Raw genomic sequence first — 56035 nt, forward strand, 5'->3', positions numbered from 1 at the left:
ACCCTGATTCTCTTGATGAAAAACCTGAATGCGGCTATCCCTTGAAGCATATTCCTCCAATCTCTCTAAAGTATCATCAGTTGACCCATCATCAACACAAATTATCTCCAAATCCTTAAAACTTTGATCAATAATGGAAGTAATAGCCTCATCCAAATAATCAACAGCATTATACGCCGGAACAACAACAGAAATCTCTACCATAAAAAACAACCTGAATAATATCTGAAAACTTAAAATTTTCTGCTTTAACTTAAGACAATTAAATCTTTTTAAAATTTAAATTGCATGATATTCCAATTCTGAATATCATAATTCCTTTTGCTCCACCTTTCACTGCAGCCTTCGCATCCTTTAAAAGGGCGCTGTGACTTAATTTCTTAGGATTCTTTTCGGATTGGTATGACTGCAATCCAGTCCATATTTGAGCCCCAATTGATTGGTTGACGAATTTTTTTGTAACAGAAGTGACCCATGCCCTATCCTTCTTATAAGTGCCCTTATAAACCATTGGTATCAAAGCATCAGAGTATTTGCTCATTGTTGAGACATCCTGACCAAACTTTTCAGTCATTGCACTGCCCGGTTCAGGCATTAGAGCAGCTGAAACAATGCAATTCGAATTAACCTTATGGACTTCAGTTGAAGCCTTCTTCATAAAGTAGTTGATTGCACGATTAGGATTTTTATATAAATGTGCAGTGCCTCCGAAACGCACATAATCGAAGTGGATTCCATCCACTCCCTTAATCTTAGCATAATTCTTTGCCTGTTTGATTCTTTTATTCAAAAAGGAATATTTTATCTGGTTCTTCTCATTGATTGGCCTTACCCATTTTCCTCCGCTATAGCAGACCTGCATCCATATATGAACCTTCATTCCATGCTTATGGGCCTTTTTAATGAAGGAAACAACAGCTGATTTTCCATACCTTGATACCGCATTGGCATGAAGGAAGATATGTTTGGTTCCCCTATTCGCAAGGCTTTTAAGATTCACCTTTTTCATGTCTGAAGACCATAGCCAATAGCCGTCACCTTTAGGCATTTTAGCCTTGAACTTGATTTTGCAAGAGCCATTTGAAGCCAAATAAGGGGAACTGCTTTTAAATGTATATTTTACAGTATATGTTCCCTTCTTAAGATTCAAATATATTTTGGCACTGCCGTACTTATTGGTTGTGACAGTATATGTTTTGCCTGCAACCTTGATTGTGACCTTTTGGTTTTTTATTGTATTGTTCTTAGCATCAAGCAATTTCACATAAAACAGACATTTGGAGCCTTGGCGATAATTGATGTACTTATCACCGATTCTCAATTTGGTCTTGAGAGGGGATAGAACGGTCACATTGCAGACTTTGCTTGCATTGCTTGTCAGATTATCGCCCAAATAGGTTATTTCAGCAAGATAAGTTCCCTTATTCAATTTGACATTTAGCTTAACTTCCCCATTTGAATCGGTTGTTTTATTGTAAAGGATTCCATTCAATGATATTTGAATAGGTCTTGAAAACAATGCTGTGCCATTGGATGTCAGCTTAATCTTAATTGTAGTTGTGAATGACTCATATCCCTTTAGGTTTGATGCTGTGATTGTGGAGTTTGACTTTTCAGCAGGAACATCATTCCCATCATCTTCAGTTGAATCATCCCCATCTTCAATATCATTTGCATCGCCATCATCATCACTAAGAGCGGAACCATCGCCAACAGTCTCGCCATCACTTTCTGGATTTGAAGGATCATCCCCCATAATTTCCTGCATATCAACCGCATTTTCATCAGCAAGGAAAGCGACATTCTCTTCTGCTGAAACTGCAGTGACAGAAAGCAATAGTAAAGCGAAAAACAATAATGCCAATATCTTTTTCATAATTAACCTCATTTAAATTGCTATGCTAAAATTTTTTCAATTAATAATATAATAAAAGAATAAAAATTTCACCCATTTAGAATAATAAAAGAATAAATTATACCTATTTAGAATAAAATAAATTTTTTCCTATTTATGAGCATAATAAAATATTAATTCATCATCCTTGATCTCATCAAGTCTTGCAAATCCGAATCTTTCAAATTGTACAATGTCCCCAACCTTCAATTCATTGCAGTCGATTTCACAAAGACCTTCAGTTACAGATGCATCATCCATTACAACCTTGGCCTTGATTGCATCTGTTGGAACCCATTGAATGATTCTTGCCTTAGCATCTCTTGCATCTTCAAATGATTTGCTGTGGAATTCAGCATTTCCCTCTTTAATTTCAACATTTACAGCATCCATTAAACGACTGATTCCATCAGTCAGATCTGCTGCAGGAATATAGACTTCCTTATCAAATACAAGAGTCCTATTGCCCCTTTCCTCGAAGTCAGGATGCAATGGCCTTTCAATTGCTAATCCTAAATCTTCATTTGGAACATCTGCAATATCTATTTTTACAGGATTTGGAACAAAGAAGTATCTGTTAACCTTTTGCTCAATTATATTCCTGTTCAATCCATAGATCTTTTTCCAACTGATAGCTGAATCAGACATCTTAATGCCTATCTCCACCATCAATTGGGTAATGGTTTCCGGTTGGATACCCCTTCTTGCAATGGCTCTCAAGGTTCCAAGCCTTGGATCATCCCAGCCACTGTAAGTGCCGTCTTCAATTCCAGCCATAGCCTTTGAAGTGCTTAATGCAATGTCTTCCATCTTCAATCTGCCGTAATGGATAAATTCAGGAACTTCCCAATCCATGTGCTGGTAAAGGTACTTTTGCTTCTCGCTGTTTGCCAAGTGGTCTTTTCCCCTTAGGACATGGGTCATTCCAAGAAGATGGTCATCTACAGATACTGAGAAGTTCATCATAGGATAGACTCTGTATTTAGTGCCCATTCTTGGGTGTTCCTCTTCAACAATTCTCATTGCAACCCAATCACGAATGGCCGGATTCTTATGGTTAATATCTGTCTTGATTCTAAGTACAGCTTCACCGGCTTCCATTTCAGGGAACCTTTTCCAAAGCTCCATGTTTTCCTCTACAGTGTTGTCTCTGCATGGACAAGGCTGACAGCTGTCCTTAAGCCTCTTGAACTCTCCTCCATCACAGGTGCACATGTAGGCTGCTCCACGATTGATGAGCTCTTCAGCATATTGGTAATAGATTTCAAAGCGGTCGCTTTGATAGTAAACTTCATCTGGCTCTATTCCAAGCCATTTCAAATCCTCTTGAATCAATTCATAGGCAGGTTCGTAAATACGTTTAGGATCTGTATCCTCTATTCTTAAAATGAATTTTCCACCGCATTTTTTCACATATTCCCCATTTGGAACAGCTGCCCTTGCATGTCCAATGTGCAATGGACCGCTTGGGTTAGGTGCAAAACGCATTACAACATCCTTGTTTTTTCCTGGAAGCTTTGGCAATCCTTCCTCTTTTTTCTGTTTTTTCTCTTCAACAGCGACTCCCAATTCTTCCATCTTGGCTTTCTGTTCCTCAGGGGAGAGTGCATTCACTTGAGCCACTATCTTTCCGGACAATGGACCGATTTCCTTTGCCCTTGGCCTAAGTTCAGGTTCACTGCTCATGATGGAGCCCATAACTGCCCCAGGATTTGCACTTCCCTTATGTTTTGCCGCATTCAATAATGCATGTTTAAATACAATTTCTTCTAATTCATCCATAATTATCACAAAATAAAATAAATTTAAAAACAGTTTAAAAATAAATAATAATTCTTAAAATTATGTTATAATTTATGAAATTAAACTTATATAAATATAATTAAAAATAACTAAAGAATCCAGTAAAAAAAAAAAAAAAAGTTATTGAAAATAATAGCTAAAATCTAAAAGTGAAATATTTATTAAAACTAAAAATAGGTAAAATCTAATATGTCCGCAATAAAATGCAAACATATTAGATAGGCAAATCTAATAAATAGGTTTAGCAACAATATTTATCAGACAATAATATTTAGACTTTTTTTATATTTAAATCAAACTATGAAAATTGGGAAAAATATTCATGAAGATCTTATAAATTAATTATTATAGTGATTTTTATTGATGAGATGTAGATAAGATTTAATAGATATTTGGAATTTAATATCTAAATTAATATAAATGGAATATTGATTAATTAAATTGCATAGATTATCAGCAAAATATAATTTAATCAATCGTGTTTTTAATTAAAATTAATGAAAAAATTTCTTAAAAATTTACTATATTAAACTATGAGTAAAAATCAATTTTTCAGAAGAATTTTTTCAAATGAAAAAAAAATATTTTAAAATTCTTTTCATCTAAAAATTTTACAGTAGAAATACACCTCTCTCTAATATATGAAAATTTTTGTCAAATAATGAATTTTCCTTATAAAGAATTGGAAAAAAATAAACTAATTATAAATATTATGCAAATAATAAAATTATATGATATGAGAAAAAAATATTTTTTTCTTGTGAATGAAAATAGGGGATATATAAAGCAAAAAATAGTGGAAAATTTTCTATTGTATATCCTGAAAATTTAATGAAAATTCTCTATGAACAGAAAAATAATTTACAAATACTATTAAATAAAAGGACTATGATAAAATGGACGGAAGATTGGATATAGATTCTTTTGAAAAGGCAATAAATGGTTTAAATAAAAATCTAAGTGATGTCGGATTGCTGTTTAGAGCAAATATGCCACTCTTGGCAACTGATGCAACTCAAGAGACTAAAGAAAACTGTGTGGACAAGATGTCTGACAGGATAGCTGAATTGCTTGATTCATTTAGGGAAAGCTATTCATATTACAACGACTTTTATGAAAAGATGAAAGAGAACATCAGAAATGACAATATAGAAAATCCAGAGGAATATGATGTTTTCTTCAATCATGCAAATGAGACATTTCCAAAATACATTGATGAACTCGGACAAAGCATTGACAGCCTATGTGACATTCCAGTGAAGACCGAGAAGTTTGAAAGCACCATGAGAGAATTGGGGGCCATCATTGAGAACTTCCGTTTTGACTTCAAGAGAACATTGGCAGTCTCTGACGTTTATGAAGTTCAAAAGCAAATGAAAGAGGAAAACAAATCTTAGATATTGAAAAAAGGTTTTTATAATCCAATTATGGTGATGAAATGGCATTTCAAATAAATGATCCTGAAGAGATTGATTGGGCTTATTTCTGGAGAGAGAAACTGGAAGCAAAAAAAGACAGGTCCAAAGACTGGAATAAGGCAGCCCCTAATTTTGGAAAATCCGCTAAAAAGGATGATTATCATACCAAATTGATTGAAAGAATTGATGTGACTAAAGATGATACTCTTCTTGATTTGGGATGCGGCGAAGGAAGCATAACCATTCCACTTGCCAAAAAGGCAAAAGCAGTGACTGGTGTTGATTCAGCATACAGAATGCTTGAGATATTGAATGAAAAGGCCCAAAAAGAAAACGTGACCAATATAAGAACAATCGAAGAGGACTTGACTAAAATTAAAATTGACAATGTGGGAAAGCATGATATCGTTGTGGCTTCAAGATCATTGAATGGAGTGCTAAACATAAAGGAAACCATTGCAAATATCAATGAAATAGCTGACAAATACGTTTACATAACCCTTTTCGGACCGAACAACTGGAAACTTGAAAAGGAATTTTATCAATCCATCAATAAGGAATACTTTGAATTTCCATCACACAGATACTTCTTCAACATACTTGTGGATATGGGAATCTATCCAAATGTTGAAAACCTTAACATAGGCCAGAGCAGGGAATATGAAAGCATTGAAGAGGCAATGGAAAGTGGAAAATGGAGATTGGACACCTTAAATGATGAAGAGAAAGAAGAGTTGCACAAATATCTTGAAGATATCCTTGAGAGAAATGATAATGGAAAGCTTTCAAATCCAAATGACAAGGCGGATTGGGTATTATACTGGTGGAAGAAATGAAAAAGAAGATAACTATTGAAGATGAAAATGAAATCGATTGGGAAGAGCTTTGGACCAGGAAAATGGATAAGAAAGGAGACAGAGGCAAAGACTGGACCAAAGCGGCTGTAAAATATAGCGAGCGTGCTAGCAAGGACAATTACACAGAACAATTGATTTCAAAGATGATTCTATCCAAAGAGGATACCGTTTTAGATGTCGGCTGTGGAGAGGGAAGCGTGACAATCCCTTTATCCAAAGAAGTCTCTAGTGTTACAGCCATCGATGCAACCGAAAAGATGCTTGAGATATTGGATGAAAAGATCAAAGTGGAATCCATAGATAACATCAAGACCATCAAGGATGATGTGAATGATGTGACATTGGAGAAATACGGAAATCATGACACCGTTTTAGCGTCCAGAGTAATAAATGGAATAAAAAGCCCAAGAAAAGTCTTTTCCAACTTCAATGAAATAGCCAATAAATATGTCTTCATCACATTATTCGGACCGAATAACTGGAAGCTTGAAAAGGACTTCTTCAAATATATCAATAGCGAATATGGCGGTGCCCCATCATACACCATTCTTTTGAATCTCCTTGCAGAAATGGACATCTATCCGAATGTGGTTAATTTGGATGTTGGACCAGTCAGAACATATAAGACAATAGAAGAAGCCATTGACAATGGAAAATGGAACTTGGCCAAATTCAGCAAAGAAGAACAGGAATTATTGCCAAAATATCTTGAGTCAATTTTAGAAGAAAATGAGGATGGTCTGTTGACCAATCCTAACGACAAGCCAGATTGGGTATTGATTTGGTGGAAAAAATGAAGATTGAAGAAAGAATAGATTCTTTAGACCAAGATTGGGAATACATCTGGCAAAAATCCCTCAAAAAAGGATTAAAAAAGGAAAAGGATTGGGATAAGATAGCCTCCGAATATGGCAAATGGCTTGAAAATGATGATTATCCAGATGTTTTGCTCAATGAAATGAGAATAAACCCTGAAGATACTGTTTTAGATATAGGTTGCGGTGAAGGTACAATAACAAGAAAAATAGCTAAAAAGGCCAAATCAGTCACTGGAATCGATAAATCAGAAAAGATGCTTGAAGAATTGAATAAAAAGGCTAATGCTGATAATATAACTAATATAAACACCATTCAAAAGGACATAAATGACCTTGATTATGATGAGATTGGTGATTATGACATAGTACTTGCTTCAAGATGTCTAAATGGGATCTATCATATTAAAGAAACTCTTTTAACACTTAATGAAATAGCTAATAAATATGTTTACATAACTGTTTTTGGATCATCAACCCATAAATACAAAAAGGAAAAGGCAGAAATAGCTGGAAAGCCATTTAAGGCAGGTACAGACCATATGGTTTTGGTAATGCTTCTGAAAAGCCTTGGAATTGAAGCAAATATACATCAATTAGACTGTAAAAATTTAAAAGAGTACCATACAATCGATGAGGCAATAGATAGATCCATCTGGAGACTTGGAGACCTTGAGGAAGAGAATAGAATTGCCTTAGAAAACTATTTTAAAGAAATATTCGTTAAAAATGAGAGAGGAAACTGGGTCAATCCTAAAGATAAAACAGATTTAGTATTGATTTGGTGGAAAAAAGAAGAATGAAAAATTAAAAAACTATTTTTAAAAATAATAAAAAAAGAAAAAGGATTATTGGTATTCTTCATCATGGAAGAAATCAAAGACCTTTTCCATTTCTGCAGGGATATCGATTCCTTGCGGACATTGAATATTGCACTCACCACAGAAAGTACAGCTGTCAGCCCTTTCATCCTTATTAACTAACCAGAAATAAGGGGCTGCAGTCTTATCAATGTAATCCAGACTTTTTGCAATGTTATACTGCTTGAAGCAATGTGGAATGTCCACCCTGTTATGGCAAGGCATGCAATATCTGCATCCTGTACATGGAATCTCTTCCCTTGACTTGTAAACTTGAGTGACGTCCTTCAGTATTTGCCTGTCATGTTCGCTCATTGAATTTACATCACAGTTTTCAGCGATGGCAATGTTCTGCTTTACCTGATCCATATTGCTCATACCACTGAATACAGAAGTTACAAGAGGCTTGTCCCATAAATATTCAAATGCCCATTCGACAGGACTTCTTTTCTTATCGGCAGTATCCCAAAGAGCCTGCACTTCATCTGGAATGTTATTTATCAGGCTTCCCCCTCTGAGAGGTTCCATAATGACATTTCCGAGACCTGCCATTCCTACAAATTCCAAACCGCCAAGACCGCTTTTATAGTCCTCATCAAGGTAGTTCACTTGTGTCAATATCACATCCCACTTATCATAGGAATCCATGATGTTGAAGAATACATCCAAATCATCGTGGAATGAGAATCCTACATATTTGGCTCTTCCATCTTCTAGAATGGAATCCAAGAATTCCAACACATCCATTCCATATAGCTTATTCCAGAAGTCTATCTTAAGGGAATGCAACATGTAAACATCAATATAATCGGTTTGCAGCCTTTCGAGCTGCAAATCAAGGAACTTATCCATATCCTCCCTTTTGTTTACAAGCCATCCGGGCAATTTGGTCTGTATGACAACATCATCACGGATGCCTTTCTCTGCAAGGTATTTGCCTAAGAAGGGCTCGGCATTTCCTCCTAAGTTTCTGTTTTTACTATGAAATGAATAAGCGAGATCAAAATAATTGACTCCATGTTCGATTGCATAATCGAACATCTTGGTAGCCTCCACCTCATCGATTTCATAGAAATGCTCCTTATGAGGCAAACGCATACATCCAAAACCTAAATTGGATACTTCTAAATCAGTTTTTCCCAATTTTCTATAAAACATTGTGTCACCTAAAACAAGTCTTAATTATATGATAATATGTTCGATAAAATATATAAAAATAGCTAAAAAAAGTTAAAATAAGATAAAATAAATTATTTATTAAAAAAATGAAAATGAAAATAAAAAGCAATCAGTCTAAGAAATTGTCTACATGATTGAAGAACAGATACAAATTGGAATCGGCCTTTTTCAATCGTGCCTTGTATTCAATCAATAAGTCAATCCTTTCATCATCACTCAGATATCTTCCATCAAAAATCAAGGGAATTTCAGCCAAGTCTCCCATAAAGAGAAGCTTTACCTGGTCTTTGGTTAAAATGGATGAAAATCTAATCAAGTTATTGAAATTTTCCAAAGTGAAATCCAAATCATTGGACTCCAGATATTCCTTGAACTTGTCGATTTCCTCTTTGTATATGGGAACCAATCTGACTGCAATTCTATGATTCCATTCCTCATCCCAAGGATGCAATTCCTTTAACTTTTCTATTAGAAAATTAGCGGAATCCTCTAAATTGTCCCCAAATTCATTAAAATCCATTCTATCCCTAAATCTAAATTGTCACAGACTGATAAAAATACATATCCCTAAATCATCCCATTGACATGATAAGGATTATTATAAATAATATTATAAGAACTGCACAACATGTAGAACCCGCATCTCCAGAATTATTAGCGCTGCTAGGTTTTTGAGAAGTGGTAGAACTATTAGTTGAGCCATCATCTCTTAGATTAGTAGTGAAATTTGAAGTTGCCAACTTTGTTCCGCAATTTCCACAGAATGATGCAACATCCTTATTTTTATGACCGCATTTCGGACAAAATTTTGACATTTTTTACCCCCTTTATCTACAACTAAATTAAAAATAAATTAAATTAATGACTGAATTAAATAAATTAAAACTATAAGAAATTGGAATAAAATAACTAAAAATGCATTTAAGCATTTTCAGTCATGATAGGAACAACCTGTTTCTTACGGGAAACGACACCTTCAAGTAAAACAGTGTTGTCTTCCAATTTTACATCATAAGCCTTTTCCACAAGTGAAGCATCTTTTCCAAGAGCAATCACTTGAGAATTGCTGTTTACGATATCAGTAATTAAAAGCATGAACAAGTCCAAACCTTCATCTTCAATGATCTTTTCCATTCCTGCTTCCAATTCATCCTTCATTTCCATAACATCTGCAATGTCTGCAGTGTTGACTTGATTTACAATGGATTTTACATCCTTAAAGTCAATCTGCTTTGCATCAAGGCTTAAGATTTCCTCAATTGAAAAACTGGATAAGTCTGTTCCTGCCTTTAGCATTTCCAAACCGTAAGTTTCATAATCAATTTCAGCAATCTCTGCAAGTTCCTTCACTGCTTCCTTATCATCTTCAGTAGTGGTTGGAGATTTCAAGAGCAAAGTGTCTGAAATGATTGCAGAGAGCATCAATGATGCGATGGTCTTGTCAGGAGTGAATCCATTTTCCTTATATAACTTGAATAGTATGGTTTCGGTACATCCTACAGGTTCTGTTCTGATGAATAACGGATAGGAAGTTTCAAAAGCTATCTTATGATGGTCTACAAGCTTTAGGATCTTTGCATTTTCTATATTGTCCACGGATTCGCTTGGACTGTTATGATCCACAAGAATCACTTCTGCACCATCTTCGATTTTTTCAATCAATTCAGGAGCTTCCAAATCAAAGTAATTCAAGACATATTCAGTTTCCTTATTTAAACTGCCTAATCTGCATGCAAGAACATCATTGCCTAATTTGGTCTCCAAGTCAGCCATTACAAGACTTGAAGTAATTGAATCGGTATCTGGACTTTTATGTCCAAAAATATAAGTCTTACTCATTTTTTCACCTTTAATTATTGAATGATAAATTATCAAAATAACAATTATAATATTGACTTTTCACATTATTAAATATTTATAAAAATTTAAAAAAAGATTAATTGAATATTAAAGTTTAGAAACTTAGATTGTTGAAAATCTAAGTATCTAAACCTGAATCATAAACTATACCAAAAAAAGAAAACTAGAAACTAATGTAAAGGGGGTGATATGTTAAAAGAATATTCTAAAAGTATAGTTCATAATTCTATGTATATAAGTATATTTATTAAATATATAAATAGTTTGCTATTGATAGCACAAAAACTAGTGAAAAAATCGTAAAAATATCAAATAATTTTGAATAAAGTAAAATATAATTAAAAAAAGTAAGAGATTTTTTTATAGCTTATTAAAATAATTTTGATTATTCCAAATAGAGATAAGACGAATGTAATGTTTTTTTGAGAGTTGAATTTGGAATAATCAAAATGATCAATCAAAGAAATATTATTGAAATAATAGTTCTTTGAAAGTTTTAAGTATTTTCCGTAAGAAACCGTATGTTTCCAATGAAAAGATCTTAAGTATTCATTTCACCAAAAACTACATGTTCCTTGTTCATTATATTATCTTAATAAATATAAGCCCATATTCCAAGAGCATTTGAAAAGAAATAGAAAAATTAGAAGAAAAATGAGAATTAAAAAGAATAAGAATTAAGAAGAATAGAAAAAATAGAAAAATAATAAAAATTAAAAAGAAATAGAAAATAAAGAGATTAAATTTAAAATAATTATCTAAACAAGTCATTTTCAATGTTTAACTCCTTATAAACATCTTCAATCTCTTTTGTAACTTTCTTTATCTCTTCGCTAACAAGCTTATGTCTGGACACCAAGTCCTTAGGGTCAATGATTTCCTCTTCCTCATAAGTGTCAACATAACGAGGAATATTCAGGTTAAAGTCATTTCTCCTTATCTCTTCCAGGCTGGCCCTATGGGAATAGCCGTCCTTTTCTTCCCTGTAATAATAGGTGCTGACTATCTTATAGATGTCCTCTTCCCTTAGATTATTGATAAGCTTGAATTTATTGTAGTCACGAGAAGCGTCAATGAACAATACATCATCATAAAGATTCCTGTTTTTCTTGAATATCATCATACATGCAGGATTATTGGTACTATAGAACATGTTTGCAGGAAGGCCGATTACCGCATCAAGATAATTATATCTGTCAACAATGATTCTTCTGATTGTTCCTTCAGCGGCAGACCTGAACAGTACTCCATGAGGAACAACTACAATCATTATTCCATCCTCATTCAAATGATAGAGCATATGCTGGATGAATGCATAATCAGCTTTGGTACGTGGCGGAAGAATGTTGTAATCCTTAAATCTCACATCATCAAGAAAACTCCTATCGGCAGTCCATTTGGAATTGAATGGAATCTGACTTACAATGGCATCAAATGTATAATTCAAATGCTGAGGCTGCTCCAGGCTATCTCCCTGCTTGATGTCAAAATCCTTGTAATGGATATTATGCAGGATCATGTTCTCCCTTGCAATGTTATAGAATGATGCATTAAGCTCCTGACCGCATATGAAATCACAAGGCAATTCCTTGTTTATCTCTAAAAGCAGGGAAGCGGAGCCGCAGCAAGGGTCATAGACAGAATCAAGATGTTCCTTCTGTGAAGCTATCAGTTTGGCAATCAAGGTGGAAACCTCTTTTGGAGTATAGTAATCGAAGGAGCTTGATGAATTCAATGAAAACTCACTCAACAGATATTCAAAGCTGTTTCCAATCAGATTATCAATATATTTTTCATATTCCTCATCATCTAAGGAATAGCTATCCTCATTTAAGAGAGACTTATTTAAATCATAAGAAAGTTTTTCTTCAGCCAAATCATAAGCCAAGCTTTCATCTTTAAGATTAGTCTTCATTTTTTCATCAACCAATGAATCTAAAGATTCAAAATCTGCTTCGATGGCTTTTAGATTTGGTTTAAAACTCATTGCATGAGGTTTTCTTCTTGAATGCACCCTCCTTTCGGAACCCATTAATGAAAGATGATTATTCTTATTATATTTCCTATTGTCTAAAATTGATTTGCTTAAAAGGGTATTGTCCCTGCTTTCCTTATCCAAATCAAAGTGAACGAACCTTAAAGCATCCAGAATATTGAATACAACCCTATTCTTGTCTTCCATTCTCTTTCCTAATTGGGATGCCCTTAAGTCCACACCTTCAAAGAGGTTCTGGAAATCCTCCTGGCTTTCCCTTCCAACAGAAGAATCGCTGATTTCATTGAATGCCTTTTCCAATTCCTCAATTATGATGCTTCCATAATTCTTTGATGATACAATGTTCTTATACAAAAGGCTAGGACTTAAGAAGTATCCTATATCTTCAATTGACCTTTCCCTTAGGCCTTTCTTATAATTCCTATTACTATAAGCTTCCTCAAAGCTGATGTTTTCTCCCTTCAATTCATTATTGATATAGGTCTCCAGCTTTTCAGAGAGATACTTATAGGAAATGAATCCTAGGAAATACTTTTGAAACTCATCATCTGTCAGGAATCCGATTCTTTTTTCTCTTTTCAAATCCTCATAGATGGACCATAATTGACGCCCTAAAACATTTTCCATATCATAACCCCTAATTTAAACAATAAAGCATTATTAAAAATTAATTACTCACCTAATTTCTCAAATAGATTCTTCATTATCAGCTTTTCATTCTGCCTTTCCAATTCAATCAATTCCTGATTCAAATTAATTCTCTTGTCCATTAACTTGAATAGCCTTCCATATTTAACTTGAGTCTCATAATCAGGTATAGGCAGGCAAATTTCCTTAAGGTGAGTGGTCTTAATGATCTTTAAGGTAGTTCCTTCCTCTATCTTATGCAGTTCCCTTGGGAAAATGTCGCTTTTTAGAAGGTGGTAAACGAAATCAACATCAAATCCTTCCCTAACCCTTACAACCGCATAGTACATAGGTATGATGATTCCTTCCCTTTCAAGCTTGCTTACAGTGGATCCTGCAAGCAGAATGACAATATCGTCCTTTCTTGAATAGAACTTACTGTTTATGTCATCTGAAACATCTTCAAAATCAGTGTCTATATTTGAACTGTCTTCATATGTCTTTTTAAGTACTTCCTGTTTAATTGTATAACCTTTTTGATAACGTTTGATTCTGATTCCAGTGAAAATTTCTGCAACATCATCAAACTTATATTTTTTAATCATACACTCACCTGATTTGACTAAAATAAAACTATAAAATATCTTTCATATAATATTATGTAATAACTTGTTCTTAAACTTAAGTGCATAAATTATATGAAAATGGTGGAAAATTAGGAGAAAATAAAGAAAAAAATGGTAGAAAGTAATATGGGAAAAAAGATAACACCCCCATTACCTTTTTTTCCACGAATAAGAATCACCCCCAATCCTTATCCAAACAAAAGGAATATAATTCACCCCCAAATTACATTCCAATAGACAAAATCATAAGCACTCAATAAGGAACTTGAATAAGAATCACCCCCAATTCCTATTCAAAATAAGGAATATAATTCACCCCCGGATTACATTCCTTAACTTATGAACGAATGCATAAGACTGATTTCAGATATTTTTCAATTAATCTTTTTTTAATTTTTTAATTTTTTATGTGTGATATCAATTTGGATTAGATCTTATTTTAATCAATCATCAAATTCAGTGCAAGCAATATGAACAAAACGAATCAAGCAAAAGGTGTTACAGTTAAACAAACGAAGAGGTCGAAATTGCACTGATCACCAGAGATACATTTCTTATGTTCTGAATTCCAATGAAACATCCAATGATTGAAAAAAATAAGCAAACTTAATTTTCACTTAAGTTTTTTCTAATCACAATAAGTATTATAAACATACTAGTATATAAATGTTTCGTTCTTAAATTTAATGACAGTAATCTAAAATCATATGACATTATAAAATTGATAATAAAAAATATAAAAATAGGTTGAAATAATAGAAAAAATAGAAAGAATAGACTAAAAAAGCTAAATAAATTAAATTCAACAAAATCTAAGAAAAATAAAGAGAATAAAATAAAAAATAATTAAAATTAATTAAAATCTTTATTATAGGCTTCTGTATCTTCCACACCATTGGTATAATGCTTGTTATTGACTGTATCAATAGCTTCATTTGGACCGTTTAGACGGTCAATATGATGAACTCCATTTGAATCGTCATATTCCCGGATATAATCTGCATCCTGTCCAGACCAATAATAGCCATCAGGCACATTTCTTGATGAAGATGAATTGGACCTTGTGCTATCAACTCCAGTATTTGCCACAGCAGAAGTATTTGTAGCATTTGAGCTTTGATTCTCACCATTGAAAGTTTCTGTACTGTTTGTCTCCTCATTGAAGTATTCATAGCGAGCGGAAGCAATCATATGCTCAAGCATTTCAGGATCCTTACAGATGATTAGAATATTGTCATGGGTGATATGATTTCCAATGAAAGCCATATATGTTCCGTTTTCCTCATTATGCCAAACAGTTTGGTTTCCTAAGGTATCCTGAACCGAATTTGCCACAAAATCATTTCGTATATACTCCAATTCAACAGCTGCAACCTGATTGCCCTGTTCACTGTTGAAGTACATCACTGTCAGATCATGTTGAGTGTCATTAATGAGATTAATGCCATTGTTAATTACTGTATTTGTAGATTGATCACTTATTGGCATCTCAATGCTGGAAGTGCTTGTAAGGTCCACTCTTTCATATTTAATAGTTTCATCATATCCCAATAAGAAGAAAGAAGTGGCTAAAACCACGACAATCACTAGCAATACCAATAATACACGTCTTAAATCCACATAAACCTCCCCATTAACTAATCTTTTAAAAATTAGTTTATTACAATTATTAATTTAAATTAAATTATTTATAAACTTAACTTAAGAAATGGGCAAAAATAGGGTAAAAATGGATAATATGAATGAAAAATAGTTAAAATGAAAAATAGAAAAAATAGATAAAAATTAATGAAAAATAATAAAAAAAATAAGAAAATACTGAAAATTTAGGAAGATCTGTCTATGACAAAATCTGCCAAATCAATAAGCATCTGTTTAGCTTCAGAGTCAGGCAATATTTCGAGTACTTTCTTAGCACCATCAACGTTTTCTAAAGCGAGATTGTGAGCATATTCAATGGAACCATATTTATTGAATAAATCAATGGCTTCATGTATGTTCTCTTGTGAAGAATTCTCCTCTTTTAAGATTTCAAGCAATCTTTCATGGTCTTCACCTTCGGATTCAGCCAATGCCTTAACGACCATAAGGGTCATCTTTCCTTTTGCGATGTCACTGCCGACAGGCTTTCCAAGGTCCTTTTCATCACTGATCACATCAAGATAATCATCCTGAATCTGGAAAGCTGTACCAATCATTCTTCCATATTCATAGAGAGCTTGCACTGTCTCATCATCTGCTCCGCCCATGATTGCTCCAGCTTTGGTTGCAGCTGCAATCAATGCACCTGTTTTCTTGAAGATCATTTCAGAATATTCGTCTTCCTTGACATCAAAGTTTCCTTCAAAGCTCATATCGGAAGCCTGACCTTCACAGATCTTAACACAGGCATCTGCAACGGTAGCCAATGCATTTGCAACATTTGCAGGATGTGCATTTTCCTCCTTGGAAGCGATTACCATTTCAAATGCCTTTGAGAATAGGGTATCCCCTGCCAAAATGGCTACAGGCTCATCCCATACCTTATGTACGGAAGGCATTCCCCTTCTCATGTCATCGTCATCCATGATATCGTCATGGATAAGTGAAAAGGTATGAATAAGCTCCAAAGCAGCGGCAGTCTTAAGTGCATCCTCCTTTTTTCCTCCAACCGCTTCTGCAGAGATTAAAGTGAGTGCTGGCCTAAGCATCTTTCCGCCAGCTTTTGTTAAATAAAGACAAGCATCCTGTAAATCCTGTGGTTCAATAACACTAAGATTCTCTTCAATTGTTTTTACAACATCTTTGGAATATTGTTTTAAAACATCAGTAACATCAGACATGATTTTCCCTCAAACTAATATTTATTGAAACTTTATTAAATACTTAATTGCAATTTAATGAATAATAATTGATTTTTTTAAATAAATAAGCCCAAATAGTTAATTAAATTAACTAAATTAGTGTCCATTGAACACTTGAGCCTGAGCATTTCTTAAAATATGAATATTGTTTCCTATTCTGTATCCTTCCTCTTCTGCAAGCTCACCATAAGCGACCAGCATCTCCAATTCACCGTGGGCAGGTATGATGTGTTTTGGCTTAAGCATTCTTAGGAAATCCCTGTGGTCTTCACGGCCTGCGTGTCCTGAAACGTGAGCGTTTGCATAGATCCTTGCACCGTTCGCCTTCAATTTGGATTCAAGGATATGCCTGTTTGCGGCATTGGTCGGATTTGGAATGATTGGCGCTGAGAATATGACATTGTCTCCTTTCTTCACATTGAATGGAGTTCTTCCACTGGCTATTCTTGGTAAAAGAGCATCAGGCTCCCCTTGGTGACCTGTAGTGACCAGGAGATATTTGTCCCTTTCCTCTTCAGCCTTCATAAGGGCTTTGTTTACAGCCTTAGGAGACCCATGAACATAAGCGTTTCCAGGCAATTTCAAGATTCCTAAATTCTGTGCTATGCCACAGAACCTTTCCATGGAACGTCCCAAGAAGAGAATATCCCTATCGCTGTCCTTTGCAATGTCTGCAATGGTCTGAAGCCTTTCGATATGTGATGAGAAAGTGGTTACGATCATACCGTTCTTTGCCTTTAAAGGCTCTCTCATCAAGTCCTCCAGGATGATTCTAGCAACTTTTTCTGAATATGTTCTGGTTTCAGTGTAATTGATTGCATTGGTGGTCTCTACAATTAGAGCCAATACTCCTTTTCTTCCCAATTCCCTAAGCCTGTTATAGTCAGGTGGCGGTGAAACCTTCTGATGGTTGTCAAACTTAAAGTCCAATGCATAGACGATTATTCCCTCATTGGTATGCAATACCGGGAAGACCGCCTGTGGAATACTGTGGGTTGACTGAACGAATTCCAAGGTGATGTCCTTTGACAATTTGATCTTGCTTCCAGGATTAAGCGGTCTGATTGGATTGTTTACCTTGAATTTACGTTCTCCCTTGATTTGCTTTTCAATCAGTGCAGTGGTATAAGGGGTTCCGATGATTGGTGCATCGTATCTGTGAGCCAATTTGGCTACAGCACCGATGTGGTCCAAGTGACCGTGGGAAAATACTATTCCCTTTACCTTTCCGTCAACGTCCTTCATGATTGTATCGTCTGGAATCACTCCCCTTTCGATTAAGTCCAAACTGTGCATTCTGTCTATGTCTGTATCTTCGTGAATGCTGATTCTGTCCAAGTGGATACCCATATCGAATATGATAACATCTTCCCCTACCTTTACGGCAGTCATATTCTTTCCTACTTCTTCGTATCCACCTATTGCAATAACTTCTACAGTCATTTATTGCCTCCTTTTTGTTTTTTTTTCCGTAAAATAATTAGTATAATTAAGTAATTTAAGTTTATAAAAATTCATCGAATATAAAATAATCATATAAATTAAAAATAAGAGTAAAGACTCTTAAATTAAAAAATAGAATTACTTTCTTGCATAAGCCTTAGTATCGAATCCTCTTGATTCAAGCCAGTTCTTGGTTTCCCCTTTGATTATGAGGTTTGAATTCTTAAGCTCTTCGATATTTGAAGCTCCAACCAAAAACATTGCTATCCTTAAGGATTCATTGAATCTTTCAACCATTTGAACCAAAGCTTCCTGTCCTTCATAGGCTCCTTTAAGTGCTGGCAGTGCCATTCCCACAGCATCTGCGCCAAGCGCAATTGCCTTTGCAGCATCAAGTCCTGAACGGATTCCACCGGAAGATATTACTGGAACATTGACGGAATTTACAACTTCTGCAGTGCTTACAGCAGTAGGGATTCCCCAATCCCAGAAGAGCTCTCCCATGTATCTGTCATCAGCACGGTATGTTTCAACAGCAGCCCAGCTGGTTCCGCCAGCACCTTCAACATCAATGAAGCGGACTCCTGCCTTTTCAAGTGCAATCGCATCCTCTGCACTTATTCCTGTACCTGTTTCCTTTGCCATGACAGGAACATCCACCGCCTTGCAGATTTCAGCTATTGAATCGAGATATCCTCTGCCGTCAACATCCCCTTCAGGCTGGATTGCTTCCTGCAATGGATTCAAATGAATTGCCAATATATCACTGTCCAATATTTCAACGGCTTTCTGTGCAAGATCAGACTGAGGAGCTCCGATATTACCTAAAACAAGTGCGGAGGGAGCATATTCCCTTACAACATCATAAGTGTCTCTTAAATCTGGATTTACAATGGCCGCCCTTTGGCTTCCTACACCTAAACCAATCTGCTTGTCCTCTGCGACAATGGCCAATTCCTTATTGATGTCCTTTGCAGCTTCATGTCCGCCAGTGATGGCTGTAATGAACAATGGAGATTCCAGTTTCTTTCCAAAAGCCTCTGTTGAAATGTCAATTTCTTCCTTATGAACTTCAGGCAATGCTCTGTGAATGAGTTCAATGTCTTCAAAGCCTGTAGTCTTGTCCTTATAATTAACATCATAATTCTTGCAAATTAATAAATGTTCTAATTTTCTATCTGAAATCATTGTTTCCTCTTTGATAATTAATAAATTAAGTATGATAAGCTTAAAATTAATATTAAATAATGTTCCATCATTGGAACCTAAAAAAAGCAATCTAATATAAACTGTTTTTAAATAGTAAACCTTTAAAAGCAGTCTAAATATCTAAAATAAACTGATCAATATAAATTCTTTATAAATAGAAAAATTAAATTTAACAAAGCCCTTATGAATAAAAGTTAAATTAAATAAAATATTCTTACGTGTTTAATTAGGTCCCGAATGAATTTAAAAACATTAAAATCCGACTTAATATTAATTCTAATCTTTTAAATTCAAAATATATGAAAATTGCATATATTTTAACTATTTATAATTTTTTATTTTCATTATATTTAAATATTGGGTAAAAATAGGGCTTTTTTCATGAAAAATAATGAATAAGATTAGAAAAAATAAAAAAATAGAATAAAAAAGTTAGTATAAATAATAACAGAATGAAAATATTATTTTCTGCAGATTTTAGTTCCATTCACTTCCATGCCCTGCAATGCCTTTGCGATTGCTCCCTCTTCATTTGCATTGATGATTTCAGAGCTTATTCCATAATCCGCCAAGTCCAATAGCTCCTTCACTTTGCCGACCATGCCGCCGGTCACATCGACATTGGTTGTGGATTCAAGGAACTTGATGTCCTCAATGGAGTTCACTTCATCTATATGGACCGCATCATCATGGATCTTAGGGTTTTTGGTATAGACCCCGGCCACATCGGTTCCAAGGACAATCCTATCTGATTTGAGGAACTTTGCAATGTATTGGAGAACTTGATCCCCTGAGATGACCGCTATCTTCACTTCATCGTCAATGACTACATCTCCAAAGAGAACAGGGACGAAACCTTCTCTAATATATGTCTTTAAAAGATCCAAGTCAAAATCATAGATTCTCTTATTGTGTGAAGTTATAAAGGAAGATGGAGGTATTGCAATTACTGGAATTCCATGCTCGATCAATGATTCGCAGATGATTGAATTCAGCTTCTTGACCTCATTTTGAACCTCTGCAAAGCCTATCCTCTTTTCAAGGTAATCCTTCATTTCAAAAGGACGGCCTATCTGATACTTCTTAGCAGGAGGATGTCCGAAGGATCCTGCTCCATGAACAATCACAAGCCCGTCTATCAGGTCATTGCTGATTTCATCAGCATATAAGGATTGTCTGATTTCCTCTGCAATCCTATTCAAGTTTTCATAATCGACTTTAGGTTCCGCGGAATCCTTTTCAGTCAATATGCTTCCGCCAATCTTTAAAATAATCATAAAATCACACTATAAACATTAAAATATTAAGAAATTAATTAAAATTTTTTTATAATAAACATGAAATTTTTAAATTGTAAATAAATAATAAAAAAATATTTTATGGTAAAGGAGGAGCTCTCCTATTTACTAAAACACCATCCTTTGAGAATTTCACCTTGATTGTCTTGTCTTCAACATTGATTGCCTCTGCAACTTCGTCGACATTGTCTTCCCTGCATAGGGAAATGATGCTTCCTCCACCGCCGGAACCTGTTATCTTGGAAGCAAGGGCTCCATTGTCACGGGCGGTATATATCATTCTTGACAATTCATAAGTGTTGACTCCTAAGGAGTCAAGTAATCCCTGATTCAAGTTCATCAATTCAGCTATTCTTTCAACATCATTCTTAAGGATGGCTATCCTTGCCTCATTTGCTATCTTGCCCATTGTGGATATTATCGGATCCACCAATTCAGGATATGTGTCCTTCAATGTCTTCACATTCTTGACCATTTTGGCGGTGTTTCCATATTTATTGGTAAAACCTACAACAAATGGAGCATCCAAATGACTGTCAAAGCGAACTATCTTCTTCTCACGGGATAAGTAAATCAATCCGCCATATGTGCTTATCAAGGTGTCCAATGGGCTAGCTATGCCCTGAACTTCCTCTTCCACTCCATGGGCTTCCCTTGCAAGGGTTTCCTTATTGAATTCAACCCCATGATAATGATGCAATGCTGCAATGGTGGCTACAGTTACGGCAGCGGAAGACCCTAATCCGGATCCGATAGGAAGATCAAGTGACAAGCTCATATCAATGGCACTGTGGTCATGGAACTTTCCCATAGCATTCAAGATATAACGGATAATGCCCGGCTTTCCTTTCTTAAGGGTATAGGTTCCTCTTCGAGTGTCCATTACTAGTTCAAAACCCAAATCCTTGGACTTCAATGTGGAGTAATTGTTCTGAGACTTCTTCAGACTTACAACTGCCCTTTTATTGACTGCCCCTGCAATGGCCGGCTCATCATATACGACTGAATGTTCACCGAAAAGGATGGTCTTTCCAGGTGCAGAAGCTACTGATATGTGTCTCATTATAATTCTCCCAATTCACTAATTCAAACATTTGATTTTGCTAAAATAAGTTTTAAAATACTAAATTTGATTTAAATCCAATATAAAACTTTCTTAAATTTGATATATATTTATAAATTTATATTAAATAGTATAAAAACTATACTATGAATATGAAAAAAATAAAAGAAAAAGAATGTTATAATTGCAGATATCTGGAATTTGATACAGGTTTATGCACCCAATTCTTTTGCAGATATCATGAGAAGCTGATCAAACAGGATGACAGCTGTGAGAATTGGATAGAAAAAGAAAATTAAGAACTTTTAAAAAAATAGAAAAAATAGCAGCAAACTTAAAGATAAGAATTCAAAAAGAATTCTTAACTTAAAGTTCCCATAACATAATTGAGTCTAATAAAACTCTAATTAATATTATATTTTTGTAATATATAATATTAACTCATATGAAGGAAAAAACTTATCCTATTTAAAAATATTAAAAACTAAAATTTTTTTAAGTTCAACAACATGTTACAATCATTTTATTAGCATAATGAAAATTTTAACAATCTCTAAAGCATATTTTAAAATATCTTTAGAAACAATTTTCATTCTTTCCAATGAAAAATTAAAAAGAATCAATATATTTATTCTCATTATCTTAACCTCAATATGTTATGGATATATTTTTATGCAGATAATAAAAACCTTCAAATACATCTTTATTTTCATTATTAATAAATATTATAGTTTTTTTAAGGATAATATTTCATTTTAATTATTATATTATAAAATAACTGTTAAATTGACTTTATTTTGGAAAATTAAACCTTTTTAAAAAATTGATTTAATTTTGTTATAATTTATTTATAAATTAAAATTTTTTAATATAATTATCATTTCAAAAAAAAAGTGAATGAATATAAGCTTTAAATATTGTTAAAGGCAATCCCCCGAATTTTAGAAAAAACTTTATATACAAAAATAGATATTCTTAATTATGTTTACATTTACACGGAAAGAAATAAGGGATTTGATAATTGCATTCATAGTGCTTTCAATCTGTTTTGCAATATCAAATGTTGGACTTAACCTTAACGGAATCATTGCTCTTTTGCCAATCGTCATGGTAGGGGTAGGGCTCGGATTCATATTTCACGAACTTGGACACAAATTCATGTCAATGCAATACGGTTATGAAGCCGAATTTGAATTATGGCCTTTAGGATTATTGATCGCACTTGTCACAGCATTTCTTGGATTCGTTTTTGCAGCCCCTGGTTCAGTCAAGACCTATGCAGAAGATATGAGCGATGAGATAATCGGAAAGATCACAATTGCAGGACCTACAACCAATATTGGACTTGCAATACTCTTTATCATAATTGCAGCTTTAATATATCCTTTTTCAACCAATGGAGGAATCTCTCACTTGATATACCTTATTTGTACTGTTGGATTCTCTGTCAACAGCTTTTTGGCCGCATTCAACCTATTGCCGTTTTACAGCTTGGATGGAACCAAGGTCATGAAGTGGAGTGTTGGAGTCTGGATCGTCGCATTTGGCGTTGCCGCAATAATGCTACTCATATCCATTACAATAGGTGCAGAGAATATGGTTGGAATAATCATTGGATTGTAAATGGCAGAAATCAACATAATGCCAAAACAATATTTAATAATTGAAAAAATAGATAAACTTTAAGATAAGAATTCAAAAGGAATTCTTAACTTAAGTTTTGAAAAGCAAATAATAAACTCTTTTTTTTAAAAATCATTTCATCTTAAAGCAGCATATAATAAACCGCAGCTATACTAGGAAGTGCAATGATGATTGTATTTCGAATCATTCTGAAACGATGAATCTTCCATTCCTTTGGAGTCAATTCCTTCATTTTAGGGATTTTCAATACACTCAAGATAATGCTTGCTGCAAGGAAAATGAAATAGCTGTTTATGATGAATAGGTATCCTGCTCCAAGGAGCATGTCCCATCTTCCATTTGCGATTGAATATCCGCAGGTACATAGCGGAGGCATAAGAGCGGTTGCAATTGCAACACCTGGAATGACAGTGTTTGTCTTGTCCAGTCTGGTTTGTCCTATGATTCCGGCAAGTCCTCCGAAGAATGCAATGAGCACATCATAAAATGTTGGAGATGTTCTTGCAAGCAATTCTGCAGTCGGTGCCTTAACAGGAGAGAGGAAGAAATAGATGGAAGCGGCCGCAACACTGATTGCAATCTGTATTGCCAAGCCTGCCATATGATTCTTGAAGAGAGGATAGTCATTTGACACATTCCCATATGCAGAGGCAAGAATGCTTCCCATAATAGGTGAGATGAGCATTGCACCGATGATTACTGCAGTTGAACTCATATTGAGACCTACAGAAGCAATTATCATCGCACATACCATTACACACATATTGGTTCCGGTTATCTTTCCGCCATCAAGAAGACGTTCACGAATCTCCTCATTTGATGCCCTATCCTCAGACAGTGAAAAGGCCATCTTGATCTTTTCAGTTATTGTTTGATTTTGATCTTCATTCACACTCATACTGTCATTTCCTTATTCCTATAAAAACAATTAAAATTTAATACCAAATTCCAGATCCATAGCCTACAACAGATGCATAATCCAAAGTGATGTCACCACTTGTTGAATGCTGTAACAATTCAAAGTTTTTCTGTCCCAATTTCTTGGAAAATTCCATACTTGCCATAGTTGGTCCGTATCCACATATACTAATTTGTTCTTTTTTGACAACTTGATAGAGACCTTCAGTATTTGCATTGAACACTTCATTAAACACAAGGTTGTCATGTTCAATGGTCTTTTCCTGAGACTTAAAATGAGATAAATCGGTACTATCAATCAAAGTGATTTTTCTTCCCATATTTTGGCTGGCTTCATGGATGGAATTTGCAAGATCGATTGAAGCTTCAACTGATTGGTCCATCATGCAGATCGGCACTATCTTGAAATTGCTGTCAAAGTATTTTAAAAATGGAAGCTGAACTTCACAGCTGTGTTCATGCTGATGGGCAGCAAAATCGGCTTTGGCAAAATTGGAATTCTTGATTATTTCATCTGCAAGCTCATTGTCCACATCACAGACCCCATTCGGCACAATCCATGAGCCTTCATTATATACTGAAACTTCAGCACCGTAGCCTGTGTGGTTAGGATGAAGGATTACAAAGGTTTCCGGAAAGCCGTCCTGAACCAGTTTTGAATAGGCATGAGCAGCAGTCGGGCCGGAATAGACATAGCCTGCATGGGGAACCATAATTGCATTCACTTGCTTTTCCTTATTGATTCTGGATAACTTAGGCACTTCTCCAGGACCTAACTTGTGTTTAAAACAATCTTCAATTGATTCATTCAAGTGCTTTACATTACTTTCATAAAATTTGCCTGCAACTATAGGTTCTCTAATCATATTCTCACCCATTTTTAAAATATAATAAAATTAATTAATATTAATTAAATATAGATTTAATTTACTTAATATAAAAATTTATATAAAAAAAGCGAGAATATAAGAAAAAATTTTAAAAATAGATAAAAATTGATAAAAATAGTTTGAAAAGTAAAAATAAAGATTAAATCTTCCCAACTAGTGGAAAGATTTTGATCAAACTTTTGCGAGCCAACGGCGAGTAAAAGTTTGGTTTAGAACTTTAATTCAAAGTCAGAAGATTCAATGTCTAAATCTTCGTCTTCTCCAAGAATTCCTCTTTCTCTTAAGATTTGTCTTGCAAGTAACCAGTAGATTAAAGCGATAGCTTTTCTACCTTTGTTGTTGGATGGAACACAAATATCCACATTTGCAAGTAAGTTTTCAGAATCGCATAAACCTACAACAGGAATACCGTTTTGTTTGGATTCTAAAATAGCTTGAGAGTCGGATCTTGGGTCAGTTACAACAATGACTTTAGGTTCGATGAATTTAGCGTATTGTGGGTTGGTTAAGGTACCTGGGATGAATCTACCAGGGATGGTCTTGCAGCCGGTGATTTCACCGAATTTCTTAACAGGAGCTTGACCGTATTGACGGGTAGCTACAACTAAAATGTCATCTGGGTCGTATTTTGCTAGGAATTTAGCAACAGCTCTGATTCTTTCATCAGTCTTGCGAACGTCCAAGACATATAAACCATCGGATCTTACACGGAAAATGTATTTTTCCATGTCACTAGTCTTTTGTTGGGTACCAATGTGTAACCCAGCAGCCAAATACTTTTCTAACGGGATTAATAAATCTGACACTTTATCACCATATAATATAAAAATCTAATTATTCATTGAAATTTAATTAAATTATTAAAAAATAATTAAAAAATAAGATAAGAATTCCAATAAAATCCAACAAGGAAATTATTTAAGAATTCTTCTCTTGAAATCAACAAATTTATTCATCTTTGATAGTAATGCAGTCGTTAGGACACATGTCGACACATACTTCACATAAAGTACATTCGTCTTCATGATCAGTTACTACTTTGTCTCCGTCTAAGGAAAAGATTTCCATAGGACACATATCTACACATTCACCACATTCTGCATTTTCACATTTGCTTGCATCAATAATAACAGTTGACATTTTTACACCATTTTCTTCTTAAAAATTTTTTATTAATTAATAATTTAATTAATAAACTTGATAAAACACTATAAATTACTTTTATAAAGCCTATTAATCAATTACCTAAAATTAATTATAAACAAAACTTTTTTTGCTATTAAAAAGATTTAATTTAATAATTAATAAATTTAACTACTTATTAAAGTAAATATCGCTCAATTTACCATAATCATGAATTTTCTGAAATTAAAACTTATCAAAATCAATATAAGTCCGCCATTCTTGGATTGGACATTTCCTCTTCAATTCTGATAAGCTCATTCAATTTAGCTATTCTTTCACCGCCTATCGCACCGGTCTTGATCATAGGAGCACCGAATGCTATTGCCAAATGGGCAATGGTCTCATCACAGGTCTCACCGGATCTATGGGATACAACAGGCATTACACCATTTTCCTTGGCCAATCTTACTGTCTCATAAGTGTCAGTCAAAGTGCCTATCTGATTCGGCTTGATGATGATTGCATTTGCAGCTTTCCTTTCAATTCCATAAGCCAATAGCTCACTGTTGGTTACGAAGAGATCATCTCCGCAAATGCGGCATTTGCTCCCTACCTTTCCAGTGAGTTCTGCAAATCCATCAAAATCCTTTTCATCAAAAGGATCTTCAACATAAAACATATGATAAGTATCGATTAGGTCCTTCACATAATCAACTTGGTCTCCGCTGTCTCTCTTGAGACCGTCTTGACCGTAGACATACTTGCCTTCCTCTTCACTCCAGAATTCGGATGAAGCCATATCCAAACCAGGCTTAATTATAAAGCCAAGCTCATCTCCGACCTCTTCACAGGCCTGAGCTTGAATCTCCAAAGCCTGATTATTGGTGATGTTTGGAATCCATCCGCCTTCATCACCTTTACCGCCCGTGAAGCTAGAATCCTTTTTAGATATGAGTTCCTTCAATCTCTTATGAACTTCAACATTGGCGAAAACCGCTTCTGTAATGTCGCTTGCTCCTACAGGAACAACCAGGAACTCCTGAATGTCAGGTGCATTAGGACCTGCATGAGCTCCTCCATTCATCATATTCCCTAATGGATAAGGGATTTCCTTGATGAAATTGCCACCTAGGAAATTGTAAAGGGGCAAGTTATAACTCATTGCTGCCGCTTTGGCTGCAGCCATGGAAACAGCTACAGTGGTGTTTCCTCCGATTGCAGATAGATTTTCGGTTCCATCGATTTCCTTAAGGATCTCATCGATGTCCTCAATGTCCTCAGCAGCCATGCCAATAAGTTCAGAGGAAATCAGATCTTCAACCTCAGTGATTACCTGACTAACTCCTCCTTCCGGGAAAGAAACTACTTCTCTGGAACCTGTGCTTGCACCGCTAGGGGCAGCAGCCCTTCCAAATCCGTTCCAAGTAATTATGTCCACTTCAACAGTGGGATTTCCCCTGCTGTCTAAAATCTTTCTAACACGAACATCTTCGATTACGCTATCCAAAATAACACCTCAAAGCAAAAGAACAGTTCAAGAACCATTCTTTAAATTATTCAGATATTATTAAGATAATGCAAAACAACTAGCTTTTTAGGATTTTGGACAAATTAATGAATTACTAACTAAATGCTGACTTTTAAACCTAGTATTAACTAATGAATGACAATCATAATTAATTAAACCTAGTATTCACTATTTAATTAATAATCAAACCAATGAGATTCAAAGAATCCTTTAATTCGTCTTACCATAAAATCTATAATGGATATAAAATCATAAAAAAACTAGAAGGTTGATTTATAGATTGCATATGATATTCTTAATTTGAGAAATAAATAAATTTAAATGATTTTAATAATTTATTTATAATAATATTAAGTCTTTTATTATTTAAATACTTAATCATGAAGAATATATTAAATAAATATATCTCAATAATATTTTGCTAATTTAAGTTTAGCAAACCAATTCTTTTAATTAAAAAAGAATAAAATATTTCGCTGATTAAAGTTTAGCACCCTATTCTTTTTATTAAAAAAGAATAAGAATAAAGAATAAAAAATTTATTCTTTGTGTCTAACGTTTAAAGGCAAAATGCCTAATTCAAGTTCCTTAGTAGCTATATCAATAGGATCAAGAGATTTGGAACTTTTAAGGAATTTATCGATTTCCTTGTGTTTCATAGGCTTTGCACCCATGGAAAGTTGAATAGCCCTTGCACCTAAGACTCTAGCCTTCTCGAATCTTGTTAATTTTTTTGTATTGTCTTTATTTGCAGCCATTATTTAACTCCTAATTATTAAACAATAATCAATTGTATAAACTATTAATAGCTAATTAATTCTCATAAATGGAGAATAATCATAAGTTAAATGAAAAATATAAAAATGACAATGATTATTCCCAAGTTTCAACATGAGAAATTAACATTCTTCTACAACAATATCTTGTAATACCCATATCATCCAAAATATCTTTTGACTCTTCACCATCAGCTAATCTACGGTTATATTCATCAAAATATGCAGAAACGGGTTTTCCACAACTTATACATCGTATAGGTATCATATAATCATCATTTCCTTTTTATATAAAACATTGCATAATTAAAAAAATGCAATTCAATTAAATTTTACAGCTTTTTCCAATCATAAATGAAAAATTAAAAAGATTGGAAAATACTTACAGAGAATTTAATAAATTTTACAAGCTCCAAAGAAAAAATGATTTTCTCCAAAGAAATGTAAAATTTATCCAAATCTTCATTATGTATAATAAATGAAATTATCTGTAACTTTTTTGTTTACGAGCTCTAGCTCCAGGACCACCGTATTTCTTAGGTTCGGAACGTCTTGGATCCCCTACTAACATGGTTCTGTCATATTGAGTGTAAATCTCTTTTAAGTCCATGTCTTGAGTCCATTGCACTAAACCTTTTGCAATTACCATACGTGCAGCTTCAGCTTGGCCCATAACTCCTCCACCATTGACTCTGATTGAAATGTCCACTTGATTAGCAACATCTCCAGCCAATTCCAATGGTTCGGTTAATTTTAAACGTGCAAGTTCTGGAGAATAAAGTTCTAAAGGAACCTTATTGATTCTTACTTTACCAGTACCTTCTCTTACAGTACCTCTTGCAATAGCTGTTTTACGCTTACCGCTTGTATGAACAACTTTCATAACAATTACTCCATCATTTAATATAATTCGTATAATAATCCTTAATTAGAACAAATCAAACTTCACTAAATCTATTCAAATTTAGCCCCTAAAAGTTTAGAGATTTCTCCTAATTCCATTCCTTTTTTAATGTCGTTATATTCAGCTTCAGGCATGGTTATGAGTTCAGCATCAGCATACTCTTCAGGGATACCTACAAATGCTTTGAATCCTTTGAAAGCAGTTTTACCTTTTGCTTTTTTCATAGGTAACATACCTCTTACGGTTCTTCTGAATATATCTTCTGGTCTTCTTGGGTATTTAGGACCTAAGTCACGAGGGTTAGAGATACTTGCTCTGTCTACTCTTTGTTTGTACTTAGCATAAGCCCAATCTTTATTACCAGTTAACATTATTTTTTCAGCGTTGAGAACTACAATCTCTTCGCCTTCAAGAAGTTGCTTGCTGACTACACTAGCAAGTCTTCCTAAAATATGTCCTTCACCGTTAATAATCATCATCTTTTACACCAACCCTTCGCTTATAACATAATTTTAACATTACTGCCTTTAGGATTTGCTTCTGCAAGTTCTGCAATGGAAATAGCTTCACTGCCGAATTTTTCTATCTTTGCTTCAGCGTTTTTAGTAAATCCTAATGCTGCTATAGTAACTTTGTGATCTAATTTACCATCAGATAATACTTTACCTGGAATAACCACAGTTTCTCCGTCAACAGTGTGTTTGTTAATATGAGAAAGGCTTACTTCAGCTTGGTTTCTAGTAGGTTTTTCGAGTTTGATAGCTACTTCTTTCCAGATACCTACTTCTTCCTCATAAGACTGTTTTCTAAGATTGTAAATAAGGTCAATAAGGTTAGGATTAGTTTTCTTAATTTCTCTAGCCATTATTAGCTTCCTCCTTCACTAAATGTGATAAACTCGTCTGCTTTAGAATCTAAAACATCACAAGCTTTTAATAAAACCTCTTTCGGAGGCATTGATCCATCAGTTTCAATTTTAAAAATAAAATCATTTTCACGATACCCGACAGAAATGCATTTAGACTCTGCTGCTTTAGCCGCCCTTACACAAGCCTTACAAAGGGAACAGTTTTCAATATCAACAACTTCAATCTTTCCTTCTTCGCTGTCGAAATCCAATACTCCTCTAGGGCATGCGTCAACAACTGCGGTAGCAACGGTATTCTCAACTGTTTCCTCAGTTGTGATTTCAGGGTACTGCTTATATGCACAAACAGTGGTTGGCACCCATTTCGCATGGTCCTTGCCAATTCCCAATTTTGCTACAGCCTCTAAGTCAACTTCCTGATTCTCTTTTAATTTCAAGAGAGGGATGGTATCGTATACTGGTTTAATTTTTGAGTCGCCACAAGATTTCAAATCCTTGGAGTATACGGTTTTAGGTCCGCTTTCCATTAATGAGAAAGAAACGCTGCACCTTGGACAGTATTCTCCCTTTTCACTATCACAATCACAATCTTCTGGAAGTACTAATCCTTCAATAGCTTCCGCATCGGAAACCAAAGGAGTTAAACCTAATCTATGAGCCAATACTTCATCAAACATTGCAGAATCATTCTTAACTATGAATACATCTTCAATAGCTAATTTAGGCACTTTCATCATAGCGATTCTTCTTATTGCATTGACAAAAGGAACTTCTGCATCATAGACTATAAAAGTCATAGAATTTTCATCTTGCTCTTTGACATCAATTTTCATATTAAACCCTTCTTATACTCTTCTTCCTCTTTTACCGCCTGGTCTTCCAGTACCATCATGAGGTATAGGAGTGATATCTTCAATCTTACCAATTTTGATTCCAGCTCTTGCTAATGCACGAATGGTTGCTTGTGCACCAGGACCTGGGCTTCTAGGACCATTTCCACCAGGAGCTCTTACTCTAATATGTAATCCGACAAAACCTTTTTCTTTTGCATCTTCAGCCGCTCTGTTTGCTGCTTCCATTGCTGCAAAAGGAGAGGATTGTTGTCTGTCTGCACGAACTACTCTACCACCAGACCATTGACAAATGGTTTCTGCACCGGTGATGTCAGTTACAGTTAAGATAGTATTGTTAAAGGATGAATAAATATTAGCTATTCCCCATTTTTCGTCTTTTGCCATAATTACACACCTTATTGATTTTCACCAGCTTGAGTTGCTGCTTTGTTGTATTCTTCAATCTGTTTAGCTACTGGGGAAGAGTGGTAGAAACCAACTGCTTCTTCTTCTCCTCTTTTGACTACATAACTTGGAGAATTCAATTTCTTACCGTTTAAAGCAATGTGTCCGTGTACTACAAACATTCTTGCTTCCTTAGCAGTACGAGCTAAACCTTTTTGGAAAACTATAGTTTGCAATCTTCTTCTTAAGATATCTTCAACAGTCAAGTCAAGAATGTTTTCCAAGTGAGCGTTTTCATCAAGGATTCCTGATCTTTTCAAGTGTCCTAATAACTCTTCAGTTTCGACTTTCACTTGATCTTGAGAGAAACCGAGTAAGTATCTTGCTTCCCTACTGTATTTTCTAACTAAAGTATCAGCTTTCCAAATTTCCTTCTTGTTTTTTAAGCCGTATTTAGACATTAATTTGTTTTCAGTTTTAATTCTTTCTGCATTCCAAGGATGAGGTGGTGTATCATACTTTTTCCTTGCTTTTCTTGGATGTCCCATAATCACATCTCCTTATCTTAATAAAATCATTATTATAAATCTATATAAAATTTACCCGATTTACCATTCCATAGATAAAAGATATAAGCCTATCTTCTTCTACGACTTACACCGACAGTGGAACTGTGTCTGAAAGTAGACTTGGTTCTTTGTCCTCTAACTGGTAAACCAACTTCGTGTCTTCTACCCTTGTAGCTTCTGGTCTTTTTCATTCTGTTCAAATCGTCTCTTAAAGTCATGTCAAGATCAGATTCAATCAAATGAAGGTCGTCACCAGTAGCATAATCCTTACGTCTGTTTAACATCCAATCAGGAACATTGAATTCTTGAGGATTTTCTAAGAGTGCTTCAATTTTAGAAACATCTTCTTCAGAGATGTAACCGATTTTGTCATCGGTATTCAAACCAAGGATAAGACAGATAGATCTAGATAAGGATAATCCAACACCTTTAATTTCAGTTAAAGCATGTTGTATAGTCTTGTTACCATCTACGTCCTTTCTGGATATACGCACTAAGTGCTTAAAGTCGTCTTCCATTAAAGTAACCTCCATAATGTTTTTTAGGAGCGAACCCACGAGACGTTATTTAAAAAATTTAGCGGATTCGAATGCTTTATTTTAAAGCACAGTTTTTTCAACAATGTAAAACTTAGCCTAAAAATAGACTAAGAGTTCATATCAGTTTCAAGCACATTTAATAATTCTAATTAAATAATAACTACGCTCAGCTTACTAAAAGATAGAGTAACTTAATACTCAATAAATTACTAATAAACTTTTAAAGCCATAGATAGATTATAATTTAACCATTTAAAAAAAAAAGCAAACTCAATAAATCCAATTCGTAAAGCTTATTTGAATCGGATTTACCTTAATGATAATTTGATAAGTGTGATATTATCATTAATAATAATCCTATTAAATAGAATTACATTAAATTGCTATACACTAATAAACGCCGAGACTGGGATTTGAACCCAGGCGAGGTGAACCCTCACGGGATTTCCAGTCCCGCGCCTTACCAGGCTAGACTATCTCGGCAATCTAGTCACATATCAGACATAGTGCTGTCTAATATATAATACACTGATATAAAGATATAAGTAATTAATACTATATAAAAGTTTTGATTATCAGACCATAATTTTTGAAAAAATAGAAATGAAATCACAATTATGGCCACAAATTAATATTGGACTTGATGATATTTAAAGATTTTTTAGAATTTCATAGTAAAGTTTATATATTAGAACTTAAATTTGGGTTTTTGCAATATTCAAAAGACGATGAAATTTTTTAAAAAAATATTTTAATCAAAGCTATGATTAGATGAAGGATGAATCTTTAGTTATATTATTATTCGTTCAGTTTTCTTTCCACTTTGCCGTTTAAGTCATCGATTACATCTTTGATTGCAGGATCATTAGTCAAATCGTATGCAATATTGAAATAGAACAATGCAGGAACGACTTTCTTATCTTCATCCAACTGGAATCCGAGATTCTTGCATATGGTTATCACTTCAATGCTTGGCCCATAAGGCAATCCTATAGACTTGAGATATTCTCTGATATCTTCAATGCCATAATCACCATACTCACTTGGAAGATTTTCATCAATTTCAATAGCTATTTTATTGGAATCATCATAGTAAACTGCCAATTTATTTAAATAAATTGCTAATCTCAGATCTTCATTATCATTGGAATCATGATATTCATTAAGATAATAAGAGGATAGATTTACAAATGATTTTGCAAGATCTTCTCTTGAATAGGCATATCTGAAGGATTGAATGCTCAATTTATAATATTCATCCCAATCATTGTTTTCCCTGCTTATTTCACACAATCCAAAAATAGCTTTTACATTAATAGGATTATAATCATAGGATAATTCAAAGGATTTTAGGGCATTTTCATAGTCATTGAAATGCAACAACACATTTCCATAGTTGGAGTATAAAGTGGAATAATCCAGCATGAGAGGATATTTCCTTTTGATTTCCTTATTTGTGGTGATTTGGAATAAAAGCTCTTCAAGAAGGTTTTTGAATATGTATTCTCCCTCAATGTATTCCTTATTCAAATTGATGTTTTCCTTCCCGAATTCCAAGGCCTCATCATATTTTTCCTCTTTAACTAAGGAATCCATTTCCCTTATTATTTCTGGTATAGACTTTATTTCCATGATATCAATTAGTATATTTAACTGTTCAATAATTCCTTCTTCTTATTTTCAAATTCCTCTTCTGTGATGATTCCATCCTTTAACAATTCATGATACTTTCTTATTTCCCCTGGAATATCACGGATGATCTGTTTTGCTTGGGTTTCCTCCATGACTTCAAAGGAGCCGGTAGTCAGTTTATTGATCAATCTGCTTTCAAAGCTGTTCAGCATGTCATCGTCCAATGTCTTCAATAGAAGAGTCCTGTCTGCCAAAGCAAATTGAATCTTGTTGTCAGCCACTCTTTGAATGTCATCCTCATTGACATCATCATAATCTATAGTATAAGCATCCTTGACCTTGCCGTTCAATCTGCTTCTTTTTTCTACATAAATGGAATCCTCATCCAATTTGATGGCTCCATTGAACTTATTATCATTTCCATCAATGGATTCTGTCAAAAGCCCCAGGAAATCATATTCCACATCTCTTGATTTAATTTCCCCTTTAGGCATATTCCCTTCAGGATTAAATAAAAAACCTAATTTTCCCATAGTATCAAACCTAAATATTTAAAATAATCATAATCTTGTTAATACAATATAACATTTTAAAAACATATAAATTTATCTTAAATGAGAATAAAAAGTATATTAGAAGAAGAGGAAATTTAAATAAATTAAAAATAATGATTGTGATTTAAATGGTGAAAGGAAATAAGGATAAGTTTGTACTTGAATTGGGAAATGACGATAATGGACAGCCAAAGACACTTAGCGCTGAAGAGACTTTGCAGCAAATGAGAAGAGGCTTCAACAACGGGTCAATCACCTTTGAATATCCCTTCCTATGGCAGGAAATAAAAAGCGAAGAGGAAGATGAATTCACCAACATCGTATTGTTGAATAAAAGCAACAATTCCATTGTAAAGGTATCCACACAGCCTTGTCTGGTAAACACTGTTGATGAATTGAAGGAACTTGTGGAAAGGGACCTTAAGTCAATGGAATGTGAGATTCAGCAGTCTGGAATGGAAAGCTTTGAGAATTATGGAATCTGGGATATAATCTACATTACAAAGGAAGGGTTGGAAGTTGAGCAATATGCCATTCTAAAGGATAACAACCTATATTCACTTGAATTGTACACAAAGAACAATAGGGATCAAGTTGCAGTAAAATCATTTGTGGAAGTCATTCAGACATTTAAGATCTTAAAACCTGTTTATAAGGTAGATGGGGATTCATACGAGAAGATATAATCCCTAAACTTATTTTTTTAAAAATAGAAAGAATATTTTAAAAATAGAATAGAATAGACTAAAAAAATTAAAATTAAAAAAAGAATATTAATTAAAGATTTAAAAAATTAAAAAGATGATGATTAAAAAAGAATAAAAAAGGATAATCAGAAATTATTTGTCTGCAAGAGTCCAATAGCATCTTTTTGGAGAGACAATAACTTCGTCTTTCTTTAATTCCTTCATAATCTTATCTACTTCTTTCTTTTCAACACCAGAAATTTCACTAACTTTTGTAGCGTTTAAAGGATCTTCTGAGTTCTTAAATGCTTCAATTACTTTATCTTTATCAGACATTTTATCACCAATTATTACTTATTTTTTAGTTTATTTTTACTTTTACTTTAAATTAATTTTATAAAAAATTAATAAAAATGATTGAATAAACTTGTTCATCATCATAAGAAAAATTCCATATTTTAGATAAACCTGTTCACCATCCCTTTGGATAAATTCCAGTATCCATAAAGACCTTGTTTGTATCAACCACCAAACCGGAATCCGCATTCATTATCTCTCCAGATGAGAACAGTGAAGTTCCTGCAGCCACCAATTCTCCTTTTAAGGACTTGATTGCAACAAGATTTCCCTTTTGAATGTCCTTAGACAGTTTAGCTATTCCTCCTGCACCAAGCTTTGCCCCTTGGCAGATGGCCTCAACAGCAGAATCCTTTATGAATATCTGGGGAAGGTGAGAGCTGGCAACTTCCATTGGCTGAATGGCTTTCCGTATGTATGATTCATCACCATCCTCAATATAGAAATGATAGGCATCTGTAAGGTCATGCAGGTTTACGAGGTCACCCTTTCGCTCATCGAATGGACCCACTCTAGTTCTTCTAAGCTCTGCCATATGAGCTCCGCAGCCCAATGCCTCACCGATATCATGACAATAGGTCCTCACATAGGTTCCTGCCTCACAGCCTATTCTGAATAGTACATCCTTACCTTCAATCTCATAGATTGTGGAGTAGTAAATGTTTCTTACCCTTAATTCACGTTTTACAGCTGATTTAACAGGTGGTGTCTGGTAAATCTTACCGGTAAATTCATCAAAAATAGCTCTTATTTGATCTTCCGGCAATTCCTTGTGCAATGTCATGAGACATACATATTCCTTACCTGCAGGGAGAAGAAGTTGGCTTACCCTTGTGGCATTGTCGATTCCGATTGGCAGAACTCCAGTCACTTTAGGGTCAAGGGTTCCTCCATGCCCTGTCTTTTTGCAGCCAAGTATCCTTTTAACCCAGGAATCCACTTCATGGGATGTTGGGCCGGATGGCTTGTCCAAATTGATTATACCTTTAGCTATATGTTCCTCTATAGGTCTTTCATATGGATTGCATCCATATTCCGGATTGGTTTCCACATTTGATTTTATGAGATAATCTTCCATAGTTCATTCCCCAATAGCTAAAAGTCAAAATAGAATTTAATCAGATTTCATTTTTATAATATAAAATAAGATTTTTATTATAAATAAATTTAATTAATTGCATTAAAAACTGAAAATAAAATTTTTAAAAATCATTCTACAAAAAATATAAGAAATAATGATTACAAATATAAGATAAATAAAAAAAGAATATCAAAATATTAATTTTATACTTAAACATCTATTTTTTAAAGAACGGAGATAGAAAATATGGTAGAGGATAAAGCTAAAACTGAAAACAATGCAAACCGTATGAGTAAAACAGAATATTATCTTGCAATCGCACTTGCAGTATCAAAAAGAAGCACCTGCTTGAAAAGACGCTATGGAGCGGTAATAGTAAATAACGATGAAATTATCAGCACAGGATATAATGGAAATCCAAGAGGAGAGGAAAACTGCTGCGACAGAGGGTCATGCCAAAGAATGAACCTTCCATCAAATTCCGGAAACTATAACGACTGCTTTTCAGTTCATGCCGAACAGAATGCTATGATCAGTGCAAGAAGGAAAGACATGCTTGGAGCTACAATCTATCTTGCAGGAGAAATGTCTGTTGATGGCGATTGGGTAGAAATAGAAGATGCTGAACCTTGTCCTATATGCTTTAGAATGATAAAGAACTCTGGAATTGATAAGATAGTAAGCAAGAAAGGGATCATTAAGCTACATACACCCGTACAATAATTAAATATTGAATATTAATATCTAATATTAATATTGAATATTGAAAAGGTTTAATATGGATTTCTCTATTGGTTCTTGAGTTAAATCTCAGGATAGAAATCTATATCATAACCTAAACGCCTCATGATTCTTAACTCGTCCCTTGCATCAATAATTGCATTATGGGATTCACAGTAATCATCCACACCCAATATCTGAAGCATTGGCTCAACACCATACCCTCTTCTTAACCTGCCTGTCTTGCAACATGGCAAATGACTTGGAATATGAGGATTATGCTGCTTATATACTGCAACTTTCATAATGTCTCTCCAGCAAAAGTCGGAAAGCTCAGGCAAATGACGCTTGTCAAAGGAAGCATTGTAAGCAAAGAGATTATCAACACCATTGGAATCAAGCAGATATCTTAAATCATCAATGGCATCATCCCTATGTTTTGTGAGAATTTCATGACTTGTCCTTCTCATTGATTTGGAATACATTCCACCTATCTTTTCAGCTCTAGGTAAAATATAATAACGAGAATCAGTTCCCTTAAAATTCTTGGATCTGGCAATTATGACACCTATGGACATTACCTCATCATTCCAATTTGTTTCTGTGTCTATAACTGCAAACCTTCTTGACATAATAAACCCCTAAAATAAGATTAATAATATAAATTTTAATTTAATAATTTATAAAAATAACTAATTCTAAAATATTAAAGATATTTAAAAAAATAGTGGAACAATTAAAATCAGAACATGAAAAAATAATTAAAAAATTGTTAAAAATAAAATAAAAATTTTAAATAAAGAATAAATAAGAGAACTCTTCAAAGGATGAATTCTTATCTAATACACATAAATGTGCCTATTTTAATATATAAAAAGTTAAAAAAGTTTTAAATAAAAATGTAAACTAACTGAATTTAGAATCAATGGAATAGACTTATTCCATGATAGGTTCTAAATGGTTGATGTTACAACGTCTGTTTTTAACTTCGTCTCCTTTTACTTCCACGAAGTTTTCATCAATGATTGCAACAATTTCACATTCTTTACCTGCTTCTCTTCCAGCAGTCTTAATACATTTTCTACCAACTTCTATAGCTGCCATTATATCACCTTTAATGTTGTTAAAATAATTTCCGCAATACTATCAGGGTTAAAGCTGTTAGTATTTATAATTAAATCATAAATATCCATATTTCTAATATCTATGTTATGAATATCCATATATCTTAAAGCTTCACTTTCCTCACGAGAAAGAATTTCCTCTTTTGCAAGCTCAATTGATTTGCCTTCCCTTTCACATACCCTTTTAGCTCTAATTTCTAAAGGAGCGGTAAAGCAGACTTTCAAATCCGCATCAATGAAATATGCGGAAAGCCTTCCTTCAACAATAAGATCTTGAGCTTCCTCTGCAAGTTTAGCTTGTCTATTATCAATCTCTTTATCGATGTCAGTATTATTTTCAGCAAATTTGCCGAATTCAACTGGAGACATTCCCCTCTCTGCAGCCATCTCTCTGAATATCGCACCTGCAGAAACAAATGGAATACCTAACTTCTCAGATAATACCTTTGCAGCAGTTGTAGTTCCACTACCTGCTGTACCACCGATTGTTATTATCATTATTTTCTTGCCTCATCTTTGAAATGCTTACGAGCACATTTTGGACATAAGTATCCTCCAAATGGACGGTTTGGCCTTTTTGAGATTTAGCTAATTTGCGAATCTCATAAGGACGTCCTCTTGGAACACCATGTAATACAGCACCACATTCAGCACATACATGCTTAGATGGTTTCTTCTTTTTATATCTTAAAACATTAACTCCACCAGGAGTTTTTGTATTTGTTCTTTTGTATGATCTTGATCTAAATCTATTTGCAGGCATGTTCTCACCTAATTTGTTTTTTTAAATTTATCTACAAATCTAATCTAATGTCAAATAATTCATATTTGTAGATTCGAGTAAAATAGATATTAAAATGCCGATTTGGCATAATGTAAATATCATGAAAAAAGTATCATAAAAATAGAATGAATTATAAAAGAATTAAAATTCATTTAGTTAAATGATTAACACTACTTAATATGATATTTAACTAATATATACTTTACTGTTTTCTATCCTTTTCTAAAGAATCAAACCTCTCTTAAAATCTACAATTTTCTAGAATCTTAAAGTCTGATCATATTAGAAAAATCATAGAAATTAAATTTTAAAATCCTAGCAATCTTCAACAACCCAAATTAAGTAGGCCAATCCCACTTAACATGCCAATCATTAAAAACTTGCTAAAATTTAGTATTACATATATCGTACTTTTTGGGATTATGATTTTTATTTTGATTAATAAAATTTTTATAGAATCTTGATTCTGATAAAATCTTAATTAAATTTTTTTAATTGAAACTAGAAAATAATTTTAGATGAAAAATCTAAAAATAACTTAGATTAATAAATATCTAAGATGATATCTATCTATCAACAGTATATTTTATAATAGTAGCAACTAAGTATAATTAAATTAATTACATGATTAATTAAAATGAATAGTTAATTAAAACTATCAATTTAATTGATTTTTATTTTTATTAAATAATATCAATGGTTTAACATTAGAAACCATTCTTGAATCCCATAAATTTCCTAATGATTTGTGACATTCCAAATGTACAAATGAAGTACCACCATAACCATCCTATTCCATATGGAATGGTAGTTATGTTACCACCATAAAGCATTTGCCCTAATGAGTGGAAGATCGGAGTTAAAGTACAATAATAAACAGCTGGAGGAAATACCACAATAATATTTCTAATTGAAGATTGCCACATCCAGGCAAAAATCAATAAGATTGGAACCATAGTAACAATCATTGGTCTAAATGACATTTTCATAATTTCAGATTGGTCTGCCATCATATCCATTTGCTTAGCTTGAACTTTTGCCATTTGTTTAGTGTCTCCACTGGCTTGGGCTTCCCTCAACTCTTTTTGAAGAGCTTTGGATTTAGCTTGCATTTCATTCATTTTATCCTGGTCCACCAATAACTTCTGAGCGGTTACAGTCAATAGTGATATGATGAATGATATCACAAATACGGTAAGCACTGGGTTATTAGGGGTAGGATCCATTTGAACTAATGGATTTAAAACAGCATTCATGGCATCAAACACAGGTTGAAGCCAGGAAATACCTAATAAAAAACTACCTTGATACGCCATTTAATTCCTCACATGTTTAATAAGTTTTAATAGTAAATCATAATTTTATTTTCTTTACAAATTTCAAACATCACATAATAGAAATTATGTAAACTTCCAATTTCATAAATTTTAAAAATATAATAAACTATTAAGTTATAAATTCTTGCAAATTTATAAATTAATAATTTAAAATATCAAATAATCTACAAACAATAATCTAAAACAATCAGATCATAATAATGAAAATTTAAATAATTAGAAAAAATCTAATTATCTAAATAAGGAATTTAAATTAAATCTATAATCCGATTATTTCAAGACATCAACCATTTTCTTTACAGTTGAAGGCAAATGATTGTCATGATTGGAAATAATCTTTACAGTAGCTCCAGTTAAAGTGGCATAAGCCATTGCTGCAGCTCTGTTCATTTCCTGATGTAACTGAATGTCCTTAGCCTTTTCAGCATCTCTTTGTCTGGTTTCATCACCTAATCTTCTGACGATGACTTCATCAGGATATGCTTCAATTAAAATGAATATATCAGGATTCAATCCTTCTAAGACCCATTTAGGAAGTCCTGGCAAGAAACCTTTAGGTGTGCTGATAGTACAATGAGTGTCAACGATCACATTAGTGGTTTCGGATTTCTCACTAATTCTGATACCTGCTTCCTTTTGAATCTCCTTTTGGGTTTCAGCAGGCAATTTTCTTAACTCATCCCTATTTTCAACAAGACCTTTCTCTAAAGCAATTTCAGTCATGATGTCTCCATAGTTTAAATGAAGATAATCAACTTCCTCTAATGCTTTTTTAAGTACAGTTGTACTTCCAGAACCTGGAATACCAGTAATAACTACCAATTTCATTTAAATCCTCTCACATTAAACATTAAAATTTAAAATTGTCAATTAACTAATAATAATCACAAAAAGAAAAGTATTTGGAAAATCAATTATTCGAATACTTTTCTTAACATTGGGTGCATATCCATAAGTTGCTCTTGAGCAATCTCTTCATAAAGTCTGTAGACAATACCTACAGTAAGCAATACACCAGTACCTCCACCGAGAGCACCGGTCAAGTCAGCGATGAACGCCAAAATACCTACAAAGAGACCACCGAGAATTGTAAGAGCCGGAATATACTTTTTCATAATCATATAAAGTTGTCTTTTACTGCTTCTGAAACCAGGAATCTGTATACCTGAGTTATAAAGTTGCTTGGAAACCTCCTTCGCATTCAAGGAACCGCTGATTTCCACCCATAACCATGAGAAAAGCACACAACAAGCCAAGAAGAAAATACCATAGAAGACAACCCTTAATGGATTTGTGAACAATACGCTTAAACTGTTAGGAGTGGTCAGCCACAATGCAAGTCCGCTGATAGGCCTTCCGCCTGAAACTTCACCTAATATAGGGAAACCGAGTTTCTGGAATACACTGGCGAAAAGTGAAACGTTTACAAGAAGCGCACTTGTCAAAATAACCGGCATGTTACTTGCGTAAATGAACTTTAAAGGATATTTACCTACAGATCCTCTGATTCTACCGTGTCCTCTTACCTGACCGTGAGAAATAGGAATCTCAATTCTCATACTTTCACCATATACAGCCATAAGGAACACAACAATGGTTGCAATCAATGGAATCAAGATGGTGAAATTAGGAGATCCACCAATGATTGATTGGATAAAACCAGGGAGAATACCTGAAGCTGTAGTGGATGCCGCAGTAGCCGGCAAGAAGTTGAATGTTCCGGTAATAATGGTCTGTGCTACACCAGCAGCAATGAACAATCCTACACCACTACCGAATCCCCATTTGGATACCACTTCATCAAGGTACAAGATCAAGATAGCGCCGATTACCAATTGGAGAATCATTATTCCATAGTATGAAGTGTCTATAGGCACTAAACTTCCAGTAAGTACTAAAACTCCTGCTTCGAAAATTGTGAATAAAATAGCTAATAATTTTTGAGTACTTTGAAACATAGCCTTATGTTCATGTTGAGATAAGTCTAAATTTAATATTTTTGCACCGACCAATAGTTGCAATACAATAGATGCGGTTACGATAGGTCCTATACCTAAAGTAAGAATTGACCCAAAACTACCTGCCATAACAGCTCTCAATTGGGCAAATTGGTCAACTGCAGCTGGACTCAAACCATATAATGGAATTTGAGTTAAAAAGTAATATAAAACTAAAACTATAGCTGTCCATTTAAGTTTTTCCCTAAAGTCCTGCCTGTGAATAGGAGTCTTGACCTCAGGAAGCAACTTAAATATAGGCTTAAAATTCTCTAAAATCATTTTTTCCCCGTTAATTATTATCTATTAATTCAAATCAGATTTTAATTATTTATATTATAAGAATAAATTAAATTCCAACTTTGAATTCATTAATTTTTATAAATTTGTTTAATATATTTCTTTAAATTTTTTTATGATCCAAAATATTAGAAATAATCACAATATCAAATAATTAGTGATTAATAATCATGCTAAATTTGCATATATATTATATATAAATATTATAATATTTTAGATTAATAATAAATATAATTTTTATATAATATAAAGTATTCGATAAATAATACAAAAATTAACTAAATTAATAATAAATTTTAATGAAATCGAGAAGATTAAAATAAAAAAATTTTTAAAAAATAGTTAAAAATAGAAAGAATTTAAAAAAAAGAAATCTAAAAAATCTAAATTAAAAAATTAATTAAAAAATTAATTAAAAAAATAAAATAATACAACTAGTTAAGAGTGGTTACTCCCAACTAGTGAAAAGAGTTTTGGTCCCGGTTTTGCAGGCCGAAGGCCTGGAAAAGCGGGGGTTAAAGTTCAACAGCTTCTCCGCCAGCTTCTTCTATCTTTTCAATAGCTGATTCGGAGAATGCAGGGGATTTGATCACTAAAGGAATGTCAAGGGAACCGGTTGCTAAAACTTTGTTGTAGCCTAATTCGGTTACGTCAATTACAATGACATCGTCTTCCTTGGTTGCAATTCCTTGCTCTACAAACTCTTCAGCCTTATCATTCAAGAAGTTTAAGTTGACAGGATAGGATCTGTGAATGGTTTTTTGAGGTCTTTTGAAACCGTGTTTACCGAAGTAATATCTGTTTTCAATTACGGTAGTGGACCAGTGGTGTTTTCCAGCTCCAGCTTTACCTTTACCACCTTTGTTTCCTGCTCCTCTTCTTCTTTTGACAGAGCCTCCACCGTTAGATCTGGAACCTCTCATTTTATTAATCTTTTTACCTTTTCTTATCATAATAATCCACCTTAAGCCATTCTTATTGCAAGATTATTAATATCTTCGCCTCTGTAACCTAAGGATCCGCCTTCATTTACAGAATGTCTAATTCCTTTGTATCCTTTTCTTGGAGGATGTAAACGGAATACAGGTTTCATATCAATATCTTGAGCTTTGATTTCTCCGTTGATTAATGCATTAGCCAATTCTTCAAAAGTGGAATAATCAGTGTTTTCAGCCAAGTATTCTTCGCTGAGACGAGCTCCACCGACTAATCTTCCTCTTTTTTCAACAAGTTCAGTGAGAGTTTCTAAATCAACTTCTCCCCAAGTGATGTAGTCTTTTGCCTTTTGGAGCATACCTTTGTAACTTGGGTTTTCATCAACTAATACAGCATGACTGATTCTGTTGAGTCTTAACATTTCTAAAGTACTAGCAATAGGTTGTTTGACCCCAGTAGTACCTCTAATTCTAATTACCAAATACATGATACCACCGTCTATTGGATTACTCCCATATTTTTAAGGTCTTGTTCTGAAGCTTTCATTCTGCTTGCTTCTTTTAAAGCTTCGAATACAGCATTAGCAAAGTTTACAGTGGTTTGGGTTTGACCGCTTGCTTGAGACCATACGTCTTTGATACCAGCAAGGGAGAGAATGGTTTTACCGACATCTCCAATAGCCAAGCCTACACCTGCAGGAGCAGGTCTTAAGGTTACGTTTACACTGCTTGCTTTACCGGTTACTTTGAAAGGAACGGTGTGTTGTCTTCCACATACACAACCCCAATCTCCACAACCTCTTCTTACTTTGATAATGTTATATTTAGCATTATCTACAGCTTTTCTGATAGCAGGACCTACTTCTCTAGCTTTACCTTGTCCTAAACCTACGTAACCATTTTTGTTACCTACTGCAACGATTACTCTAAAGTTTACTTTTCTACCAGATTTGTGCATTCTTTGAACTAAATTTACATCCATTACTTCTTCTTCCAAATCAGGAAGCAATGCATCTACAATTTCCAATTCCATTATAGGGAGACCTTTTTCGAAGATTTCATCAATATCGGTGATATTTCCTGCTTTTACTTCTTTACCTAAATTGGTTTTAGGTTCCCAATCATCCATATTAAAGCTCATAATTCAGCCTCGTCAATTTTATTTTTAATTTCTTCAAAGTGTTCAGGTAAATCAGTAGGTTGAAGACCTCTAGCCAAGTATTGAGAGAATCTCTTGTTTAATTCCTCTTCATCTAAGCTTTCTGCATATTCTGCAATATGTTCACCATTGATTCTGTCTTCAGTAGGGATAATAGATTCACCGTATGGTACATTCAAACCAGCATCTGCAGCACCTTTAACAGCAGCAAATACTTTTGATCCTCTAATAGGAGATTTTAAACCAATATCAGCAATAGCATAGTCAACACCTGCTGCAACAGCTTTCTTACCACATAAGTATGCGGTTAAATAAACAGCACTAGTGTTTTTGTTTCCTGCTAACCATCCTAATTTGTTCAATTCCTTACTGTGAGCTGATACGACAGTTTCATCACCGTCTTTACCGACATTCACAACTTGAACAATACAGTTAGCGTTGGAAATTCTTACAACTAATCTGGATTTATCCACATCAACTAATTTCGCTCTGGTAGCATAATCAGTCTTACCTTCTCTTCTTCTTCTGAATGCTACTTTATAATTTGATCCGCTTGCCAAGTCCATTCCTCCTATTTGATTAAATCATGGTCTCTAGCGTAAGTTTTCATGTAAGATTTACTTCTGAAAGCTCCACCTTTTGCCATCTTGTATAATTTACGGTAGGTAGTAGGGTCAATTTCACCAGAGTCTCTCATATCTTTCAAGTCAGTTCTTAAAGCACGGATGGTTTTCATCCAAACTTGTTTTTTAGGAGTACGAGCGTTTTTAGCTCCTTTGATACTACCTCTTCCTTTACGTTTACCTTTTTTCTTTTGCTCTTTGATTTTCTTAGATCTGTAGCTACTAATACCAGTTTTTGGTCTAGCTTTGATAATACCTTGATCTATAAGTTGTTTAACGCTGTCTCTTGTGATAGCTCTAGAAACTTCTTCAATTTCTTCAGGGTCTATCCATACACGGTTAACTCCAACTTTAAGTATACTAGCAGCTAATCTTTTTTGTGTAGTAAGATTCATTAATAATCCTCCATTTTAGTTAGCTGATAAACTTGAATAAAATTTCTTCAAGTTTCCCTCAATTCAAATAAATTAAAATTCATTTGTTAATTTAATTGTTAGCTTTTAATAAGAAAAAAGATTCCTTTGCTTGACTTTTGGCCAATATATTTAAAAAATAAATTTTCCATAAATTTACTCATTAAATTACACACAATTAATTATTAAACCTTTATCCGGGAATTTAATATACTAAATCCCCAAATCAATTAATTGATTAGAATCATTGTCATATATGTTCTGGCATGAGGTTAAAGACGTTTTTCAATAATCCCTTGCCAACTTTATACAACGCCCCTATTTTTCTTAGAAGTAAGCTTTATAAATTTCATAATTTTAAAAATTTACTTTAATTAAATCGCTTAACAATTTTAGGAAATGAAAAAACTTAGTTTTATCATCTATCATATGAAAAATTTGCATTTATTGCATTTTCATTTATTTGTTTAATACTTTTATACCTAATTCTGATGCTTTAGCCAACATCAATTCTTTTTTACGTTTACCAATGGTTGCACTGATTCTTGCAGCATCGGTTTCTGCGTCAAGTGCTTCCAAATCTTTCATGTTATTAACAAGAACATCTCTGTAACCAGAAGGATGTAATCCTCTAGTAGCTCTAGGAGTACGATAACCAATTGATGGCATTGCAGGTTTTCCTGCTTCGTATCTTCTCATTTTACTAGTTTTTCCTCTAGGACGTCTCCATTTGGTTCCTAATTTTTTATAACGAGCATATTCTTGTCTTTTAAAATCTTTACTCATTCAAATCACCATTATAACTATTCTCTACTAGTTAAATAGATACCATCCTGGAATACTCTAGGATCTTTTCCTCTAATCTTAGTAGCTTGTTCTAAGTTAGCCATAGTTTGACCGACATCTTCCTTGTTAACACCGGTAATGATTACTTCATCACCTTTTACTTGAACTTTAGCGTCTCCGACAATCTTTGAAGATCTAGGATGTCTTTCTCCAATAAAGTTCTCGATAGTAACAATTTTTTCCTTGTCTTGAACCTTTACTGCCATTGGAAAGTGAGCGAATACAATTTTCATATGATAAGTGAAACCGTCGGTTACACCGGTAATCATATTGTTGATGTGAGCTCTAGTGGTTCCAATCATGGATTTGTCTTTCTTTTTAGGGAAAGCGGTTTCAAGAACAACGAGATTATCTTCTTTTGAAATAGTTACATTAGGGTAAGTAAATTTCCTGGAAATCTCACCGTTAGGTCCTTTCACAGAAACTTCATCTTCAATTATAACTTCAACGCCTTCAGGGATTTCAATTTCTTCCCTTATAGCTGCAGCTAATACCATATTTAATCACCTAATACATGTAAGCCAACAAACGTCCGCCGATACCTCTTTCCTTAGCTTCCCTGTGGGTCATGATACCTTCAGGAGTGGTTACGATTAAGATACCGAAGTTCTTTGCTGGTAAATATCTTTTTTCGAATTTCTCAAATTCATCTTTCTTTACAGCATGACGAGGCTTGATTACACCACATTGGTTGATGTTACCTTCCAATTGGACTTCGAATATTCCAGCCTTGTTGTCATCTATAAATTCAAATTCACCTATATAATTCTCTTTTTGCATAGTGCTTAACACACGTCCGATCAATTTGGATGCTGGACGAATAGTACAGTGGTCATTTACTTGACGTTCGTTATTTCTAATGTTTGTTAAAGCATCAGCAAGAGGGTCCATAAGAGTCATAATAAACACCTTTCTTAATTATATTTTTTAAATCCTATTTTAGGAGCAATTTCTCTAAAACATTGCCTGCATAAGTTGAGTCCGTATCTGCTTACAATAGCAGAGTGGTCTCCACAACGGCTACATTTTTTTGAAGCTTTTCCGTATTTTCTTGGCAATATAATCACCTTAATAACATATCATTTTTAATAAACAAATTAAATCCGTTTCAGGACTATTCGTAATCTTCCTCTTCTTGGATAGTAACATTGAATTTTTCTTCCATAAATTTCATAGTTTCTTCAGGAGTGATTCTATGTCTTTTTGGAATGGATTTCTTTTGGATTTTTCTTCTTTTGATTCTATAACCTGGTTTTTCAAAGGTGATAGAAAGATTCATACCAAAAATACCAATATCAGGGTCATATCTCATTCCAGGAATATCAATATGTTCTCTAATACCGAAAGAAACATTACCTTGTGCATCAAATTGACTAGGTCTTAACTTATTGTTGATACCTTCTAAAACCAATTTAATTGCATCTTCAGCCTTTTCTCCACGGAGAGTGACCTTACATGCAATAGGTTGTCTTTTTCTGATACCCCATTCTGGGTTAGTGACTTTTGAATAGGTTTTGACAGGAGTCTGACCAGTCATGTTTTCAATAAGAGTCATAGCTCTTGATAATTTCTCACCAGCTTCACCAACACCAATGTTGATGGTAGCTTTGGAAATGATTACTTCATTCATTGGGTTCATTGGTTAACCTCCAATAAATCAATAGCTGGTTCGTCTTTACCAATTACAAATGCATATTCTTTTAAGGTTAAGAAAGAATCACCATTTGCCTTTTCGATAATTGCAGTATTTGGCTTGGAAGATTCGTCCACAATGACTTCTTTGATCTTACCAAGTTCACCGGTGTGCTTACCGCCAGTAACAAGTACGACCACTCCATCTTCAAATTTGAAGTTTTCCTTGATTTCCTGTTCAGGTAAACCGATACATACAACATCTTGACCTGCATATGCATCATCATCAACTAAAACGTTTCTACCATCGTGAAGGTTCAATTGGGTTTTTCCGCCTTTGATAGTAGATTTGTTTACTATTTTAGCTAATTTGAAACTTGCATCCTCTGCAGAAATTGGGTGTAAAGTTAATCTTCCTTTAGTATCTAAAAGGATTCTGTAATTTTCTTCAGTTTTAGGAATGGTTAGGATATCCATAAAACCGACAGGGAATTTGTAATCTTTTACAGCTCTTCCATCGATTAATACATTACCGGTATTAATGATTCTTTTTGCTTCTCTGGAGTTATCAGCAAGACCTAAAATGTCTCTGATGATAACGAGTAAAGGTAAAGAATCCTTAATGGCATGTGAACCAGGAGCAGGTTTTACTGTCCAAGTGTCTTCTTTTGGATGGATAGGCCAGCTTTTAGGTGCCTTATACCTTTTAAGATGCTTTCTAGATCCCATTTTTGCCATCTTATTCCTCCATATTTAATCTTCTTTCATCTTTTAAATCAGCTTCAATAATCATCAAGTTGGATGGGTGGATAGGAAGCAATACAGCATTTCCGTCAGGTTTGCTTAAGGTAACTCCTTCAACGGTAACCTTGTATCTTTTTGCATCGACGGATTCAACTTTTCCTTCATGACCTTTAAAGTCACCACGAACAACTTGAACTTTGTCTCCAACTCTTATTGGTAAAGATCTTTTACCAATGTCTGCTCTTAAATCCTTGCTTAAGTTAGCACTCATGATTTTACGACGAATGTGTAAAGGAGCAGTGTAGAGAGCTTTTCTTTGTTTTCTTGGTTGAATTGACATTTAATCACCATAAACTTAAATCAATATGCTTGCTGCACTGCCTACACTAGGCCATTTATCAGCAGCCTCTTTAGCGACAGGGCCTCTGATTTCAGAACCTTTCAATACTCCTTCAGGAGTAATGATTACTGCAGCATTGTCTTCGAACTTTACACGAAGACCATCAGCACGTCTGTATTCTTTCTTCTGTCTTACAACAACTGCATTGACAACTTCTCTTCTCATGTCAGCAGTTCCTTTCTTAACGGAAGCAACTACCATGTCACCGACACCAGCTACGTCGAGTCTTCTGCGGACACCTTTAAATCCTTTTACGGAAATAATTTCGATTTCACGAGCACCGGTATTGTCAACACATTGAAGTCTTGCACCAATCGGCAAAGCTTTTGTTACGCTGGATGTAGTAGGTTTCATTCTAATCATCACCTTTTACTTCAACCAATACAAAATGTTTGGTTTTGCTTAATGGCCTACATTCAGCTATCTTTACAGCGTCACCAATCTTTACATCAAGACAATCTGGTTTGTGAACATTAATTCTTGATTTTCTCTTTTCGTATCTTTCATATTTTCTAATGAACTTGTAGAAACTACGTTCCACAGTAATAGTCCTTTCTGCTTTATTGGTAGTAACAACACCTTCAAGGACTTGTCCTCTAACAGATAAAGTACCATGGAAAGGGCAGTTAGGATCATCACATTTAGTTTCTGGTTCCTTAACATTAAGACCAACCATTTTATCACCATTAAATTTTTTTATATCTTTTTTTTATCCTATCTTCAGGACGATTCAACAATATTTTACCATCAATTTCAACTATGGTTCCATCTGGAACCTTAAATTGAAATACAGAAACATCTTTCTGAATTAATTTCTCCTTATAAATAAAATTAAAATCATTCCGATTAGAACTTAAGTCTTCACCATGAACCTTCTCTTTAATCTCAATTCTCAAAGTTTTTTTGGTTTCATCAATAACAGTTCCGCAAAGGCCTATCAAAGAGGGATTGGAACTGTCAACAACTTTAAGTTCTAACCCAATTAATTCATGATAGAATATATTTTTTGAGCTTATCATTCTAAGCCTCAGTATGTGAATTAAAGATTTAACCTATGACATTAACGTCTTCTTCTCTTATTGTATTTCTTATCAGAATCTCTGATTTCAATAGTGTCGGAAGAGAATCCCATTTCAGATAAGACTTCCTTGACTCTTGCCTTATGGTCGCCTTGAAGCTCAATTTGACCTTTCTTAGCGGTACCACCGCAGGCACATTTTGCCTTAAGAGTCTTGGTAAGTTCCTTAATATCTATATCATGTTCATCTATTCCTTCGACAATAGTCATAAGCTTTCCAAATCTTCTTCTTACTGTAAACACTTTTACAGACTGAACTTCTCTTGCAATTTCCTCGCAAACGCAAAGTTCTTCAGGAAGACCACATACATCACAGATTTTTGACATTTAATTCTCCTTCTGTTTTTGGTTCATAATTGTAAGAACACGAGCAATAGTCCTTTTGAGTTCTCTAATTTTACCAGGGTTTTCATTAACACCTGCAGCAGCACTTTTGGAAACGTTTTTAGCCAATTCAGCTTTGAGTTCAACTAATTTTTCTTCGATGTCCTCAATTTCCATTTCCCAAATTTCTTTACTTCTTAAAATTGCCATTTTCTCAACTCCTTAAAGATTTATTCCTCTTCGGAATCTTCGGTAGCTGCTTCAAGTTCTTCGAGATCTTCTTCAGCCTCTTCAGCCTCTTCGATTTCTTCCAATTCTTCAAGATCTTCTTCAGCTTCGACTACTTCTTCGATTTCATCTTCAGCTTCGACTTCTTCAGCCACTTCCTCTTCAACAATTTCTTCTACAGGTTCTGCAATAGGAGCAAGAATATCTACTTTATCAGGCAATACTGCTTCAGGAGGCATGATTCTGACAACAATACCTAAAACACCAGGTTTTAAAGGTGCGGTTGCAAATCCTTCCTCTACGAATTTGGTTGCAGGTTCACCACATTTCTTAATGTAACCTTCAGTGAATTTGGCTACAGCAGATCTGGAACCTCTGATTTTACCGGATATAGTTACTTCTACACCTTGAGCGCCAGCACCCATGATTCTACGGATAGTGGAATATGCAACTCTTCTGAAGTGCATTCCTCTTTGGAGCATGTTTGCTATTTTGGAAGCCATGATTCTAGCATTCAATTCAGGAACATCCACTTCCTTAACTTCAACTTGTGGGTTATCCAAATCAAATTTGGTCTTAAGGTTTTGAGTAATTGCCCTTACGGTTTTTCCACCTCTACCAATTACCATACCAGGTCTTTCAGCATATACGATAACCATAGTTCCTAAAGGAGTAACTTGGATTTCCATTCCTCCGTAACCTGCTCTTTCGAGTTCTTTTTCTAAATATTCATCAATTTTGGTTCTTCTGAGACCTTCTGTAACGAAATCTTTTTCTATCATTATTTAAGCCTCCACTAAAACTATTTGAATATGGGTAGTTGGAGTGTTAAATGGAGTTACTCTACCAAATGCTCTTGGCTTAGCTCCTCTAATGACCATACCTCTGTGGGAAGAGATATGTTCGATCTTAAGGTTTTCCACGTCCATACCTTTGTATTCTGCATTTGCTTCAGCATTTTCAATAACAGTTAAAATTGCTTTAGAAGCTTTTACAGGGTATCTTCCAGCAGCCCAACCTTTCATGCCTTTTCTGTGACCAACATCTCTGTTGTGTCTTTTGAAAGGAACAGCTTTTTTCATTTCAATTACATCATTTAAGTATGCTTTTGCTTTAGCAACATCCATGCCTCTAATTGCACTACAAATTTCCACACAGTGTTTTGGGGAAACCTTAAGGGATCTTGCCATAGCACGTGCTGTTTTGGATTCGTCAGCATCTTTATTATTGTAAGCGTATTTGTTTTTAGCCATGTTTTAATCTCCTTATTTAAGTGGTACAAACATAGATGATCTAGTAGCTCCCATACCTGGGTCACCATGTTGAACTCTTGCTCTGGTTGGTGCGAATTCACCAAAGAAGCAACCTAACATTTCAGGGGTGAAGGTTACTTCAACAAAGTCTCTGCCATTGTAGATTCCGAAAGTGGTTCCTACCATTTCAGGAATTACAATCATGTCTCTACAGTGAGTTCTAACTACTACTGGTTTTCCACCTTTTTTATCTTGTTTCTGTAATTTTCTCATTTTATCCAACACAGACTGTTGTCTTGGTAAGAATCCTCTTTTTAAGGATCTTCTTTGTCTTGCTGGTAAAAGTTCAATAAATTCATCCAAGGACATTTCTTTTAATTCTTCAATAGTATATCCTCTGTATTTAAATATTTTTCTAGCCAATGACACATCTCCTTAAATTATCTTCTTTTTCCAGTACGTTTAGCTGCAATTGAACCGACTTTTCTTCCAGGTGGTGCGTGTCTTGAAATAGTAGTTGGACGACCTGGGTGTTGTCTGTTACCTCCTCCGTGAGGGTGGTCAACAGCGTTCATTGCTACTCCTCTAACAGTCATAAACTTCTTACCTTTAGCTTTATAAGCATGCCATCTGACACCTGCTTTGAGGAAAGGTTTCTCTTTTCTTCCTCCACCTGCTACAACACCGATACTTGCACGGCATTGAGGATGGAATGATTTCAATTCACCAGATGGTAACTCTACAACAGCTTGAGTTGCATCGTGAGTAATCAAAGAAGCATAAGTTCCGGAAGATCTTACGAAACGACCTCCGTCTCCTGGTCTGTTTTCAATATTGTAGATTGGAGTACCTTCAGGGATTTCAGCGAGTGGTAAAGTGTTACCAAAACTGATTGGTGCTGAAATACCGCATTCGATATCATCATCAATTTGAATGGTTTCAGGAGCTAAAATATGTCTTTTTTCACCATTTTCGAATTTAACTAATGCGATAGGAGCAGTTCTTGCAGGGTCGTGAATGATTTCTACAACTTTACCTTTTAAACTACCTTCTTTTTCTAAATCATCGTATGCTCTGTATTGGATTTTATCTTTGAATCTGTGAGAAGCAACACGATGAGCAGGAGTTCCTCTTCCTCTACGTTGGTGTATTAATCGTTTTCCCATAATCAATCCTCCTTAGAATACTCCCATTTTAACAGCTACATCTTCAGCTTCGCCTTCTTCAACAAGTTTGACATAAGCTAATTTTACACCTTTGGAAGTGATGTGAGTGTTTACTCTTGCCACTTCTTGGTCATATAACTGTTCAAAAGCCTTTTTGATTTGAGCTTTTGTAGATGTTCTTCTGACAACAAAAGCAAGTTCGTTGTTTTGATCAATTAAATTCATAGTTTTCTCAGTAACATGAGGTTTAACAATAATCTTATAAGGATCCATAAATATCCACCTTCTTTATACCTAACAGATTCTTTCTGTAGAATCTATTGGAATAATCCTCCTAATTTTTCAACAGCGGACTTAGTATAAATAGTTAACCTACCAGCATGAGTACCAGGTGCCAATAATTCAGCATTTAAGTTTTCTGCAGTTACAACTTCAACACCAGCGTGGTTTCTTGCACCTAAGTTGATGCCTTTGTCTTCACCTACAACTACTAATGGTCCTTTACTGGATTTGTATTTACGTCCTCTTGTCTTTCCTCTACCTGCTCTTATATGTTTACTGTTTTTAGCCTTGATGATGTCATCGTAAACTCCTAATGCCTTGAAGATTTCACGAGTTTCACTAGCGGTCTTAACAGTTTCCAAATCATCTTCAACAATAATAGGAACTTGTTCAAGATTTTCAATCTTGTGGCCTCTGCCTGCCACTAATTCCTCATTGGTAGTAGCTGCAACAGCGGATCTGATTGCAAATCTTCTTTCCTTGTTGTTGATTTTTTCGAAATGATTCTTTTCAGCTCTTACAGGGTGAGCCTTTCTTCCACCTTTAGCTTGTGGTACGAATGCTGCTCTAGCACCGCTTTTGATTCTAGGTACCATAGCTGCACCTCTACCAGATCCCCAAGATTCTGCAGAAGTTCTTTTACCTGCCATAGGGTCATTACCCCAAGGTTGGATTCTAGCAGATTGAGCAGAAAGAACTGCTCTTTTAATAAGGTCAGGTCTGTATTCTTCATTAAAAATAGCAGGAAGTTCGATTTCCTCTTTCACTTCCCCTTGAATTGAATAAACATTAACTTTCATTTTCTAACCTCTTTATACACCTTGTTTTGAAGCAGTACTGATAAATTCGATTTGAGGAGCTGCTTCATCAGCTTTCTTAGGTCTGATAGCTTGTCTAAGAATTACTAATCTTTTAGTAGGGCCAGGGACTGAACCTTTGACTAAGACATAGTCGTTTTTAACTAAACCGTATCTGATGAATCCTCCATCAGGGTTGACTGCATCCACTTCGGACACATCTCCGATCTTGAGGACTTTCTTATTGAATTCGGTTCTTTTGTGGTATCCCATTTGACCTGCTTGTGCAACAGTCCACATAGTTCTTTCAGGAGACCAAGGACCAATGGAACCTACGTGTCTTCCTTTTCCACTTCTCATAGCTTTACCGTATTGAATTCTAATATTCCATCTTTTTACAACCCCTTGGACACCTTTTCCTTTGGTGGTTGCAATAGCGTCTACATATTGTCCTTCATTAAAGATATCGCTTGCTCTGACTTCTTCACCTAATAAATTAAGTGCGTAATTTAATTTTTCTTCAGCAGAACTTCCACCTAATGCACATTCGAAGATTTCAGGTTTTTTCTTAGGTACGCTAGCCATCTTAGGGTTAGTGTGCACTAAAACTCTAACTTCTTCGGTTTTTTCTAAAGCGTCTTGTATTTTTGCAATAGCTTCAGATTTATCATAGTCCTTAGGAAGAGTGATTTTCCTAGAGAGCTCTTCATCCAAATTATCTGCAATAACTTCGGTGATAGCTTTAAGTCCATGAGCAGTTTTTTCGTATGATCTTATCCCCATGATTACAAGG

The 56035-nt window shown here is 34.4% G+C and carries 71 protein-coding genes, 1 tRNA gene and 1 pseudogene (1 of these 73 cut by a window edge); 8 read left to right on the plus strand and 65 right to left on the minus strand.

Annotation, left to right across the window (positions count from 1 at the left end; genetic code table 11):
• The 3 genes from IJE13_RS06040 to IJE13_RS06050 form a co-directional block, all read right to left on the minus strand.
• Window positions 1-204: glycosyltransferase family 2 protein (locus IJE13_RS06040; protein WP_292778284.1), on the minus strand; the 204-nt coding region annotated here is incomplete at its 3' end.
• 58 nt (window positions 205-262) lie between these two features.
• Window positions 263-1876 carry a putative glycoside hydrolase gene (locus IJE13_RS06045; RefSeq protein ID WP_292778286.1) on the minus strand — a complete coding sequence of 538 codons (1614 nt, stop codon included), beginning with the start codon at window positions 1874-1876 and terminating at the stop codon, window positions 263-265.
• Window positions 1877-2005: 129 nt separating this feature from the next.
• Entirely contained in the window at window positions 2006-3676 is a 1671-nt protein-coding gene (locus IJE13_RS06050) for a glutamate--tRNA ligase (RefSeq protein ID WP_292778288.1), read from the minus strand.
• 917 nt (window positions 3677-4593) lie between these two features.
• On the opposite strand from IJE13_RS06050, the gene IJE13_RS06055 reads away from it, so the two are divergent.
• Genes IJE13_RS06055 through IJE13_RS06070 form a run of 4 tightly spaced genes read left to right on the plus strand, consistent with a single transcriptional unit; the run spans window position 4594 to window position 7590 of the window.
• Window positions 4594-5094 carry a hypothetical protein gene (locus IJE13_RS06055; protein WP_292778290.1) on the plus strand — a complete coding sequence of 167 codons (501 nt, stop codon included), beginning with the start codon at window positions 4594-4596 and terminating at the stop codon, window positions 5092-5094.
• 41 nt (window positions 5095-5135) lie between these two features.
• Complete coding sequence (locus IJE13_RS06060; protein ID WP_292778292.1) at window positions 5136-5951, plus strand: class I SAM-dependent methyltransferase; 816 nt, start codon at window positions 5136-5138, stop codon at window positions 5949-5951.
• Entirely contained in the window at window positions 5948-6769 is an 822-nt protein-coding gene (locus IJE13_RS06065; protein ID WP_292778294.1) for a class I SAM-dependent methyltransferase, read from the plus strand. The genes IJE13_RS06060 and IJE13_RS06065 overlap by 4 nt, the downstream gene beginning before the upstream one ends.
• A complete protein-coding gene (locus tag IJE13_RS06070; RefSeq protein WP_292778296.1) occupies window positions 6766-7590 on the plus strand; it encodes a class I SAM-dependent methyltransferase in 825 nt (274 codons plus the stop codon). Before IJE13_RS06065 ends, IJE13_RS06070 begins: the two co-directional genes overlap by 4 nt.
• Window positions 7591-7635: 45 nt before the next feature.
• On the opposite strand, the gene IJE13_RS06075 is transcribed toward IJE13_RS06070, so the two are convergent.
• From IJE13_RS06075 to mvk, 12 genes are all read right to left on the minus strand, one after another.
• Complete coding sequence (locus tag IJE13_RS06075; protein WP_292778298.1) at window positions 7636-8805, minus strand: aldo/keto reductase; 1170 nt, start codon at window positions 8803-8805, stop codon at window positions 7636-7638.
• 130 nt (window positions 8806-8935) lie between these two features.
• Window positions 8936-9346 carry a hypothetical protein gene (locus IJE13_RS06080; protein WP_292778300.1) on the minus strand — a complete coding sequence of 137 codons (411 nt, stop codon included), beginning with the start codon at window positions 9344-9346 and terminating at the stop codon, window positions 8936-8938.
• 52 nt (window positions 9347-9398) lie between these two features.
• Window positions 9399-9641 carry a zinc ribbon domain-containing protein gene (locus IJE13_RS08725; RefSeq protein ID WP_366514853.1) on the minus strand — a complete coding sequence of 81 codons (243 nt, stop codon included), beginning with the start codon at window positions 9639-9641 and terminating at the stop codon, window positions 9399-9401.
• 106 nt (window positions 9642-9747) lie between these two features.
• Window positions 9748-10665 carry a manganese-dependent inorganic pyrophosphatase gene (locus IJE13_RS06085; RefSeq protein WP_292778302.1) on the minus strand — a complete coding sequence of 306 codons (918 nt, stop codon included), beginning with the start codon at window positions 10663-10665 and terminating at the stop codon, window positions 9748-9750.
• Window positions 10666-11440: 775 nt separating this feature from the next.
• A complete protein-coding gene (locus tag IJE13_RS06090; RefSeq protein ID WP_292778304.1) occupies window positions 11441-13309 on the minus strand; it encodes a type I restriction-modification system subunit M in 1869 nt (622 codons plus the stop codon).
• Between the two features lie 44 nt (window positions 13310-13353).
• Window positions 13354-13914 carry a restriction endonuclease subunit S gene (locus IJE13_RS06095; protein WP_292778306.1) on the minus strand — a complete coding sequence of 187 codons (561 nt, stop codon included), beginning with the start codon at window positions 13912-13914 and terminating at the stop codon, window positions 13354-13356.
• A gap of 873 nt (window positions 13915-14787) precedes the next feature.
• Window positions 14788-15555 (minus strand): hypothetical protein, encoded by a 768-nt coding sequence (locus IJE13_RS06100; protein WP_292778308.1) that lies wholly within the window; start codon window positions 15553-15555, stop codon window positions 14788-14790.
• 206 nt (window positions 15556-15761) lie between these two features.
• The gene (gene idsA, locus IJE13_RS06105; RefSeq protein WP_292778310.1) at window positions 15762-16757 is read right to left on the minus strand and encodes a short chain isoprenyl diphosphate synthase IdsA; all 996 of its coding nucleotides are present in this window, start codon (window positions 16755-16757) and stop codon (window positions 15762-15764) included.
• A gap of 117 nt (window positions 16758-16874) precedes the next feature.
• Window positions 16875-18221 (minus strand): RNase J family beta-CASP ribonuclease, encoded by a 1347-nt coding sequence (locus IJE13_RS06110; protein WP_292778312.1) that lies wholly within the window; start codon window positions 18219-18221, stop codon window positions 16875-16877.
• A 138-nt stretch (window positions 18222-18359) separates the two neighbouring features.
• On the minus strand, window positions 18360-19409 hold the full coding sequence (gene fni / locus IJE13_RS06115) for a type 2 isopentenyl-diphosphate Delta-isomerase (RefSeq protein ID WP_292778314.1): 1050 nt from the start codon (window positions 19407-19409) through the stop codon (window positions 18360-18362).
• A 482-nt stretch (window positions 19410-19891) separates the two neighbouring features.
• Window positions 19892-20707, minus strand: a complete 816-nt coding sequence (locus tag IJE13_RS06120) for an isopentenyl phosphate kinase (protein ID WP_292778316.1) — start codon at window positions 20705-20707, stop codon at window positions 19892-19894.
• 100 nt (window positions 20708-20807) lie between these two features.
• Window positions 20808-21791 carry a mevalonate kinase gene (mvk, locus tag IJE13_RS06125; protein WP_292778318.1) on the minus strand — a complete coding sequence of 328 codons (984 nt, stop codon included), beginning with the start codon at window positions 21789-21791 and terminating at the stop codon, window positions 20808-20810.
• Window positions 21792-21943: 152 nt separating this feature from the next.
• Between mvk and IJE13_RS06130 the strand changes: the two genes are divergently transcribed.
• Window positions 21944-22090, plus strand: coding sequence for a hypothetical protein (locus IJE13_RS06130; RefSeq protein WP_292778320.1), 147 nt, complete (start codon window positions 21944-21946; stop codon window positions 22088-22090).
• A 682-nt stretch (window positions 22091-22772) separates the two neighbouring features.
• Entirely contained in the window at window positions 22773-23414 is a 642-nt protein-coding gene (locus tag IJE13_RS06135; RefSeq protein WP_292778322.1) for a site-2 protease family protein, read from the plus strand.
• A 142-nt stretch (window positions 23415-23556) separates the two neighbouring features.
• Here IJE13_RS06135 and IJE13_RS06140 read toward each other — a convergent pair whose 3' ends face one another.
• The 17 genes from IJE13_RS06140 to IJE13_RS06220 all read right to left on the minus strand — a co-directional run bounded on the left by IJE13_RS06140 (window position 23557) and on the right by IJE13_RS06220 (window position 34955).
• Entirely contained in the window at window positions 23557-24333 is a 777-nt protein-coding gene (locus IJE13_RS06140) for a DUF389 domain-containing protein (protein ID WP_292778324.1), read from the minus strand.
• A 37-nt stretch (window positions 24334-24370) separates the two neighbouring features.
• Entirely contained in the window at window positions 24371-25219 is an 849-nt protein-coding gene (gene amrB, locus IJE13_RS06145) for an AmmeMemoRadiSam system protein B (protein WP_292778326.1), read from the minus strand.
• Window positions 25220-25452: 233 nt separating this feature from the next.
• Window positions 25453-26049, minus strand: coding sequence for a 30S ribosomal protein S2 (gene rpsB, locus IJE13_RS06150; protein WP_292778329.1), 597 nt, complete (start codon window positions 26047-26049; stop codon window positions 25453-25455).
• A 142-nt stretch (window positions 26050-26191) separates the two neighbouring features.
• Window positions 26192-26383, minus strand: a complete 192-nt coding sequence (locus IJE13_RS06155) for a 4Fe-4S dicluster domain-containing protein (RefSeq protein ID WP_292778331.1) — start codon at window positions 26381-26383, stop codon at window positions 26192-26194.
• 244 nt (window positions 26384-26627) lie between these two features.
• Window positions 26628-27875: a phosphopyruvate hydratase gene (gene eno / locus IJE13_RS06160; RefSeq protein WP_292778333.1), complete on the minus strand. Its 1248-nt coding sequence runs from the start codon at window positions 27873-27875 to the stop codon at window positions 26628-26630.
• Window positions 27876-28435: 560 nt separating this feature from the next.
• Window positions 28436-28654 carry a DNA-directed RNA polymerase subunit K gene (locus tag IJE13_RS06165; RefSeq protein WP_292778335.1) on the minus strand — a complete coding sequence of 73 codons (219 nt, stop codon included), beginning with the start codon at window positions 28652-28654 and terminating at the stop codon, window positions 28436-28438.
• 115 nt (window positions 28655-28769) lie between these two features.
• Window positions 28770-28940: a DNA-directed RNA polymerase subunit N gene (locus IJE13_RS06170; RefSeq protein WP_067145950.1), complete on the minus strand. Its 171-nt coding sequence runs from the start codon at window positions 28938-28940 to the stop codon at window positions 28770-28772.
• A gap of 216 nt (window positions 28941-29156) precedes the next feature.
• Window positions 29157-29555, minus strand: a complete 399-nt coding sequence (locus tag IJE13_RS06175) for a 30S ribosomal protein S9 (protein ID WP_292778341.1) — start codon at window positions 29553-29555, stop codon at window positions 29157-29159.
• Window positions 29556-29626: 71 nt separating this feature from the next.
• Window positions 29627-30052 carry a 50S ribosomal protein L13 gene (locus IJE13_RS06180; RefSeq protein ID WP_292778606.1) on the minus strand — a complete coding sequence of 142 codons (426 nt, stop codon included), beginning with the start codon at window positions 30050-30052 and terminating at the stop codon, window positions 29627-29629.
• A gap of 23 nt (window positions 30053-30075) precedes the next feature.
• Window positions 30076-30441, minus strand: a complete 366-nt coding sequence (locus tag IJE13_RS06185; RefSeq protein ID WP_292778343.1) for a 50S ribosomal protein L18e — start codon at window positions 30439-30441, stop codon at window positions 30076-30078.
• A gap of 2 nt (window positions 30442-30443) precedes the next feature.
• Entirely contained in the window at window positions 30444-31277 is an 834-nt protein-coding gene (locus IJE13_RS06190) for a DNA-directed RNA polymerase subunit D (RefSeq protein ID WP_292778345.1), read from the minus strand.
• Between the two features lie 12 nt (window positions 31278-31289).
• Window positions 31290-31682, minus strand: coding sequence for a 30S ribosomal protein S11 (locus IJE13_RS06195; protein WP_012955709.1), 393 nt, complete (start codon window positions 31680-31682; stop codon window positions 31290-31292).
• Between the two features lie 11 nt (window positions 31683-31693).
• Window positions 31694-32230 (minus strand): 30S ribosomal protein S4, encoded by a 537-nt coding sequence (locus tag IJE13_RS06200; protein WP_292778352.1) that lies wholly within the window; start codon window positions 32228-32230, stop codon window positions 31694-31696.
• Between the two features lie 89 nt (window positions 32231-32319).
• The gene (locus IJE13_RS06205) at window positions 32320-32769 is read right to left on the minus strand and encodes a 30S ribosomal protein S13 (protein WP_292778355.1); all 450 of its coding nucleotides are present in this window, start codon (window positions 32767-32769) and stop codon (window positions 32320-32322) included.
• Window positions 32770-33188: 419 nt separating this feature from the next.
• Window positions 33189-33273: transfer RNA gene (locus IJE13_RS06210), tRNA-Ser, on the minus strand.
• 315 nt (window positions 33274-33588) lie between these two features.
• Window positions 33589-34422: a hypothetical protein gene (locus IJE13_RS06215; protein WP_292778357.1), complete on the minus strand. Its 834-nt coding sequence runs from the start codon at window positions 34420-34422 to the stop codon at window positions 33589-33591.
• Between the two features lie 17 nt (window positions 34423-34439).
• A complete protein-coding gene (locus tag IJE13_RS06220) occupies window positions 34440-34955 on the minus strand; it encodes an SHOCT domain-containing protein (protein ID WP_292778359.1) in 516 nt (171 codons plus the stop codon).
• A gap of 149 nt (window positions 34956-35104) precedes the next feature.
• Here IJE13_RS06220 and IJE13_RS06225 point away from each other — a divergent pair, with 149 nt between their 5' ends.
• On the plus strand, window positions 35105-35662 hold the full coding sequence (locus tag IJE13_RS06225) for a PsbP-related protein (protein ID WP_292778361.1): 558 nt from the start codon (window positions 35105-35107) through the stop codon (window positions 35660-35662).
• Window positions 35663-35815: 153 nt separating this feature from the next.
• Here IJE13_RS06225 and IJE13_RS06230 read toward each other — a convergent pair whose 3' ends face one another.
• Window positions 35816-35998 (minus strand): MarR family transcriptional regulator, encoded by a 183-nt coding sequence (locus IJE13_RS06230; protein ID WP_292778363.1) that lies wholly within the window; start codon window positions 35996-35998, stop codon window positions 35816-35818.
• Between the two features lie 136 nt (window positions 35999-36134).
• Window positions 36135-37097: an RNA-guided pseudouridylation complex pseudouridine synthase subunit Cbf5 gene (locus IJE13_RS06235; RefSeq protein ID WP_292778365.1), complete on the minus strand. Its 963-nt coding sequence runs from the start codon at window positions 37095-37097 to the stop codon at window positions 36135-36137.
• A gap of 249 nt (window positions 37098-37346) precedes the next feature.
• On the opposite strand from IJE13_RS06235, the gene IJE13_RS06240 reads away from it, so the two are divergent.
• Complete coding sequence (locus IJE13_RS06240) at window positions 37347-37823, plus strand: dCMP deaminase family protein (protein ID WP_292778367.1); 477 nt, start codon at window positions 37347-37349, stop codon at window positions 37821-37823.
• 80 nt (window positions 37824-37903) lie between these two features.
• On the opposite strand, the gene IJE13_RS06245 is transcribed toward IJE13_RS06240, so the two are convergent.
• The 31 genes and pseudogenes from IJE13_RS06245 to rpl3p all read right to left on the minus strand — a co-directional run.
• Entirely contained in the window at window positions 37904-38452 is a 549-nt protein-coding gene (locus IJE13_RS06245; protein WP_292778369.1) for a hypothetical protein, read from the minus strand.
• A gap of 304 nt (window positions 38453-38756) precedes the next feature.
• Window positions 38757-38924 (minus strand): 50S ribosomal protein L14e, encoded by a 168-nt coding sequence (locus tag IJE13_RS06250; protein WP_012955682.1) that lies wholly within the window; start codon window positions 38922-38924, stop codon window positions 38757-38759.
• The gene (gene cmk / locus IJE13_RS06255; RefSeq protein WP_292778372.1) at window positions 38924-39442 is read right to left on the minus strand and encodes a (d)CMP kinase; all 519 of its coding nucleotides are present in this window, start codon (window positions 39440-39442) and stop codon (window positions 38924-38926) included. Before cmk ends, IJE13_RS06250 begins: the two co-directional genes overlap by 1 nt.
• Window positions 39442-39707: pseudogene (locus tag IJE13_RS06260) on the minus strand (50S ribosomal protein L34e). The gene cmk and the pseudogene IJE13_RS06260 overlap by 1 nt, the downstream one beginning before the upstream one ends.
• A gap of 728 nt (window positions 39708-40435) precedes the next feature.
• A complete protein-coding gene (locus tag IJE13_RS06265) occupies window positions 40436-41044 on the minus strand; it encodes an EMC3/TMCO1 family protein (protein WP_292778374.1) in 609 nt (202 codons plus the stop codon).
• A gap of 291 nt (window positions 41045-41335) precedes the next feature.
• Window positions 41336-41893: an adenylate kinase gene (locus tag IJE13_RS06270; RefSeq protein ID WP_292778376.1), complete on the minus strand. Its 558-nt coding sequence runs from the start codon at window positions 41891-41893 to the stop codon at window positions 41336-41338.
• Window positions 41894-41979: 86 nt separating this feature from the next.
• Window positions 41980-43344, minus strand: a complete 1365-nt coding sequence (gene secY, locus IJE13_RS06275; RefSeq protein ID WP_292778378.1) for a preprotein translocase subunit SecY — start codon at window positions 43342-43344, stop codon at window positions 41980-41982.
• 533 nt (window positions 43345-43877) lie between these two features.
• Window positions 43878-44315: an uL15 family ribosomal protein gene (locus IJE13_RS06280; RefSeq protein ID WP_292778380.1), complete on the minus strand. Its 438-nt coding sequence runs from the start codon at window positions 44313-44315 to the stop codon at window positions 43878-43880.
• An 11-nt stretch (window positions 44316-44326) separates the two neighbouring features.
• The gene (locus IJE13_RS06285; RefSeq protein WP_292778382.1) at window positions 44327-44785 is read right to left on the minus strand and encodes a 50S ribosomal protein L30; all 459 of its coding nucleotides are present in this window, start codon (window positions 44783-44785) and stop codon (window positions 44327-44329) included.
• Window positions 44786-44796: 11 nt separating this feature from the next.
• Window positions 44797-45438, minus strand: a complete 642-nt coding sequence (gene rpsE / locus IJE13_RS06290) for a 30S ribosomal protein S5 (protein WP_292778384.1) — start codon at window positions 45436-45438, stop codon at window positions 44797-44799.
• Window positions 45435-46016: a 50S ribosomal protein L18 gene (locus IJE13_RS06295; protein ID WP_292778386.1), complete on the minus strand. Its 582-nt coding sequence runs from the start codon at window positions 46014-46016 to the stop codon at window positions 45435-45437. The genes rpsE and IJE13_RS06295 overlap by 4 nt, the downstream gene beginning before the upstream one ends.
• A gap of 11 nt (window positions 46017-46027) precedes the next feature.
• Window positions 46028-46474, minus strand: coding sequence for a 50S ribosomal protein L19e (locus tag IJE13_RS06300; RefSeq protein ID WP_292778388.1), 447 nt, complete (start codon window positions 46472-46474; stop codon window positions 46028-46030).
• Window positions 46475-46951: 477 nt separating this feature from the next.
• Entirely contained in the window at window positions 46952-47278 is a 327-nt protein-coding gene (locus tag IJE13_RS06305) for a 50S ribosomal protein L32e (protein WP_292778390.1), read from the minus strand.
• A gap of 17 nt (window positions 47279-47295) precedes the next feature.
• Window positions 47296-47835, minus strand: a complete 540-nt coding sequence (locus tag IJE13_RS06310) for a 50S ribosomal protein L6 (RefSeq protein WP_292778392.1) — start codon at window positions 47833-47835, stop codon at window positions 47296-47298.
• Between the two features lie 10 nt (window positions 47836-47845).
• A complete protein-coding gene (locus IJE13_RS06315) occupies window positions 47846-48238 on the minus strand; it encodes a 30S ribosomal protein S8 (protein ID WP_292778394.1) in 393 nt (130 codons plus the stop codon).
• 14 nt (window positions 48239-48252) lie between these two features.
• Window positions 48253-48405: a 30S ribosomal protein S14 gene (locus IJE13_RS06320; protein WP_292778396.1), complete on the minus strand. Its 153-nt coding sequence runs from the start codon at window positions 48403-48405 to the stop codon at window positions 48253-48255.
• A 47-nt stretch (window positions 48406-48452) separates the two neighbouring features.
• Complete coding sequence (locus tag IJE13_RS06325) at window positions 48453-48977, minus strand: 50S ribosomal protein L5 (RefSeq protein ID WP_292778398.1); 525 nt, start codon at window positions 48975-48977, stop codon at window positions 48453-48455.
• On the minus strand, window positions 48974-49708 hold the full coding sequence (locus IJE13_RS06330) for a 30S ribosomal protein S4e (protein ID WP_292778400.1): 735 nt from the start codon (window positions 49706-49708) through the stop codon (window positions 48974-48976). Before IJE13_RS06330 ends, IJE13_RS06325 begins: the two co-directional genes overlap by 4 nt.
• 1 nt (window position 49709) lies before the next feature.
• Window positions 49710-50054 (minus strand): 50S ribosomal protein L24, encoded by a 345-nt coding sequence (gene rplX / locus IJE13_RS06335; RefSeq protein WP_292778402.1) that lies wholly within the window; start codon window positions 50052-50054, stop codon window positions 49710-49712.
• A 15-nt stretch (window positions 50055-50069) separates the two neighbouring features.
• The gene (locus tag IJE13_RS06340) at window positions 50070-50468 is read right to left on the minus strand and encodes a 50S ribosomal protein L14 (RefSeq protein WP_012955664.1); all 399 of its coding nucleotides are present in this window, start codon (window positions 50466-50468) and stop codon (window positions 50070-50072) included.
• 1 nt (window position 50469) lies between these two features.
• A complete protein-coding gene (locus IJE13_RS06345; protein ID WP_292778405.1) occupies window positions 50470-50790 on the minus strand; it encodes a 30S ribosomal protein S17 in 321 nt (106 codons plus the stop codon).
• 10 nt (window positions 50791-50800) lie between these two features.
• Window positions 50801-51133: a ribonuclease P protein component 1 gene (locus IJE13_RS06350; RefSeq protein ID WP_292778407.1), complete on the minus strand. Its 333-nt coding sequence runs from the start codon at window positions 51131-51133 to the stop codon at window positions 50801-50803.
• 41 nt (window positions 51134-51174) lie between these two features.
• Window positions 51175-51519 carry a stress response translation initiation inhibitor YciH gene (gene yciH, locus IJE13_RS06355; protein WP_292778409.1) on the minus strand — a complete coding sequence of 115 codons (345 nt, stop codon included), beginning with the start codon at window positions 51517-51519 and terminating at the stop codon, window positions 51175-51177.
• Window positions 51520-51726, minus strand: coding sequence for a 50S ribosomal protein L29 (gene rpmC, locus IJE13_RS06360; protein ID WP_012955660.1), 207 nt, complete (start codon window positions 51724-51726; stop codon window positions 51520-51522).
• Between the two features lie 20 nt (window positions 51727-51746).
• A complete protein-coding gene (locus tag IJE13_RS06365) occupies window positions 51747-52526 on the minus strand; it encodes a 30S ribosomal protein S3 (RefSeq protein WP_292778411.1) in 780 nt (259 codons plus the stop codon).
• A gap of 3 nt (window positions 52527-52529) precedes the next feature.
• The gene (locus IJE13_RS06370; protein ID WP_292778413.1) at window positions 52530-52997 is read right to left on the minus strand and encodes a 50S ribosomal protein L22; all 468 of its coding nucleotides are present in this window, start codon (window positions 52995-52997) and stop codon (window positions 52530-52532) included.
• A 12-nt stretch (window positions 52998-53009) separates the two neighbouring features.
• A complete protein-coding gene (rpsS, locus tag IJE13_RS06375; protein ID WP_292778415.1) occupies window positions 53010-53420 on the minus strand; it encodes a 30S ribosomal protein S19 in 411 nt (136 codons plus the stop codon).
• A gap of 17 nt (window positions 53421-53437) precedes the next feature.
• Window positions 53438-54163, minus strand: coding sequence for a 50S ribosomal protein L2 (locus tag IJE13_RS06380; protein WP_292778417.1), 726 nt, complete (start codon window positions 54161-54163; stop codon window positions 53438-53440).
• A 12-nt stretch (window positions 54164-54175) separates the two neighbouring features.
• Window positions 54176-54436 carry a 50S ribosomal protein L23 gene (locus IJE13_RS06385; protein WP_292778419.1) on the minus strand — a complete coding sequence of 87 codons (261 nt, stop codon included), beginning with the start codon at window positions 54434-54436 and terminating at the stop codon, window positions 54176-54178.
• A 44-nt stretch (window positions 54437-54480) separates the two neighbouring features.
• Window positions 54481-55245 carry a 50S ribosomal protein L4 gene (gene rpl4p, locus IJE13_RS06390; RefSeq protein ID WP_292778421.1) on the minus strand — a complete coding sequence of 255 codons (765 nt, stop codon included), beginning with the start codon at window positions 55243-55245 and terminating at the stop codon, window positions 54481-54483.
• A gap of 12 nt (window positions 55246-55257) precedes the next feature.
• Window positions 55258-56035, minus strand: partial view of a 50S ribosomal protein L3 gene (gene rpl3p / locus IJE13_RS06395; RefSeq protein ID WP_292778423.1) — the 3' portion only. Its footprint extends 233 nt past the window's final position; 778 of the gene's 1011 nt are visible here — the last part of the coding sequence; its start codon lies off the right edge, out of view; it ends in the stop codon at window positions 55258-55260.

The organism is Methanobrevibacter sp. (assembly GCF_017410345.1).
Taxonomy (GTDB): domain Archaea; phylum Methanobacteriota; class Methanobacteria; order Methanobacteriales; family Methanobacteriaceae; genus Methanobrevibacter.

What these genes read in the sequence shown, in the direction of transcription:
- IJE13_RS06045 (WP_292778286.1), bottom strand. Translation starts at nt 1,876, where the DNA reads ATGAAAAAGATATTGGCATTATTGTTTTTCGCTTTACTATTGCTTTCT.
- IJE13_RS06050 (WP_292778288.1), bottom strand. Translation starts at nt 3,676, where the DNA reads ATGGATGAATTAGAAGAAATTGTATTTAAACATGCATTATTGAATGCG.
- IJE13_RS06055 (WP_292778290.1), top strand. Translation starts at nt 4,594, where the DNA reads ATGGACGGAAGATTGGATATAGATTCTTTTGAAAAGGCAATAAATGGT.
- IJE13_RS06060 (WP_292778292.1), top strand. Translation starts at nt 5,136, where the DNA reads ATGGCATTTCAAATAAATGATCCTGAAGAGATTGATTGGGCTTATTTC.
- IJE13_RS06065 (WP_292778294.1), top strand. Translation starts at nt 5,948, where the DNA reads ATGAAAAAGAAGATAACTATTGAAGATGAAAATGAAATCGATTGGGAA.
- IJE13_RS06070 (WP_292778296.1), top strand. Translation starts at nt 6,766, where the DNA reads ATGAAGATTGAAGAAAGAATAGATTCTTTAGACCAAGATTGGGAATAC.
- IJE13_RS06075 (WP_292778298.1), bottom strand. Translation starts at nt 8,805, where the DNA reads ATGTTTTATAGAAAATTGGGAAAAACTGATTTAGAAGTATCCAATTTA.
- IJE13_RS06080 (WP_292778300.1), bottom strand. Translation starts at nt 9,346, where the DNA reads ATGGATTTTAATGAATTTGGGGACAATTTAGAGGATTCCGCTAATTTT.
- IJE13_RS08725 (WP_366514853.1), bottom strand. Translation starts at nt 9,641, where the DNA reads ATGTCAAAATTTTGTCCGAAATGCGGTCATAAAAATAAGGATGTTGCA.
- IJE13_RS06085 (WP_292778302.1), bottom strand. Translation starts at nt 10,665, where the DNA reads ATGAGTAAGACTTATATTTTTGGACATAAAAGTCCAGATACCGATTCA.
- IJE13_RS06090 (WP_292778304.1), bottom strand. Translation starts at nt 13,309, where the DNA reads ATGGAAAATGTTTTAGGGCGTCAATTATGGTCCATCTATGAGGATTTG.
- IJE13_RS06095 (WP_292778306.1), bottom strand. Translation starts at nt 13,914, where the DNA reads ATGATTAAAAAATATAAGTTTGATGATGTTGCAGAAATTTTCACTGGA.
- idsA (WP_292778310.1), bottom strand. Translation starts at nt 16,757, where the DNA reads ATGTCTGATGTTACTGATGTTTTAAAACAATATTCCAAAGATGTTGTA.
- IJE13_RS06110 (WP_292778312.1), bottom strand. Translation starts at nt 18,221, where the DNA reads ATGACTGTAGAAGTTATTGCAATAGGTGGATACGAAGAAGTAGGAAAG.
- fni (WP_292778314.1), bottom strand. Translation starts at nt 19,409, where the DNA reads ATGATTTCAGATAGAAAATTAGAACATTTATTAATTTGCAAGAATTAT.
- IJE13_RS06120 (WP_292778316.1), bottom strand. Translation starts at nt 20,707, where the DNA reads ATGATTATTTTAAAGATTGGCGGAAGCATATTGACTGAAAAGGATTCC.
- mvk (WP_292778318.1), bottom strand. Translation starts at nt 21,791, where the DNA reads ATGAGACACATATCAGTAGCTTCTGCACCTGGAAAGACCATCCTTTTC.
- IJE13_RS06130 (WP_292778320.1), top strand. Translation starts at nt 21,944, where the DNA reads ATGAAAAAAATAAAAGAAAAAGAATGTTATAATTGCAGATATCTGGAA.
- IJE13_RS06135 (WP_292778322.1), top strand. Translation starts at nt 22,773, where the DNA reads ATGTTTACATTTACACGGAAAGAAATAAGGGATTTGATAATTGCATTC.
- IJE13_RS06140 (WP_292778324.1), bottom strand. Translation starts at nt 24,333, where the DNA reads ATGAGTGTGAATGAAGATCAAAATCAAACAATAACTGAAAAGATCAAG.
- amrB (WP_292778326.1), bottom strand. Translation starts at nt 25,219, where the DNA reads ATGATTAGAGAACCTATAGTTGCAGGCAAATTTTATGAAAGTAATGTA.
- IJE13_RS06155 (WP_292778331.1), bottom strand. Translation starts at nt 26,383, where the DNA reads ATGTCAACTGTTATTATTGATGCAAGCAAATGTGAAAATGCAGAATGT.
- IJE13_RS06165 (WP_292778335.1), bottom strand. Translation starts at nt 28,654, where the DNA reads ATGGCTGCAAATAAAGACAATACAAAAAAATTAACAAGATTCGAGAAG.
- IJE13_RS06170 (WP_067145950.1), bottom strand. Translation starts at nt 28,940, where the DNA reads ATGATACCTATACGATGTATAAGTTGTGGAAAACCCGTTTCTGCATAT.
- IJE13_RS06175 (WP_292778341.1), bottom strand. Translation starts at nt 29,555, where the DNA reads ATGAAAGTTGTTCATACAAGCGGTAAGCGTAAAACAGCTATTGCAAGA.
- IJE13_RS06180 (WP_292778606.1), bottom strand. Translation starts at nt 30,052, where the DNA reads ATGATTATTAACGGTGAAGGACATATTTTAGGAAGACTTGCTAGTGTA.
- IJE13_RS06185 (WP_292778343.1), bottom strand. Translation starts at nt 30,441, where the DNA reads ATGGCTAGAGAAATTAAGAAAACTAATCCTAACCTTATTGACCTTATT.
- IJE13_RS06190 (WP_292778345.1), bottom strand. Translation starts at nt 31,277, where the DNA reads ATGAAAATTGATGTCAAAGAGCAAGATGAAAATTCTATGACTTTTATA.
- IJE13_RS06195 (WP_012955709.1), bottom strand. Translation starts at nt 31,682, where the DNA reads ATGGCAAAAGACGAAAAATGGGGAATAGCTAATATTTATTCATCCTTT.
- IJE13_RS06200 (WP_292778352.1), bottom strand. Translation starts at nt 32,230, where the DNA reads ATGGGACATCCAAGAAAAGCAAGGAAAAAGTATGATACACCACCTCAT.
- IJE13_RS06205 (WP_292778355.1), bottom strand. Translation starts at nt 32,769, where the DNA reads ATGGAAGACGACTTTAAGCACTTAGTGCGTATATCCAGAAAGGACGTA.
- IJE13_RS06215 (WP_292778357.1), bottom strand. Translation starts at nt 34,422, where the DNA reads ATGGAAATAAAGTCTATACCAGAAATAATAAGGGAAATGGATTCCTTA.
- IJE13_RS06220 (WP_292778359.1), bottom strand. Translation starts at nt 34,955, where the DNA reads ATGGGAAAATTAGGTTTTTTATTTAATCCTGAAGGGAATATGCCTAAA.
- IJE13_RS06225 (WP_292778361.1), top strand. Translation starts at nt 35,105, where the DNA reads ATGGTGAAAGGAAATAAGGATAAGTTTGTACTTGAATTGGGAAATGAC.
- IJE13_RS06230 (WP_292778363.1), bottom strand. Translation starts at nt 35,998, where the DNA reads ATGTCTGATAAAGATAAAGTAATTGAAGCATTTAAGAACTCAGAAGAT.
- IJE13_RS06235 (WP_292778365.1), bottom strand. Translation starts at nt 37,097, where the DNA reads ATGGAAGATTATCTCATAAAATCAAATGTGGAAACCAATCCGGAATAT.
- IJE13_RS06240 (WP_292778367.1), top strand. Translation starts at nt 37,347, where the DNA reads ATGGTAGAGGATAAAGCTAAAACTGAAAACAATGCAAACCGTATGAGT.
- IJE13_RS06245 (WP_292778369.1), bottom strand. Translation starts at nt 38,452, where the DNA reads ATGTCAAGAAGGTTTGCAGTTATAGACACAGAAACAAATTGGAATGAT.
- IJE13_RS06250 (WP_012955682.1), bottom strand. Translation starts at nt 38,924, where the DNA reads ATGGCAGCTATAGAAGTTGGTAGAAAATGTATTAAGACTGCTGGAAGA.
- cmk (WP_292778372.1), bottom strand. Translation starts at nt 39,442, where the DNA reads ATGATAATAACAATCGGTGGTACAGCAGGTAGTGGAACTACAACTGCT.
- IJE13_RS06265 (WP_292778374.1), bottom strand. Translation starts at nt 41,044, where the DNA reads ATGGCGTATCAAGGTAGTTTTTTATTAGGTATTTCCTGGCTTCAACCT.
- IJE13_RS06270 (WP_292778376.1), bottom strand. Translation starts at nt 41,893, where the DNA reads ATGAAATTGGTAGTTATTACTGGTATTCCAGGTTCTGGAAGTACAACT.
- secY (WP_292778378.1), bottom strand. Translation starts at nt 43,344, where the DNA reads ATGATTTTAGAGAATTTTAAGCCTATATTTAAGTTGCTTCCTGAGGTC.
- IJE13_RS06280 (WP_292778380.1), bottom strand. Translation starts at nt 44,315, where the DNA reads ATGATAAGAAAAGGTAAAAAGATTAATAAAATGAGAGGTTCCAGATCT.
- IJE13_RS06285 (WP_292778382.1), bottom strand. Translation starts at nt 44,785, where the DNA reads ATGTATTTGGTAATTAGAATTAGAGGTACTACTGGGGTCAAACAACCT.
- rpsE (WP_292778384.1), bottom strand. Translation starts at nt 45,438, where the DNA reads ATGAGCTTTAATATGGATGATTGGGAACCTAAAACCAATTTAGGTAAA.
- IJE13_RS06300 (WP_292778388.1), bottom strand. Translation starts at nt 46,474, where the DNA reads ATGAATCTTACTACACAAAAAAGATTAGCTGCTAGTATACTTAAAGTT.
- IJE13_RS06305 (WP_292778390.1), bottom strand. Translation starts at nt 47,278, where the DNA reads ATGAGTAAAGATTTTAAAAGACAAGAATATGCTCGTTATAAAAAATTA.
- IJE13_RS06310 (WP_292778392.1), bottom strand. Translation starts at nt 47,835, where the DNA reads ATGGTATTAGCTGCAGCTATAAGGGAAGAAATTGAAATCCCTGAAGGC.
- IJE13_RS06315 (WP_292778394.1), bottom strand. Translation starts at nt 48,238, where the DNA reads ATGACTCTTATGGACCCTCTTGCTGATGCTTTAACAAACATTAGAAAT.
- IJE13_RS06325 (WP_292778398.1), bottom strand. Translation starts at nt 48,977, where the DNA reads ATGAACCCAATGAATGAAGTAATCATTTCCAAAGCTACCATCAACATT.
- IJE13_RS06330 (WP_292778400.1), bottom strand. Translation starts at nt 49,708, where the DNA reads ATGGCAAAAATGGGATCTAGAAAGCATCTTAAAAGGTATAAGGCACCT.
- rplX (WP_292778402.1), bottom strand. Translation starts at nt 50,054, where the DNA reads ATGTCAATTCAACCAAGAAAACAAAGAAAAGCTCTCTACACTGCTCCT.
- IJE13_RS06340 (WP_012955664.1), bottom strand. Translation starts at nt 50,468, where the DNA reads ATGAAACCTACTACATCCAGCGTAACAAAAGCTTTGCCGATTGGTGCA.
- IJE13_RS06345 (WP_292778405.1), bottom strand. Translation starts at nt 50,790, where the DNA reads ATGGTTGGTCTTAATGTTAAGGAACCAGAAACTAAATGTGATGATCCT.
- IJE13_RS06350 (WP_292778407.1), bottom strand. Translation starts at nt 51,133, where the DNA reads ATGATAAGCTCAAAAAATATATTCTATCATGAATTAATTGGGTTAGAA.
- yciH (WP_292778409.1), bottom strand. Translation starts at nt 51,519, where the DNA reads ATGTCAAAAATCTGTGATGTATGTGGTCTTCCTGAAGAACTTTGCGTT.
- rpmC (WP_012955660.1), bottom strand. Translation starts at nt 51,726, where the DNA reads ATGGCAATTTTAAGAAGTAAAGAAATTTGGGAAATGGAAATTGAGGAC.
- IJE13_RS06365 (WP_292778411.1), bottom strand. Translation starts at nt 52,526, where the DNA reads ATGATAGAAAAAGATTTCGTTACAGAAGGTCTCAGAAGAACCAAAATT.
- IJE13_RS06370 (WP_292778413.1), bottom strand. Translation starts at nt 52,997, where the DNA reads ATGGCTAAAAACAAATACGCTTACAATAATAAAGATGCTGACGAATCC.
- IJE13_RS06380 (WP_292778417.1), bottom strand. Translation starts at nt 54,163, where the DNA reads ATGGGAAAACGATTAATACACCAACGTAGAGGAAGAGGAACTCCTGCT.
- IJE13_RS06385 (WP_292778419.1), bottom strand. Translation starts at nt 54,436, where the DNA reads ATGGATCCTTATAAGATTATTGTTAAACCTCATGTTACTGAGAAAACT.
- rpl4p (WP_292778421.1), bottom strand. Translation starts at nt 55,245, where the DNA reads ATGAAAGTTAATGTTTATTCAATTCAAGGGGAAGTGAAAGAGGAAATC.